General features: G+C 70.7%; 40 protein-coding genes (1 of these 40 running past the window's edge). 22 read left to right on the forward strand and 18 right to left on the reverse strand.

What is annotated here, in order from left to right; translation table 11 throughout:
• Positions 1-138 precede the first annotated feature (138 nt).
• Together ABZ642_RS05715 and ABZ642_RS05720 are read left to right on the forward strand one after the other, a co-directional pair.
• Complete coding sequence (locus ABZ642_RS05715; RefSeq protein WP_360477649.1) at positions 139-3,591, forward strand: phosphodiester glycosidase family protein; 3,453 nt, start codon at positions 139-141, stop codon at positions 3,589-3,591.
• A gap of 688 nt (positions 3,592-4,279) precedes the next feature.
• Positions 4,280-4,675 carry a peptidoglycan-binding domain-containing protein gene (locus tag ABZ642_RS05720; protein ID WP_360477652.1) on the forward strand — a complete coding sequence of 132 codons (396 nt, stop codon included), beginning with the start codon at positions 4,280-4,282 and terminating at the stop codon, positions 4,673-4,675.
• Positions 4,676-4,930: 255 nt separating this feature from the next.
• On the opposite strand, the gene ABZ642_RS05725 is transcribed toward ABZ642_RS05720, so the two are convergent.
• The 5 genes from ABZ642_RS05725 to ABZ642_RS05745 form a co-directional block, all read right to left on the reverse strand.
• Complete coding sequence (locus ABZ642_RS05725; RefSeq protein ID WP_360477655.1) at positions 4,931-6,286, reverse strand: beta-1,3-glucanase family protein; 1,356 nt, start codon at positions 6,284-6,286, stop codon at positions 4,931-4,933.
• Between the two features lie 698 nt (positions 6,287-6,984).
• Entirely contained in the window at positions 6,985-7,980 is a 996-nt protein-coding gene (galE, locus tag ABZ642_RS05730; protein WP_360477658.1) for a UDP-glucose 4-epimerase GalE, read from the reverse strand.
• Between the two features lie 130 nt (positions 7,981-8,110).
• A complete protein-coding gene (locus tag ABZ642_RS05735) occupies positions 8,111-9,349 on the reverse strand; it encodes a 4-hydroxybenzoate 3-monooxygenase (protein WP_360477661.1) in 1,239 nt (412 codons plus the stop codon).
• A gap of 428 nt (positions 9,350-9,777) precedes the next feature.
• Positions 9,778-10,023, reverse strand: coding sequence for a DUF5133 domain-containing protein (locus ABZ642_RS05740; RefSeq protein WP_360477664.1), 246 nt, complete (start codon positions 10,021-10,023; stop codon positions 9,778-9,780).
• A gap of 367 nt (positions 10,024-10,390) precedes the next feature.
• Positions 10,391-10,951, reverse strand: a complete 561-nt coding sequence (locus ABZ642_RS05745; RefSeq protein WP_360477667.1) for an EF-hand domain-containing protein — start codon at positions 10,949-10,951, stop codon at positions 10,391-10,393.
• Positions 10,952-11,252: 301 nt separating this feature from the next.
• On the opposite strand from ABZ642_RS05745, the gene ABZ642_RS05750 reads away from it, so the two are divergent.
• Both ABZ642_RS05750 and ABZ642_RS05755 read left to right on the forward strand, forming a co-directional pair.
• Positions 11,253-12,071 (forward strand): ricin-type beta-trefoil lectin domain protein, encoded by an 819-nt coding sequence (locus ABZ642_RS05750; RefSeq protein WP_360477670.1) that lies wholly within the window; start codon positions 11,253-11,255, stop codon positions 12,069-12,071.
• Positions 12,072-12,155: 84 nt separating this feature from the next.
• A complete protein-coding gene (locus tag ABZ642_RS05755) occupies positions 12,156-13,283 on the forward strand; it encodes a glycoside hydrolase family 19 protein (RefSeq protein WP_360478869.1) in 1,128 nt (375 codons plus the stop codon).
• A 227-nt stretch (positions 13,284-13,510) separates the two neighbouring features.
• Here ABZ642_RS05755 and ABZ642_RS05760 read toward each other — a convergent pair whose 3' ends face one another.
• A complete protein-coding gene (locus ABZ642_RS05760; RefSeq protein ID WP_360477673.1) occupies positions 13,511-14,380 on the reverse strand; it encodes an alpha/beta hydrolase in 870 nt (289 codons plus the stop codon).
• Positions 14,381-14,930: 550 nt separating this feature from the next.
• Here ABZ642_RS05760 and ABZ642_RS05765 point away from each other — a divergent pair.
• Together ABZ642_RS05765 and mgrA are read left to right on the forward strand one after the other, a co-directional pair.
• Positions 14,931-18,707, forward strand: a complete 3,777-nt coding sequence (locus ABZ642_RS05765; RefSeq protein WP_360477676.1) for a family 78 glycoside hydrolase catalytic domain — start codon at positions 14,931-14,933, stop codon at positions 18,705-18,707.
• Between the two features lie 245 nt (positions 18,708-18,952).
• The gene (gene mgrA, locus ABZ642_RS05770) at positions 18,953-19,996 is read left to right on the forward strand and encodes an L-glyceraldehyde 3-phosphate reductase (RefSeq protein ID WP_360477679.1); all 1,044 of its coding nucleotides are present in this window, start codon (positions 18,953-18,955) and stop codon (positions 19,994-19,996) included.
• Between the two features lie 143 nt (positions 19,997-20,139).
• Here the strand turns inward: mgrA and ABZ642_RS05775 are convergent, their stop codons facing one another.
• Entirely contained in the window at positions 20,140-21,192 is a 1,053-nt protein-coding gene (locus tag ABZ642_RS05775; RefSeq protein ID WP_360477682.1) for a serine hydrolase domain-containing protein, read from the reverse strand.
• 258 nt (positions 21,193-21,450) lie between these two features.
• On the opposite strand from ABZ642_RS05775, the gene ABZ642_RS05780 reads away from it, so the two are divergent.
• The 3 genes from ABZ642_RS05780 (at position 21,451) to ABZ642_RS05790 (ending at position 24,094) form a co-directional block, all read left to right on the forward strand.
• Positions 21,451-22,119, forward strand: a complete 669-nt coding sequence (locus ABZ642_RS05780; RefSeq protein WP_360477685.1) for a response regulator transcription factor — start codon at positions 21,451-21,453, stop codon at positions 22,117-22,119.
• Positions 22,116-23,228 carry a histidine kinase gene (locus ABZ642_RS05785; RefSeq protein WP_360477688.1) on the forward strand — a complete coding sequence of 371 codons (1,113 nt, stop codon included), beginning with the start codon at positions 22,116-22,118 and terminating at the stop codon, positions 23,226-23,228. The genes ABZ642_RS05780 and ABZ642_RS05785 overlap by 4 nt, the downstream gene beginning before the upstream one ends.
• A gap of 245 nt (positions 23,229-23,473) precedes the next feature.
• A complete protein-coding gene (locus ABZ642_RS05790) occupies positions 23,474-24,094 on the forward strand; it encodes a histidine phosphatase family protein (RefSeq protein ID WP_360477691.1) in 621 nt (206 codons plus the stop codon).
• 122 nt (positions 24,095-24,216) lie between these two features.
• On the opposite strand, the gene ABZ642_RS05795 is transcribed toward ABZ642_RS05790, so the two are convergent.
• Positions 24,217-27,009, reverse strand: coding sequence for a lectin (locus ABZ642_RS05795; RefSeq protein ID WP_360477695.1), 2,793 nt, complete (start codon positions 27,007-27,009; stop codon positions 24,217-24,219).
• A gap of 367 nt (positions 27,010-27,376) precedes the next feature.
• Between ABZ642_RS05795 and ABZ642_RS05800 the strand changes: the two genes are divergently transcribed.
• A complete protein-coding gene (locus ABZ642_RS05800; protein WP_360477698.1) occupies positions 27,377-28,846 on the forward strand; it encodes an FGGY family carbohydrate kinase in 1,470 nt (489 codons plus the stop codon).
• 240 nt (positions 28,847-29,086) lie between these two features.
• On the opposite strand, the gene ABZ642_RS05805 is transcribed toward ABZ642_RS05800, so the two are convergent.
• Positions 29,087-30,373, reverse strand: coding sequence for a DUF3103 family protein (locus ABZ642_RS05805; RefSeq protein ID WP_360477701.1), 1,287 nt, complete (start codon positions 30,371-30,373; stop codon positions 29,087-29,089).
• 154 nt (positions 30,374-30,527) lie between these two features.
• On the reverse strand, positions 30,528-31,256 hold the full coding sequence (locus tag ABZ642_RS05810; RefSeq protein WP_360477705.1) for a GntR family transcriptional regulator: 729 nt from the start codon (positions 31,254-31,256) through the stop codon (positions 30,528-30,530).
• Between the two features lie 417 nt (positions 31,257-31,673).
• Between ABZ642_RS05810 and ABZ642_RS05815 the strand changes: the two genes are divergently transcribed.
• From ABZ642_RS05815 to ABZ642_RS05825, 3 genes are read left to right on the forward strand one after another with little or no spacing between them, the layout of a single operon-like run.
• Complete coding sequence (locus ABZ642_RS05815) at positions 31,674-33,467, forward strand: FAD-dependent monooxygenase (RefSeq protein ID WP_360477708.1); 1,794 nt, start codon at positions 31,674-31,676, stop codon at positions 33,465-33,467.
• A 3-nt stretch (positions 33,468-33,470) separates the two neighbouring features.
• The gene (locus tag ABZ642_RS05820) at positions 33,471-34,517 is read left to right on the forward strand and encodes a maleylacetate reductase (RefSeq protein WP_360477711.1); all 1,047 of its coding nucleotides are present in this window, start codon (positions 33,471-33,473) and stop codon (positions 34,515-34,517) included.
• On the forward strand, positions 34,514-35,422 hold the full coding sequence (locus tag ABZ642_RS05825) for an intradiol ring-cleavage dioxygenase (RefSeq protein WP_360477714.1): 909 nt from the start codon (positions 34,514-34,516) through the stop codon (positions 35,420-35,422). The genes ABZ642_RS05820 and ABZ642_RS05825 overlap by 4 nt, the downstream gene beginning before the upstream one ends.
• Positions 35,423-35,499: 77 nt before the next feature.
• Here the strand turns inward: ABZ642_RS05825 and ABZ642_RS05830 are convergent, their stop codons facing one another.
• Positions 35,500-36,444 (reverse strand): AraC family transcriptional regulator, encoded by a 945-nt coding sequence (locus ABZ642_RS05830; protein ID WP_360477718.1) that lies wholly within the window; start codon positions 36,442-36,444, stop codon positions 35,500-35,502.
• On the reverse strand, positions 36,441-37,358 hold the full coding sequence (locus ABZ642_RS05835) for a LysR substrate-binding domain-containing protein (protein ID WP_360477721.1): 918 nt from the start codon (positions 37,356-37,358) through the stop codon (positions 36,441-36,443). Before ABZ642_RS05835 ends, ABZ642_RS05830 begins: the two co-directional genes overlap by 4 nt.
• An 83-nt stretch (positions 37,359-37,441) precedes the next feature.
• Here ABZ642_RS05835 and ABZ642_RS05840 point away from each other — a divergent pair, with 83 nt between their 5' ends.
• The 4 genes from ABZ642_RS05840 to ABZ642_RS05855 all read left to right on the forward strand — a co-directional run bounded on the left by ABZ642_RS05840 (position 37,442) and on the right by ABZ642_RS05855 (position 42,361).
• The gene (locus ABZ642_RS05840) at positions 37,442-38,644 is read left to right on the forward strand and encodes a thiolase family protein (protein ID WP_360477724.1); all 1,203 of its coding nucleotides are present in this window, start codon (positions 37,442-37,444) and stop codon (positions 38,642-38,644) included.
• Positions 38,641-39,312: a 3-oxoacid CoA-transferase subunit A gene (locus ABZ642_RS05845; protein WP_360477727.1), complete on the forward strand. Its 672-nt coding sequence runs from the start codon at positions 38,641-38,643 to the stop codon at positions 39,310-39,312. Before ABZ642_RS05840 ends, ABZ642_RS05845 begins: the two co-directional genes overlap by 4 nt.
• A complete protein-coding gene (locus ABZ642_RS05850; protein WP_360477730.1) occupies positions 39,309-39,992 on the forward strand; it encodes a 3-oxoacid CoA-transferase subunit B in 684 nt (227 codons plus the stop codon). Before ABZ642_RS05845 ends, ABZ642_RS05850 begins: the two co-directional genes overlap by 4 nt.
• Positions 39,993-40,192: 200 nt before the next feature.
• Positions 40,193-42,361 (forward strand): SpoIIE family protein phosphatase, encoded by a 2,169-nt coding sequence (locus ABZ642_RS05855; protein WP_360477733.1) that lies wholly within the window; start codon positions 40,193-40,195, stop codon positions 42,359-42,361.
• A gap of 64 nt (positions 42,362-42,425) precedes the next feature.
• Here the strand turns inward: ABZ642_RS05855 and ABZ642_RS05860 are convergent, their stop codons facing one another.
• On the reverse strand, positions 42,426-43,610 hold the full coding sequence (locus ABZ642_RS05860; RefSeq protein WP_360477736.1) for a type III polyketide synthase: 1,185 nt from the start codon (positions 43,608-43,610) through the stop codon (positions 42,426-42,428).
• A 332-nt stretch (positions 43,611-43,942) separates the two neighbouring features.
• On the opposite strand from ABZ642_RS05860, the gene nhaA reads away from it, so the two are divergent.
• From nhaA to ABZ642_RS05880, 4 genes are all read left to right on the forward strand, one after another.
• Positions 43,943-45,853: a Na+/H+ antiporter NhaA gene (gene nhaA / locus ABZ642_RS05865; protein WP_360477739.1), complete on the forward strand. Its 1,911-nt coding sequence runs from the start codon at positions 43,943-43,945 to the stop codon at positions 45,851-45,853.
• Positions 45,854-45,979: 126 nt separating this feature from the next.
• Positions 45,980-47,584 (forward strand): adenosine deaminase, encoded by a 1,605-nt coding sequence (locus ABZ642_RS05870; RefSeq protein WP_360477742.1) that lies wholly within the window; start codon positions 45,980-45,982, stop codon positions 47,582-47,584.
• 195 nt (positions 47,585-47,779) lie between these two features.
• Positions 47,780-49,093 (forward strand): preprotein translocase subunit SecY, encoded by a 1,314-nt coding sequence (gene secY / locus ABZ642_RS05875; protein ID WP_360477745.1) that lies wholly within the window; start codon positions 47,780-47,782, stop codon positions 49,091-49,093.
• A gap of 112 nt (positions 49,094-49,205) precedes the next feature.
• Positions 49,206-49,667, forward strand: coding sequence for a GreA/GreB family elongation factor (locus ABZ642_RS05880; RefSeq protein WP_360477748.1), 462 nt, complete (start codon positions 49,206-49,208; stop codon positions 49,665-49,667).
• An 89-nt stretch (positions 49,668-49,756) separates the two neighbouring features.
• Here the strand turns inward: ABZ642_RS05880 and ABZ642_RS05885 are convergent, their stop codons facing one another.
• Entirely contained in the window at positions 49,757-50,875 is a 1,119-nt protein-coding gene (locus ABZ642_RS05885) for an NAD(P)/FAD-dependent oxidoreductase (RefSeq protein ID WP_360477751.1), read from the reverse strand.
• A 53-nt stretch (positions 50,876-50,928) separates the two neighbouring features.
• Between ABZ642_RS05885 and ABZ642_RS05890 the strand changes: the two genes are divergently transcribed.
• Positions 50,929-51,621, forward strand: coding sequence for a TetR/AcrR family transcriptional regulator (locus tag ABZ642_RS05890; RefSeq protein ID WP_360477754.1), 693 nt, complete (start codon positions 50,929-50,931; stop codon positions 51,619-51,621).
• Between the two features lie 86 nt (positions 51,622-51,707).
• Here ABZ642_RS05890 and ABZ642_RS05895 read toward each other — a convergent pair whose 3' ends face one another.
• The 4 genes from ABZ642_RS05895 to ABZ642_RS05910 all read right to left on the reverse strand — a co-directional run.
• Positions 51,708-52,688: a DUF3566 domain-containing protein gene (locus tag ABZ642_RS05895; RefSeq protein WP_360477757.1), complete on the reverse strand. Its 981-nt coding sequence runs from the start codon at positions 52,686-52,688 to the stop codon at positions 51,708-51,710.
• Between the two features lie 304 nt (positions 52,689-52,992).
• Complete coding sequence (locus ABZ642_RS05900) at positions 52,993-55,053, reverse strand: discoidin domain-containing protein (protein WP_360477760.1); 2,061 nt, start codon at positions 55,051-55,053, stop codon at positions 52,993-52,995.
• Positions 55,054-55,187: 134 nt separating this feature from the next.
• Positions 55,188-56,414, reverse strand: coding sequence for an aminotransferase class V-fold PLP-dependent enzyme (locus tag ABZ642_RS05905; protein WP_360477763.1), 1,227 nt, complete (start codon positions 56,412-56,414; stop codon positions 55,188-55,190).
• 241 nt (positions 56,415-56,655) lie between these two features.
• Positions 56,656-57,671 carry the 3' portion of a glutamate--cysteine ligase gene (locus ABZ642_RS05910; protein ID WP_360477766.1) on the reverse strand. It continues 463 nt past the right edge of the window, so 1,016 of the gene's 1,479 nt are visible here — the last part of the coding sequence; its start codon lies off the right edge, out of view — the gene reads right to left on this strand; the stop codon is at positions 56,656-56,658.

Here is a 57,671-nt window from a genome sequence, read left to right on the forward strand (position 1 = left end):
GGCGCCTGCCGCCCCCTCTCCCCCCCGCTGCCACACACCACCCCCGCCCCCTGCGTCGCGCGGGCGGCCCGGGGGGGGGGGGGGGGGGGGGGGCCCCCGCCCCCCCCCCCCCCCCACGACCGCAAGGACAGAACCCACATGACACTTCGCGAGAAGAGACCCGCCACCGCGGGCGCGCGCCGCACGGCCGTGGCCGCGGTGACTCTGGCGCTCATCGGCGCCGTGACCGCGGCGGGCACCGCCTCCGGTTCCGACGCCGCCACGGCCACGGACGGCCACGGCCACTCCGCACCGCGCAACTGGCTCCCGGAGACCCCGGAGAACTGGCCGCTGGTGGTGGACCGGACCCGTACCGCGTCCGAGACCGTCACCCGCGGCCTGAAGCACTACAGCGAGACCTACGACACCGTCGGCGGCCGTCAGCACATCCAGGTGCTCCAGGCCGACCTGACCGACCCGAATCTGCGGGTGGGCATGGTCGAGGCCGGCGACACCCTCACCAACCCGGCGGACGAGACACCGTCTTCGATGGCCCACCGCACCCACGCGGTGGCGGGTGTCAACGGCGACTACTTCGAGATCCACGGCAACGGACGTCCCGTCGGCGGCGTGATGACCGACGGCCGGCTCCTGAAGAGCCCCAAGGCGGGCTTCGCCTCCCAGCTCGGCGTCAAGTCCGACGGCACCCTGGTCATGGGGCCCGAGACCTTCTCCGGCACCCTCACCGCCGGGACCGCGACCCGTGCGCTCACCTCGGTGAACACCGTCAACGACGTGGCCGGCGGAGGCATCACGGAGGTCACCTCCGACCTCGGCGAGACCCCGGGCCTGACCAAGGCGTCCACGCTGGTGACCGGGCACAGCACCGACGGCGGCTTCGTCGTCGACCGGGTGCTGACCGGCCTCACCACCGTGCCGCGCCTGGCCGCGGACGAGACCGGCCTGCTGGGCGCCGGCGACGGCGGAGAGTGGCTCACCGACACCCTGCACGCCGGCGACACCGTCCAGATCGCCACCCGGCTGTCCCCCGATAACGATGTCATCCAGCTGATCAGCGGCGTCGACACCCTCGTCAAGGACGGCAAGGTCTACCACGACCCGACCGGCACCCCGCCGAGCGGCGCCAACCCGGAGACCGCCGTCGGCATCACCAAGGACGGCAGCCACGCGATCGTCGTCGCCGTCGACGGCCACGGCGGCTCCGACACCGCCTTCGGCGTGACCCCGGAGCAGGCCGCGGGCTACCTGGTCGCGCACGGCGCGTACACCGGAATGCTCTTCGACGGCGGCGGCTCCACCGGCATGGTCAGCCGGGCCCCCGGCGCCGACCGGGCCGAGGTCGTCAACACGCCCTCCGACCTGCCCGGCAACACCGAACGCCCGGTCGCCAACGGCATCTTCTTCTACTCGACGGCCAAGAAGCCGGGTGCCGCCACCAAGGTGGTCGTGAACGACGGGGAGACGGTCACCACCGTCACCGGCGGCTCCATCCCGCTGCCGGTGCACTCCGTCGACCGGTTCGCCAACCCGGCGGACGGCGAGACCCATGTGCGCGTCGAGCCCGCGGGCCTGGCCACCTACGAGGACGGCAGGCTCACCCCGCACCGCTCCGGTACCGGCCGGATCGTCGCCTGGAACGGCAAGGCGTCCACCTCCGAGAAGCTGGAGGTCGTCAGCAGGCTGAAGTCCCTCACCGTCTCCCCGGACCAGGCCGACCTCGACAACGGCGCCACCCAGCAGCTGGCCCTGTCCGCCACCGACCAGGACGGCGACCAGGTGCGGATCCCCGCAGAGGCGGCCACCTGGAAGACGGACCCGGCGAACCTCGGCGGCGTGGACGCCCACGGCCTGTTCACCGCGAGCGCCGACGACGGCGGGCTCGCCGAGGTGACCGCGAGCGTCGCGGGTGCCACCGGCACCACGTCGATCGCGGTCGGCAGCGTCAGCAAGGTCATCGACCCGATGAACAGCCTCGACCACTGGCGCCTCAGCAACAACACGACCGGCAAGCCGGCCACGCTGACCGCCGACGCCGGGGTCGTACCGCCCGGCTCCACCGAGTCCGGATCGCTGAAGCTCGACTACTCGATGCCGGCCGGCTCCGGCGTGAAGCAACTCGTCCTCACCCCGAACGTCACCCTCAAGACCGATACCGCGGGCGGCCATGTACCGACCGCCATCGGCATGTGGATCAAGGGCGACGGCAACGGCATCGAGCTGGCCGAACGCTACCTCGGCGTCAACGGCTCGGCGACCACGCTGTATCCGACCTACGTCACCTGGAAGGACTGGCACCTCGCCATCGCGCAGCTGCCGGCCGGCATGCAGTTCCCGCTGACCATCAGCTTCGTCGACTTCCTGGCCATCAGCCCGAGCACCGCCTACAGCGGCTCACTCGACGTGGCCGGTCTGCAGGCGCTGTACTCCCCGCGGCCGGTGACCGTGCCCGAGTACCACGCCGTGCCGAACAACCCCAAGTGGCTCTCGTACGAGGAGGACTCGGCGGACTTCGCCCGGCACGGCAGCACCCTGCTCACCGGTGACGACGCCCACCTGCTCGCCTCCGACCCGAAGTCGGTCAGCGGCAACGTGATGGACTCCATCGCCGGGCGGCTGCCCACGCTCACCCCGCAGGCCCGGCCGGACGGCGCCCAGTTCCTCGGCGACATGTCCGACGACGGCAAACTCGCCGACCTCCAGTTCGCCAAGTCCAAGATGGACGCCCTCGGTGTTCCCGGGCGGGACATCGTCGGCAACCACGAGATCACCCAGGGCGCCGACGCCGAGAACGGCAACTACAGCGACACCTTCGGCGACACCCACTACGCCTACAGCGAGGGCGCGGCGCGGCTCATCGTCACCGACAACTCGCACGGCAGCCTCCAGTCCTCGGACCCCTTCCAGGACCCCGAGGGCGCCCAGTACCCGTGGCTGGTCCAGCAGTTGACCGACACCACCGCCAAGGACGTCCTGGTCGTCACGCACATGCCCGCCTACGACCCGCACCCGGCCGCGAACAGCCAGTTCACGGACCGCTGGGAGGCACGCATGTATCTGCGGCTGGTGCAGCGCTACCAGCAGACGCACCCGAAGCAGCACGTGATCATGATGTACGGTCACGCCCGCGGCTTCGCCGAGCAGATCCTCGACCCCGAGGGCCACAGCACCACCGCGGAGAAGGGCGGCATCCCGCAGTTCACCTTCGCCGACCTCGGGATGCCCGCGTACGCACCCGCGGACCAGGGCGGCTTCTACCACTTCGGGCTGATCCGGATCGGTGACGACGGCGACCTCCAGTACACCGTCGAGCCCGCGCTGGCCTCGATCACCGTCCAGGGCCCCGAGGACCCGATCGCCAAGGGAGACCACGTCACCCTGACCGCGACCGGCGACCAGGTGGCCGGGGACAACATCGCACCGCTCACGATTCCGATCGCGGACCCCGCCTCACACGTGTGGTCCTCGGCGGACCCGAAGATCGCCTCGGTGGACCCGTCCACCGGAGCCGTGACCGCCCACCGCCCCGGCACGGTCACCGTCTCGGTGACCTCCGGCGGCGTCACGGGCGACGCCCAGGTCGTCGTACGGTGACGCGCTGACCCGGTGAGGGGGTGCCCGGCACCGACCGGACACCCCCTCGCCATGCGGCAGCTGACCCCACGCGACCTCGACCTGCCGGTGGCACTCGTACGTCGCCCGGCCGGCGATCCCGATCGGAGCGAGGACTGGCCGCTGGAAGGCACGACTGCCGATATCGAGATCTGGTGGGCCGACAGCCGTCAGCAGATCCGGCTGAAGCCGTCCGACTCGCGGTACCTACGGGAGGACTTCACAGACTTCGTGAGCCTTCCGGCCACATTGGTCACGCGGGGTCGGTCAACCCGTTCGAGATCCGGGGTCTCGGCCCTTCACCGAGATGCTGGCCGCACTTCCGCATCAGCGCCTCCGGCCACATCCTGGCGTGCGAGTTCATCGAGATGCGGGCGAAAGAGTGAATCCTCGTACCGGCCGTGTGGAAGAGGGGCGCGGCCTCGCCGAAGAGGCCACGCCTGGAGTGACGGCGTACGCACCCTGTTTCGGGATCACGCCCGGGTGAGCTGGGTCCACACCCGCAGGGGGGTGGCCGCCTGTCGGCGTCGCTCTGCTCCGCGCGCCACCCCTTACGCCCTGTAGCGCTACGTGATCGATCAGTCACTCTTGGTGTGCACACGTTCGGGGCGGTTCCGTTGAGGGCCGCTCGGCCACTCGACCCGGTGCCGGTCACCACCGAAGGAGCATCATGCAGATCACACGAGGTCTCACAACCTCTGTCGCCGCCCTCGTGCTGGCCGCCGCGGCCGCTGTCGCCGCCGCGGCTCCCGCTCCCGCGCGGACGCCGCCCGCCGCCACTGCCCCGGTCCGTGCCGCAGGCGCCTCAGCAGTGGACGATCCCGCCTTCTGCGGCTTCGACAACCGGCTCACGCCGCCCACGATCCGGGAGGGCGCCGCCGGGGACACGGTGCGCGAGGCCCAGTGCCTGCTCCAGCTCTGGGGCTTCTACGTGGGCCCGAGGGGAGTCGACGGCGCCTTCGGTCCCCTCACCACCAGTGCCGCCAAGTCATTCCAGACCAGTCGCGGCCTGGCCGCCGACGGCATCATCGGCCCGAACACGTGGACGAGGCTGCGCAACGGGTGAGTTCACCCGCCCTGGCTCGCCGTGGAGGCCTGCCGGCGGGCGGCGGCCGGCGGGCGGGCGGCCACGCCCACGGCCGTCGCTACCGTGCATGGCTTCCCCCACTCACCCCTTCGTCGGCCAGGAGCCCCGCGGACGGTGCCGTTGTTCGGGGTCTCGAACTCCGCAGCCGGCGGGTCCGGCCGGGTCGGGTGTGACCCGGCAGGGCCCACCGGTCGGGGGATCAGTGGGGGTTCGGCGTCCGCGCCACCGGATCGGTTACCAGCCGACGGCGACCAGGAGCCACTGCGGGTTGGCGTGGGAGACGAAGGAGGACTGGCCCGCCACGTCGTCGTAGGGGAAGCCGTAGGCGAGGTGGTTGATGGCGTTGTCGTGCCAGAACTTGGCGTAGTAGTTCGCCGGTGCCGCCGTGTAGAACTGGGTGGGGTCGGACTGCTGGGAGGCCGGCAGGGTGGCGACGTGGCGGTTGAGGGCGGCGCACATGTTCGGGTTGGCTGCCAGGGAGGCGGCGCAGCCGAAGATGTCGGAGGTGGCCGCGTTCACGCCCACCGACTGGGCGTACGAGGTGAAGTAGTTCGCGTTGGCGCCGCCCGCGCGGAAGCTCGGGTCGCTGCCGGGCGCGATGATCCGGTAAGGGGCCTGGGTCTGGGCCAGCACCTTGAACTGGCTGGGCACCGCGTCGGTGAAGCGCTGGAAGGTGGTGGCGCGGTCCTCGGCGAAGGTCTGCCGGTTCTCGCCGACCTCGGCGTCGTAACCGTCCTTGGTGTGCAGGCGCATGGCCAGCTTCAGGCCGAAGGCGTCGACCCGGGTGGTGTTGCCGTTGAAGACGTTGTTGCCGACCGTGAACTCGATGAAGTCGTAGTACGAGCTGTTGGGCGAGCCCAGGTAGAAGTACATGCGGCCCGCGGAGTTGGCCGGCATGTCGAGGTAGGGCTGTTCGGCGATGGAGTGCACCTGGCCGTTGAAGCTCCAGTACACCTGGCTGTCGGGGTACTTGCCGTTGGTGCGATTCAGGATCTTCACCTCGACGGCGTTGTTCGCCGCGGGTATGTCGCTGGTGCTGCCCCAGAAGTCGTCCGGCGGGGTGGTGCTGCCGGGGCCGTAGACCTGGAACTCCCACAGGGAGTATCCGTAGGGGGTGCCCCGCGCGGTGCCGTAGACGCGGACGTAGCGGCCGCTGCCGGTGATGGCGAGGTTCTGGGTTCCGCCGGTGGCGGTGGTGGTGGAGTAGACGGTGGTCCAGGTGGTGGCGTCGGTGGAGGTCTGGATCTGGAAGGCGGTCGCGTAGGCGGCCTCCCAGTTCAGGGTGACGCGGCTGAGTTGCTGGACGGACCCGAGGTCGACCCGTAGCCATTGCGGGTCGGCGAAGGCCGAGGACCAGCGGGTGCCGGTGTTGCCGTCGACCGCCGCGCTCGCGGGGAAGGACCCGTTCTCGGTCGAGGAGGCGGTGGCCGGCTTGCCCTGGGACAGCAACTGGTCGGCGGCGTGCGCGGGCGACGGTGCGACGACCGCGAAGAAGGCGGCGACCAGGACGACGACCAGGCCGAGAGCCAGGCGTGGGCCTGCGGCGCCGGCCGGTGGTCTGCGGGTGGGTGCGCTGGCGGAACTCTGCATGCGGAGTCTCCTCAAGCCGGGGCGGCGTGCGTGGGGATGGAGCAACAGCAGATGGGAGAGCGCTCCCTCGGGTTGTAGACCCATCGGTGTCCGCCGTCAACAACTGAAGCTGAAAGCAATCGGGTTGCGGCCTTGCCTACGACACGGTGCTGGTCTCGGCGCCGGCCCCGCGCACCATGCGCCCACCGCATTCAGTTTCCGACCGCACAGACGGTCCCAAGTAGGCCCGTTTCTGCAACCCTTGACGCAACCGGTACGGACCTTTTGTGCCGCCGCCCCAGGGAGGTCGTGCGGTGTCCCCCAGGCGTGACCGGGACCGAGGCTGGTCGCGCTGTGCCGAGCGGGGAACGGTGGTGGCGTTCTTCCAGCCGGTCCTGCCGTCCTTGCCGGAAGGGCATGTAGCCGGAGCCTGCGACGAGTTCGGCGTTCGGGGCGGGGTTCTCCGAGGAGACGCGCAGGGTGTGGTCGCCCCGGCGGTTCAAGATGGCGCATGTCCTCCCCACGAGCATGAATGGACATCGCTTCGAAACGCCACTTGCAAGATCTTCGCCTGCCGGCGACGAGAGGCAGCCGTCGAAGACGGACCCCCGCTACGGCCGCGTCGGCTTGCTCGGCAGGGACGAACTCGGCGTCCCCTCCGGCCCGTTCACCGGAGAGGGGGCAGCCCATGCGTCAACGCTCGCCCCCTGCGTCAGCCTTCAGTCCTTCAGCAGTTCGTCGCGCACCGGCATCCAGTCCAGGGCGGACCGGATGCCGTCCTCCAGGGACAGCTTCGGTGTCCACCCCAGCAGCTCGGCCGCCCGGTCGCTCTTCGTGTAGCTCCCGGCGACGTCACCGGGCCGCCGGTCGGTGTCGATGGTTACCAGGGGCGTACTGACGACGTCGTTGAACGCGGCGCACAGTTCCCGAACCGTGGTTCCCGAGCCGGTGCCCAGGTTGATCGCGATCGAGCGCCTCGACCCCACGAGGATGGAGTCGAAACGCTCGATCGCCGCGATGTGTGCCGCGGCGAGGTCCCAGACGTGCACGTAGTCCCGGATGCCCGAGCCGTCGCGTGTCGGGTAGTCCGTCCCCGTGACCGGGAACGGACGGCCTTCCTCATGCGCCGTGATGAGCACGCCCAGGGCATGACTCGGCCGCTTGAGTTGGAGCCCGGTCCGCAGTTCCGGGTCGGCCCCGACCGGGTTGAAGTAGCGCAGAGACAACACGCGCGGCCCCGCCACGGCGATGTCGGCGAACATCTCCTCGCAGACGGCCTTGGTCCGTGCGTAGGGACTCTGCGGCGCCAGCGGCGAGTCCTCGTCGACGGGCGAGCCGTCCTCGGCCTGATAGATGGAAGCCGAGCTGCTGAAGACGATGCGGTCACAGCCGTTGCGGTGCAGGTGGCCGACGAAGGCCAGGCTCTTGGCCACGTTGGCCTCGTAGTAGCCGATCGGGTCCGCGACGGACTCGGGCACCACGATCAGTGCCGCGCAGTGCACCACCGCGGAGATGTCCGGGTGCTCCGAGAAGATCCGTTCGACCAGTGCCCCGTCCGCGATGTCGCCCTCGTAGAAGGTGCGGCCCTCGGTGAACTCGCGGCGGCCCCGAACCAGGCTGTCGAGGATCACGGGGGTGATGCCTGCGTCCAGGCAGGCCGAGGCGACCGTGCTGCCGATGTAACCGGCTCCCCCGGCGATCAGGACCTTCACCACGAAGTTTCTCTCCCGGCCTCGCTGCAGCCCCAGTCGGGCGACCGGCGGCAAGCCTAGCCGAGAGACCTGCTGGGCAGCCGAGGATCTCCCGCCTCGTCGGCGCTTCGCCGTCCGTGCGTTCCCGTCGTGGTCAGCGGCCCGTGGCCGCGGGGTGGTCCTGGGCCGGGTCGAGGCCGGTCATGAGTTCCGCGAAGGCCTGTGCGGCGGTCTGGGAGGTGAAGAGGCGGTCGAGGCGGGCGCGGGCCAGGTTGCGCAGGAAGGGGCCGCAGTGGGTGTCGTCGCCGGCGTCGTGGACCGTGCGGGTCAGCCAGTGGGAGAACTCCTGGTCGCTCCACACGCGCCGCAGGCAGCGCTCGGAGTAGGTGCGCAGGCCGGTGTCGTCGTGGTGCTGGACGTGGTCGCGGACGGCGCGGGCGAGGAGATCGGCGTCGTACAGGGCGAGGTTCATGCCTTTTCCGCCCATGGGGGACACGATGTGGGCGGCGTCCCCGACGAGGTACAGGCGGCCGTACTGCATGGGGTCGTGGACGAGGCTGCGCAGCCGGAAGGTCTCGCGGTCGGTGATCGGGCCCGCGGTCAGGGCGGGGTCGGCGAGCCGGGTGCGCAGCGCGTCCCAGACGCGGCTGTCGGGCCAGGCGCCCGGGTGGTCGTCGGGCGGGCACTGGAGGTAGTAGCGGCTGCTGTGCGGTCCGCGGGGGAAGTGTGCGGCGAAGCCGTGCGGGCTGACGGCGAGCAGCGGGTGGGCCGGGGGCGGGGCGTCGGCCAGGACGGTGAGCCAGCCGATGCCGTGGTCGAAGGTGTGGGCGGTGAGGTGGCCGTCGGGGACGGCGGCGCGGGTGACGCCGTGCTCGCCGTCGCAGCCGGCGACGAAGGCGCAGGTGATCGTGTGCACGGTGCCGTCGGCGGAGCGGTAGCTGACGGTGGGGCGGTCGCCGGTCAGATCGTGGAGGGTGATGTCGGCCGTCTCGTAGCGCACCTCGCCGCCGTCGGCGAGGTGGGTGGCGGTGAGCTTTTGGACCAGGACCTGCTGGGGGCACAGACGCGCCCCGGGGCCCTCGGATCCGTCGCTGTCGTCGACGAGGTGGCTCTTGCCGTCCACCCGGAACTCCAGGATGCCGTCGTGGGGTGGGCCGCCCAGCACCAGGTCGGCCAGCCCCCAGGACGCGAACATCCGCACCGCGCGGCTCTCCACGATGCCGGCCCGCTGCCGCTGTGCCACGTGCTGGCGGCTACGGCGCTCCAGGACGATGCTGTCGACGCCGCATCTGCGCAGCAGACTGGCGACGGTCAGCCCGGCCGGGCCCGCGCCGATCACCACAACGGTCGTGGATTCCGGGACCTCGTCCAACTTCCGCTCAGCCTGGGCCACTTGGCACCTCCTGGATCAGCCTAGCGCCGAGTGGGCCGGGCGAGGCGACGTGCTCCCGGTGGGCCGCGCCGATCGCCGGCTATGTGGTCGCGCTCCTGACGATCCGACGGAAACTCCGCTGGAAGGGACCGCCGTCCAGGAGGAACCCGCCCGATCCTGCGCGGCCCGGGACGTCGTGCGGAAGCACGGCAGCACGGCAGCACGGAACCGGAACGCGCGGTGGGCCGGAAGCGGATCCGGCGCACCTTGCGGACGGCCTCTGGGCGCTGGCCGGGCCGCAGCTGTACACGCAGCTCACAGCGGGGCGGGGCTGGTCGGCCGACACGTACGAGGAGTGGCTGGCCGGCACGCTCATGGCCACGCTCCTGCGGTCTGCTCACCCGAAGCGGTAGGCCTTCGGCGGGGCGGCGGAGTTGGAGGGGTCGTGCCTACGCGGCCAGGGTCTCGTCCTCGCGGGCGCTTCCCCCCTGGCCGGAGCGGTAGCCCTGCAACAGGGTGTCCGCCGCGTGCAGGGCCTGCTCCGCGTCGGTCGCTCCGGTCATCACGCACAGCGTGTACGTGGCGTCCTCCAGCAGGCGGCTGGTGCGGCCGCTGGGGCGAACGTCGTGCTCGATGCGCGCGTCGGCGAACCGGGCCAGTGCGGCACGCAGTTCCTTCTCCGCCGGAAGAATCATGACGATTCCCACTCCCCCAAGCTCGGCTCGCGGGCGCGTCGGCGCCACCGCGAGGCACAGGTTGCACAGGTGGCGTCGTGCGCCACTCTTCGACGCGGGACCGCGCCGAGCGAACCTCCGTCTGCCCCGCGACTGGAGTTCCACACCTGGATGGTTGAAGAGGTCCACCGCGACGGGGGGCGGTGTCACGGACCCGCCTCCCGTCCGAGGCGCGGGAGGGTGATGTCCCGGGCCCGTGCGATCTACTCTCCCTTCCGTGCCGGCGAGAGCTTCGTCGCCGGCCCCGAACAGGCCTTGGCCCCGAACAGGCCTCGGCGTCCGCCAGGAGTCGACTACCGGCCTGTTCGATCAGAGTCGCCAAGGACGTCTACCAAACCTGGGGCGGTTCACCGCACATCAGGTTGCCGGGTTCGCTGGGGTCGTCACTGGTCCAGAACTGGGTCCACAGGGCGGCGAACTCCGGGCGGCTGAGGTAGCCGTCGCCGTCCTGGTCGAGGCGGTCGAACACCTCCCCGGTCTCGATGGCCTGTCCGTGCCATGTGTCGATCAAGCGCTTGTGTTCGCCGCGGCTGATCCGCCCGTCGCCGTTCTCGTCCACCGCGTCGAAGACGGTGTCGGCCGTGGCGGTGACAGCCTCCGGGACGGAAGGCAACAGGTCGACCATGGCAAGGAGATCATCCATGTCGATCCGGCCGTCCCCGTCCGCGTCGACAGCGGCCGACAGCTGCTGCCACCACCCTCTCATCACGTTCTCCACCCGCACCGCCAGCTCCGACTCCGCCCTCACACGCGGCAGCCGGCCCCAACGGACCGCGAGCGCCGCGAAATCCTCCTCCTCCAGGTAACCGTTGCCGTCGGCGTCGAACGCGTCGAACATCGCCCGAAGCTTGTTCCGCTGGAACTCACTGGCCATCACATGCCTCCTCACGCAGCACTGAGGAGATGCTGTCCGCAGGTGCCACTCCCCCAACGGCGCACGCGATCACTGGCCCACAGGCCGACGACTCCGCCAGCCGGGCCGACGCTACGAGCGCCGGTTTGGACCTCGCCGAAGGCAGAACCGACGAGACCTCCGATGCCGCGGCAGTGCGGCATCGCGCATGTCATGTTCACATCTTGACGGACTTGGTATAGACCTTTAGCTTTCCCGATGTCAGGTCTTCCTGGCGTGCGTCCTGTCGGTGTCCGCCACACCAACGTGCCACCTCGGAAAGGCTTCCTCACCCCCCATGGCTGCTCACTCTTCCTTCCTCACCACCGCGTTACGCGGAACTCCTCTCATAGCCCTGCTGGCCTTGTCGATCAGTCCGTTGACCGCGGCACCGGCGGCCGCGGCGACCGGCACGGTCACGGGCCTCGCCGGCAAGTGCCTCGACGTCGCCGGCGCCAACTCTGCCGACGGCACCCCGGTGCAGCTCTACGACTGCAACGGCACCAGCGCCCAGCAGTGGACCCCAGGCGCCGACAACACCCTGCGCGCCCTGGGCAAATGCCTCGACGTCACCGCCAACTCCACCGCTGACGGCGCCAAGGTCCAGCTGTGGTCCTGCACCGGCGCCGCCAACCAGCAATGGACCGTCACCGCCGCCCACGACATCGTCAACCCCGCGGCGAACAAGTGCCTCGACGTCACCGACCGCTCCTCCGCGAACGGTGCGCGGATTCAGATCTGGACCTGCACCGGCGCCGACAACCAGAAGTGGAACGCTCCCGCGGAACAGGGCGGCGAACAATGCTGGGCCACGCACTACGGCCCCCAACCGCCCGGCGCCCTGACCGCCAGCGGCGAGGTCTTCGACAACAACGCCGACACGGTCGCCACCTCCCTCTCCCGCCAGCCCCAACTGCCCTTCGGTACGCGCGTCCAGGTCACCAACGTCGCCAACGGCCGGTCCCTGACCGTACGGGTCAACGACCGCGGCACGTTCGTCCAGACTCCGCAGGAGCCCAAGTGCCTTGATCTGACCGACGGCGCGTTCAGCCGGCTCGGCGGCGTCCTCGACCCCGACGCCGGACACATCGTCGTGACCCAGCAGGTCCTCGGCTGAGACGTCTGCCCCCGCAGGCCGGTCACGCGCTCTCACCCCCTCGTTTCACGTCAGGAGCAGCTCTCCATGCGCCTTCCTCTCCTCATGTCCCGCCTCCGCGGGCGCGGCGCCTTCGGCCGGCTGACGCTGGCCGTCGTCCTCGCCGCCGTCCTGTCCGCCCTGTTCACCGTCGCCCCGGCCCAGGCGGCGACCGGCCAGATCACCGGGCTGGCCGGCAAGTGCGTCGACGTGGCCGGCGCGAACAGCGCCAACGGCACCGCCGTCCAGCTCTACGACTGCAACGGCACCGGTGCCCAGAGCTGGTCCAACAACGGCGACGGCACTCTGCGCGCGCTCGGCAAGTGTCTGGACGTCACCAGTGGCGGCACCGCGGACGGCACGACGGTCCAGCTCTACGACTGCAACGGCTCCGCCGCCCAGCAGTGGGCCGTCAGCTCGGCCCACGACATCGTCAACCCACAGGCCAACAAGTGCCTGGACGTGACCGGCAACAACTCGGCCAACGGCACCCGGCTGCAGATCTGGACCTGCTCGGGCGGCGCGAACCAGAAGTGGAGCGCCCCCGCGAGCGGCGGTGGCGGCGGCAATCCCTCGGGCTTCGTGGTGAGTGAGGCCCAGTTCAACCAGATCTTCCCGAGCCGGAACTCGTTCTACAGCTACAGCGGCCTGACCGCCGCCCTGTCGGCCTACCCGGGCTTCGCGAACACCGGCTCCGACACCGTCAAGAAGCAGGAAGCCGCCGCCTTCCTCGCCAACGTCAGTCATGAGACCGGCGGGCTGGTGTACGTGGTCGAGCAGAACACCGCCAACTACCCGACGTACTGCGACTGGAGCCAGTCCTACGGCTGCCCGGCCGGACAGGCCGCCTACTACGGGCGCGGCCCCATCCAGCTCAGCTGGAACTTCAACTACAAGGCGGCCGGCGACGCGCTCGGCATCGACCTCCTCGACAACCCCTGGCTGGTCCAGAACGACGCGGCCGTCGCCTGGAAGACCGGCCTGTGGTACTGGAACACCCAGACCGGCCCGGGCACGATGACCCCGCACAACGCCATGGTCAACGGCGCCGGCTTCGGCCAGACCATCCGCTCCATCAACGGCTCCCTCGAGTGCGACGGCCGCAACCCGGCCCAGGTCCAGAGCCGCGTCGACGCCTACAACCGCATCACCTCCATCCTCGGGGTCAGCCCCGGCAGCAACCTGTACTGCTGATCACCGCGGAGCCTTCCCGCACGGCGGACCGGTGGAATCCCCCACCGGTCCGCCGGTGCTCCCGCGGCCGGTTCTTCCGGTGGGTGGCCGCGGCTGGTACCCGCCCCCGACGGCCGGTGCCCTGACAGCACGGGGCAGGCGGGCACGAAGACTCCGACGGTGCCAACGCGATGCCGGGGTCGGTGTCGACAGGCGGGGACGAGTCCGGCCGGTGAACCGTCGAAGCCCTACGCGTCCACGGCACCTTTGACGAATCGCCGAAGGTGCGCTCGCACAGCGTCGGGCTGCTCCAACCAGGGCTCATGCCCCGCACCCTCTACCCGGGTCAGCGGACGAGCGAGCCGGAGCGCGAGTGATTCGAGCGCCGACACAGGACGGGGATCGGCGGACCCGCCCAGGAGCTCCGCCCTCACGGGCAGGCACGCACGCAGATCGGCAACGTGCTCGTCGAGCGGATCCGCACGTCCTTCCCTGCCGAGTTCGCCGTTCATGGACCAGTTGACCGGGCGCCGCTGCCGAGCCCCCTGGGCAGCCCAGTGCCATCCGCGGTCGGGATCGGCGTGGTCGGTGAACCAGGCCAGCGTGAGCAGCTCGGCTTCCTGCTCCTCCGTGCGCTGCGGCAGTTCCTCCAATGCCCGGAGCCGCGCCCGCTGTGCGGCGGACATGCGGCGGCTGCGTTCCGCCCGGTACCCGGTCCGCCAATCACCGGTGAACGGCCCGCACATCAGCAGCATTGCGGCCACCCGGTCAGAGTGCCTCAGACAGAACCGGCTCGCCAGATCGGTGCCGTAGGAGTGGCCGATCAGCACGGCTTTGGGCACGTCCCATGCCTTGAGCAGCTCGGCAAGATCGTCGACATGCCGGGCCAAGGAATGGCGGCCCTGCCACGGGGATCGGCCGGTGCCACGCTGGTCGTACCGGTACACAGGCGCGAGGTCCCCGATCATGGAGGCGACATCGCCCAGATAGTCGGGCAGACCCGGACCGCCATGAAGCAGGATCACCGCGGGCCGCCGACTCGTGTCCCCCAGCGCCACCCATCGCAACTGTGCCCCGTCGGTCATCGACACAAGGCCCTGCGTCTCCGTCAAAGTCACCGCGAAGAACCTACCGGCATCTCCGAAACCCCGCCAAAGGTCGAAGAACAAGCGCGGGAAACGAACACGGTCCGTCCGGGCAGGCCGTATTCGGCCAGCCACGCGTGGGCTTCGGCTGCGGCGCGGGAGGGATGAGTCCGGTCGGTCTGCGGCCGACGAGGGCGGCGCCGGCGCAGCGAGTTGTTCAGCGAACGGCCCTATTGCATACGGGCGTTTGGATACGAGACATGGCCGCACCGGCGATGGCGGGACCTCCCCCTGACCGGCGCCTCGGGCGTGCTCGGTCGCCTCGCTCAGGGGTGCGCGAGTGTGTCGATGAAACGATGCGCCACCCTATTGACGCCGCTCATCAACTCTCATACATTTCCACCGCATTAACGGTTTGAAACGATTCAATCCTCCAGGCACCCTCGCGCTCAGTCGGTCACCTGCCACGAACACCGACGATCGTCCGACCCGCCGCAGACCGCGACCGGACGGGACCTCCCGTCCGCGTCCGCCGCTCACCGAGCCGCCCTGCTTCGCCCGACGCGTGTGAAGGAGTACTCCGTTGGCCAGTCAGACCACACCCCCCACCCCCGGCTCACCCGATTCGCCCGACTCCGGCTCGCGCACGCCTCACGAGGAATCCCCGGTCAGCAGACGCGGCTTCCTCGGCACGGCGTCGGCGCTGGCAGCGGGTGCTCTCGCCGCGGGTGCTGTCGGCACGTTCGCCGACCGCGCCCAGGCGGCCACCGGAACACCCCCGGTCGGACCCGTCGGACTCTCCCCGGCCCACTGGATCTGGCACCCGGAAGGCGGTCCGGGCTCCGACGCCCCCGCCGGACACCGCTACTTCCGCACGAGCTTCACCGTCGCCGAGGGCGAGGTGACCGACGCGCAGCTCGTCGTCACCGGCGACGCCTCCGTCGACGTATGGCTCAACGGGAGACCCCTCGCCGGCTCCCCCAGAGTCGCCCGGTCCTGGCGCGACGCCCTGTACGTGGACCTGCGGGCCGCCGTGACCGCGGGGACCAACACCATCGCGCTGGCGAGCCGGACCGAGGGCGGCGCGGCCGGCGTCATAGGACGGATCCGCGTGCGGACCACCGGCGGCACGACCGATGTCGTCACCGACGGCCGCTGGTCGGCGGGCAAGGACGTGCCCGCGGGATGGGAACAGCCCGGCTTCGCCGACGCCGGCTGGCCGGCCGCCCGGGATCTCGGCGCCTACGGAACGGCCCCCTGGTACTCCCGGGTGGCCGCTCCCGACCTCTCGTCCCCGTCCCCGCTGAGCGTGGCCGCCTGCACGGTGGAGCATCGCGCCCTCCCCCTGGGCGTGGACGCGGCACACCCGCGCTTCGGCTGGGTCCTCGACTCGGCGGAGCGGCAGCAGCGTCAGGGCGGCTATCGGATCCAGGTCTCGGCCACGGCCGACGGCTCCGGTGAGCTGTGGGACAGCGGGCATGTCGCGTCCGACCGGCAGGTCGACATCGCCTACGCCGGCGTGCCCCTGAAGAGCCTGACCCGCTACTTCTGGCGGGTGCGTGTCTGGGACACGCAGGGCCGGGCGGCCGCGTGGAGCAAGCCGAAGTGGTTCGAGACCGGGCTGCTGGCGCCCGCGCAGGAGTGGTCCGCCGCGTTCATCGGGCGGCCGCCGGGACCGGACCTTTCGGGGGCCACCTGGATCTGGTACCCCGAAGGCGATCCCGCGTCCGAAGCGCCCGTGGCGACCCGTTCTTTCCGGCGCACCTTCACTCTGGCGAACGCCCCCGCCGCCGCGAGCCTGATCGTCACCGGGGACGACACCGCCGACGTCTGGGTCAACGGAACCCGGGTGAGCACCTCACGACGCGTCACCGACTCGTGGAAGAACGCCGCGACGGTGGATGTCACCGCGTATCTCAAGAGCGGCGACAACACCCTCGCGGTCGCGAGCCAGAACACGACCCTCTCCCCGGCGGGACTCATCGCCAAGCTCACGGTGACGGGCGGCCCGACCGTGGTCACGGATGATGCGTGGAGGTCGCACCAGGACCCGCCCGCGGACTGGCAGAGCCCCGGATACGACGACAGCGCCTGGCCCGCCGCACGCGCGCTCGCCCCGTACGGCAGCGGTCCGTGGGGATCGAACGTCCAGGTCGCGGGGCCGGCGCCGATGCTGCGCAAGAACTTCAGCGTGCGCGGGCGGGTCGCCTCCGCACGGCTGCTGACCACCGCGCTCGGTCTTCACGAGACACGGCTCAACGGCGCGAAGGTCGGCGCCGACGTGCTGGCCCCCGGGTGGACCGACTACGCGAAGCGCCTTCAGTACAAGGTGTTCGACGTCACCGCGCACATCCGGCGGGGCGCCAACGTGCTCGGCGCCTGGCTCGGCAACGGCTGGTACTCGGGCAACCTGGGCTTCGCCGGCAGCCGGCACTACGGCACACAGCCGTTCTACGGCGCACAGCTGCTCATCACCTACACCGACGGATCCACCCAGCTGGTGACGACGGACCGGAGCTGGAAGACGGCCACCGGCGCGATCACGGCGGACGATCTGTACCAGGGCGAGACCTACGACGCGCGCCTGCACGTCGAGGGCTGGGACTCGCCGGGCTTCGACGACAGCGGCTGGACGGCCGTCGCCGTTCACGACGGGCCCGTCCCGCCACTGGTGGCGCAGGTCGACAATGGTGTCACCGTGCAGCAGGAATTCCGTCCGCTGTCGGTGACAGAGCCGCGGCCGGGGGTGTGGATCTTCGACTTGGGGCAGAACTTCGCCGGCTGGAACCGCGTCGCGGTCCGCGGCGACGCGGGCACCACGGTCACCGTCCGGCACGGCGAGGTCCTCAACCCCGACGGCACGCTCTACACGACCAACCTGCGCGCCGCCCAGGCCACCGACTCCTTCACCCTCGCCGGCACCGGGAGCGTGGAGACGTACGAACCCCGGTTCACCGTCCACGGCTACCGTTACGTCGAACTCAGCGGCCTGCCGTCCGGTTTCCGGCCCGACGCCACCACCGTCACCGGTCGAGCGGTGTGGACGGACGCCCGGCAGCCGGGCACGTTCAGCGCGTCCGACGCGCTCCTCAACAAGCTCCAGCACAACATCGTGTGGGGTGAGCGCAGCAACATGCTCTCGATCCCGACCGACTGCCCCCAGCGGGACGAGCGTCTGGGCTGGACGGGCGACATCGCCGCCTTCTGCGCGACCTCCACCTTCAACCTGGACACGCACGCCCTCCTCACCAAGTTCGTCGACGACCTCACGGACGCCCAGCAGGCGAACGGTGCCTTCACCGATGTCGCGCCCGCGGTGATCGGCGGCTCCGGCACGGCCGGCTGGGGGGACGCGGGGGTGGTCATTCCCTACACGGTGTGGCAGCGCTTCGGCGATCTCACCGTCGCGGACCGGCACTTCACGGCGATGGCCCAGTGGGTCGACTACCTGCGCGCCACGTCCGGCAGTGACCTGATACGCGATCAGCAGACCTTCGGCGACTGGCTCAACGTCGACGACAACACGGCCCAGGACCTCATCTGCACGGCCTACTTCGCCTGGTCGGCCCGCCTTGTGTCGCGCATGGCGGCTGCCACCGGCCGCAGCGCCGAGGCCACCGCCTACGGGCAGCTCGCCGACCAGGTCACAGCCGCCTTCCGCGCCCGCTTCGTCTCGGACGACGGCACGGTCCGCGGCAACACCCAGACCGGCTATGTGCTGGCCCTGGCCTTCGAGTTGCTGCCCGCGTCCCTGGTCCGGGCCGCCGCGGACAAGCTCGCCGCCAAGGTCGCTGCCACGGACGGACACCTCAGCGTCGGCTTCCTCGGCGTGGAGAACCTGCTGCCCGTGCTGGCGGACCACGGTCATGTCGAGACCGCGTACCGGATTCTACTGCAACGCGCCTTCCCGGGCTGGGGCTACATGATCGACCACGGGGCCACCACGATCTGGGAGCGCTGGGACGGCATCCGCACCGACGGCTCGTTCAACGACCCGGGCATGAACTCCTTCAACCACTACGGTCTCGGCTCGGTCGGCGACTTCCTCTACCGCCAGGTCGGCGGCCTCGGCCCCGCGAGCCCCGGTTACGCCTCCCTGCGCATCGCGCCGCTGCCCGGCGGCGGCCTGACCTCCGCCGTCAGCACCTACGACACCCCGTACGGCAGCGCGGCCAGCAACTGGGCCGTCTCCGGCGGCCGGCTCAGGCTCCACGTCACCGTGCCCGTCAACACCTCCGCAGCCGTCACCGTGCCCACCTCACGGCCGGAGTCGGTCGTCGCCCCGGCACAGGCCGTCCCGACGGGCCCGGCGACCTACCATCTGCCGGCCGGGCACTACACCTTCACGGCGGCCGTCTGACCACCAGGAGAGTACGCGGGGACGGGGCGCACGCGCCGTCCCCGCACAGCCGCCACGGCCTCCATGCCCACCGCAGAGGTCGGGCTGGGCGGCGGCCACGGCCTGCTCCGCGGGGCTCTCTTTGAGAAGTGACACCGATGAATGCGATGTGCGTGAGCTGTTGGACTCGGGAATCGCGCCAGGGCACAGTAGGCACGTTCGCCCCACGAACGGCATGAAACCCACTGTCACCTGCGGAGACCCCCATGAACCACGTCGCGGATCCCGAGCGGTACAACGGCACGATGCGCTACCGGCGCACCGGGCGTTCGGGCCTCGACCTGCCCGTCCTGTCGCTGGGCTACTGGCACAACTTCGGTGACGACCGGTCGTTCGACAGCCAGCGGGACATCGCGCTGCGCGCCTTCGACCTCGGAATCACCCACCACGACCTGGCCAACAACTACGGGCCGCCCTACGGCTCCGCGGAACTCAACTTCGGGCGGCTGCTGAAGCAGGACCTCGCTCCGTACCGGGACGAGCTGGTCGTCTCCACGAAGGCCGGCTGGGACATGTGGCCCGGCCCCTACGGCCAGGGCGGAGGCTCCCGCAAGTACCTGCTGGCCTCCCTCGACCAGTCCCTGCGGCGCACCGGCCTCGACTACGTCGACATCTTCTACTCCCACCGCCTCGACGCGAGCACGCCCCTGGAGGAGACGATGGGCGCGCTCGACACCGCCGTCCGCCAGGGAAAGGCCCTGTACGTCGGGATTTCCTCCTACGACGCCGAGCGCACCCGGCAGGCCGCCGCGATCCTGCGGGAACTGGGCACGCCCCTGCTCATCCACCAGCCGTCGTACAGCATGGTGAACCGCTGGATCGAGACGGACGGGCTGCTCGACGCGGCGCAGGAGGAGGGCTTCGGCGTCATCGGGTTCACGGCGCTGGCGCAGGGCCTGCTCACCGGGCGCTACCTCGACGGCATCCCGGAGGACTCGCGGGCCGCGGCCGGCACGTCGTTCGACACGGACTGGCTGTCGGACGACATGGTGGACAGGCTCCGCGCACTCAACGCGATCGCTCAGCGCCGTGGGCAGACCCTGGCGCAGATGGCACTCGCCTGGGCACTGCGTGACAAGCGGGTCACCTCGCTGGTCATCGGTGCGTCGCGTACCGAACAGCTCGAGCAGAACGTCGCCGCTCTGGAGAACCTGGAGTTCACCGCGGAGGAGCTGGCCGACATCGACACGTACGCCGTCGACGGCGGCGTCGACCTGTGGCACGACGCCCGGACCGGAAAGATGAACTGAGGCCGTGGGTGCGTCGGCCGGCTGCGGTCGTGCCGAGGCAACCGGTGGCCTGTGCGACGGCGAACGCGACCTCGGCGCCCCCTCGTACAGGCCGACACGGCTCGCGTCGGCGTCGGAAATGCGCCCGCGGTCACGGGGCGCGGTCAGGCGAAGGCGAGCGACCGGAACGTGTTGCGGACGTGGACGAGGGATCCGTAATCCCTGGTGTAGTAGCGCGCGTTGGTCAGCAGGACCGCCCAGCGGCCCTGCTGGGGAGACAGCCATGCGCCTGCTGCGCCGGAGCCGTAGTGCTCCCAGATGTCGTCGACTCCGGGAGCCGTTCCCTGGGCCGGGTGCCAGAACAGTCCGCCGGCGGGGACAAGTGCACCGGTCTGGGTGCGCAGTGACTCCGTGATCCAGGCGGTGCCGAAGCCCGGTCGGCCTGCGTCCCGTGCCGGCTGGAGCAGGTGGCGCAGGAAGGCCGCGAGGTCGGGGAGGACGGAGAACACCCCTGAGACGCCGCAGACGCCGCCGAGCAGGCGCGCCGACGAGGCGTGGGCGATACCCCTCAGGCGGGACCCCTTGATGTCGTCGACCTCGGTCGGCGCGCAGCGGGCGGCTGATGCGTCGGGCAAGGGGCCGTAGCGGGTGTGGGTCATACCGAGGGGCTGCCAGACTTCGGTGGCCGCGAGGTCGTCCAGGCTCCGGCCGGAGAGTTCTTCGGCGAGATAGCCGAGGACGAGGGCGGCGCGGTCGGTGTATTCCACGGCCTCCCCGGGCGGGCGACGCACGGCGTCGTGGAGGACGCCGTCGCGGATGTCCTGGGGGTCGGTGCCGTACAGGTTCGACAGGTCGGTCCGGAGCGGAATGCCTGCCGTATGGGTGAGCAGGTGGCGCGTGCTCACCCGGCCCAGCGGATGACCGCGCGCCTCGGACCAGAAGGCACCCAGTTGCTCGTCGAGGTGCAGCTTGCCGACTTCGACGAGGGATCCGATGGACGACCACACCGCGAGGACCTCCGTCAGGCCTTCGACGTCGAAGACGGTGTCGTGCCGCATCGGTTCGTCGGGCTGGTCGGGATCCAGGACCCCCGGGGTGCCGAGGGCCATGCTTCCGGAGCGGTCACCGACGGCCCAGACGGCGCCCGGGTAGACCTTGTCGCGGACACCTTCGCCGAGGAACTGGCGGATGCGGTCGATGTCGAGCTCGAGGGCCATGGTCTCCCGATCTGTCCTGGTCCGTGCGGTCTCCCGTCGCTCAGCGTAGTGAGAGGAGCGGGGCGGTCCTGGCTGCGCCACGGCAAGCCGGGCGCGCTGTTCGCCGAGGTTGCGCGCCTGCCGCCGGGGCGGTGGGCAGGCGCCGCCGCCGACCGGCTGAGGTCGCGCCGCCAACCGGCGGGTTCTGTGCGCCGGCCACGGGCGGGCAGGCTTCGCGGGGGTACGCATCGACCGGGGTATGCGAGGAGCGGAGCGCACATGATCCGGGTACTGGTGGTCGATGACGAGGCTTTGATCCGTACGGGTTTCACGCACATCCTCGAAACGGCGGACGACATCGAAGTCGTCGCGGCGGTACCCGGTGGCCAGGCCGTACAGGCGGTGCGGGAGCTGTGCCCCGACGTCGTGCTGCTCGACATCCGGATGCCGGACGTGGACGGGCTCACGATCCTGGCCGACCTCCGCCTTATGCCGGAACCGCCGGTGGTCGCCATGCTCACCACGTTCGACACCGACGAGTACGTGGCGACCGCCCTGCGTTCGGGCGCCGCCGGATTCCTGCTCAAGGACACCGATCCCGAGCAGCTTCCCTACCTGGTACGTACGCTGGCCGAGGAAGGGACCGTGCTGTCGTCCAAGGTCACCCGCCTGGTGGTGGGCGGCTACCTCGACAACAACGGTCGTGAGCCCACCGCCGTCCGTCTCACCGCTCGGCTCACCGAGCGTGAGCGTGCCGTGCTCGTCCTCATGGCGGAAGGACTCGCCAACAACGAGATCGGCGAGCGGCTGCACCTGAGTACCGGCACCATCAAGGGCCACGTGACCAACGTGCTCGGCAAACTGCGGGTGAGCAGCCGCGTGCAGGCGGCTCTGATCGCCGAGCGCGCGGGGCTGCTCCCGCACGCGCAGGACGAGGGCGCCCGGTGAGCCGCCGGAAGCCGCGTGCCGCGCTCATCGACATCGCTCTCGTCGGGGTCGCGCTGGCGGACGCCTGGGCTCACGTCGACATCGAGGACCGGCCGACCACTGCCTGCGCGGTGCTCGGCGCCCTCGCGCTGGTGCTGCGCCACCGGCTGCCCCTGACGACCTTCGTCCTCACGCTCCCCACCGGCCTGGTCACCGACGCGGTGGTCGCCCCCACGGCCGCGCTGTACACCCTGTCCTCCGTCAACCGCCACCGGTTCATGCTGGGCGGCTGCGCGCTGCTCTACGCGATCATCGACTTCCTGCCCTGGCCGTGGTCGTCCCTCGACGCCACCGAGCTGTCCCAGACGAACAGCCTGTTCCATCTCAGCTACACGCTGGCCACCGCCGCCGCTCCGGTCTTCCTGGGCCAGCTCGTCCAGGCCCGACGCGAGCTGTCGCTGCGGCTCGCCGACATCTCCGAGGCCCGCAGGCAGGAACGGCTGCTGACCGCGCAGAGCGTGCTGGCGAAGGAGCGCGCCCAGCTTGCCCGGGAGATGCACGACGTGGTCTCCCACCAGGTCAGTCTCATCGCCGTACAGGCCGGAGCGCTCCAGGTGGGCGGCCGGGACGCCCAGACGAGACAGGCCGCGGCCACGATCCGCCGCCTGAGCGTGCAGACCCTGGAGGAGCTGCGGCACATGGTCGGTGTGCTGCGGGCCTCCGGCAGCAGGCCCACGGAGCTCACCCCGCAGCCTTCGCTCGCGGACCTGGAGCACCTGCTGGAGGCCGGCGGCATCGAAGCGAAGCTGGAGATCGATGTGCCCGAGGAGCTTCCGCCCACGGTCCAGCGGGCCGTCTACCGGACCGTGCAGGAAGCTTTGACCAACGTCCGCAAACATGCCCCAGGCGCCGCCGTGACCGTCCGTATCGGGCTCAGGGAGGGTGTCCTCTGCGCCACGGTCACCAACACCGCCCCCACCCGAAGCGCGCTAGCCCTGCCCAGCGCCCACCACGGCCTGGCGGGTCTGGCCCAGCGGGCGGAGCTTCTCGGCGGTACCGTCACGTCCGGCCCCACGGATCAGGGTGGCTACGAGCTCCGGCTCGAACTGCCCCACGAGCCCGATCGGTGACCGCCGCCACGGAGGCGACCGCCCGCGCGTTCGCGGGCCGCGCGCCGGGGTCCGCCCCTGCCTCGTCCCTGCGTGCTTGCCCGCTCTGCGCGGGGGTGGGTCGGCCGGTCGGCGGGGGGGTTTCGGACACCTGGCGGATGGTGCCGGTGGGGGGCCTGCACCGACTGTGGAGCAGGTGAGGCACGAGGTGCCGGCAGCCGCCACACCGTCTGAAGCCACGCCCGGCCAGGAAAGAGGTAGGTCCCATGTCGATCCACCTGACGCTTCTGTGTGCGCCCGGCGGTGACCCCACTGTGGATCCGCTCCTCGGCGACGCCCATCTCAGCGACGAAGACATGCACATGACAGGCGCCGCGAGAGCAGTGCTCTCTCCCTGCGACTCGGCCGTCCGGGCGCCGTCGATCCGCTGCTCGGAGACTGCTGACGCCATCGGTCTCGCGGCATCGTCCGAGCCCATGCTGCGCGACCTCGACGTGGGCAGGTGGAGCGGCCGGAGTGTCAGGGACATCGCCGCAACCGACCCCACCGGGTTCACCGCCTGGCTCACCGATCCGGATGCCAGGCCGCACGACGGAGAGTCCGTACGACAGCTCTGCCGCCGGTCGGCGGACTGGCTGAGCAGCATGGCGCCGCACACCGGCCACACGGTGGCCGTCACCGAGGCAGCCGTCGTCCGGGCCGTGCTCATCGATGCTCTGGCCGTACCGGCGAGAGCGTTCTGGCATCTCGCGGTGCCGCCCCTGGGCGCGGTCTTCCTCACCTGGCAGAACGGCCACTGGGACGTCCAGTTCGGTGGCGTCTCGCCCCAGGAACCCCGGCGTCGGCTTCTCTCCCAACGAGCGCCGCTCGCGACGGGCAGGGCCTGACCGGCGCAGTCCCCGGTTCTTGCCGAACGCGTTCCCGTGGGTCCCGGCCGATCGCCCTGGACCCACGGGAACGCGTCACACCGAGGCATACGAGCGGGGCTGTCAGCTCCCCCGCCGACGGCTCAGCTCGGCAGTTTCCAGTTCTGGGCAGCGGTGCCGTTGCAGGTGTACAGCTGGAGCTGGGTGCCGTTCGTCGTCGAGGAATTGGGGTCGTCCAGGCACAGCTTCGACTCGGGGTTGACCAGCGACCCGCTGGTGCCGGCGGTCCACTGCTGGGCGCCGCTGCCGTTGCAGGTCCACAGCTGGATCAGCGTGCCGTTGGTGGTCCCGCTGTGATCGGCGTCCAGACACTTGCCGAGGGCCCGGATCGTGCCGTCGCCGGCGACGATCCAGTCCTGGGCGTACGTGCTGTTGCAGCCCCAGATCTGCACGTGGGTGCCGTCGGAGGTGCCCGAGGACGCGTCGTCCACGCACAGGCCGGAGGCCACCGCCGAGGTGAGCGGACCGATCCGCGGCGAAGCCGGCGCCGCGGTGTCCCCCGCGTACGAGGGCGGAGCCGCGGTGGCCGCCGTCGCCCAGGACGTGTTGGCGCCGGTCCCGAGCGTGAAGTCCAGCGTGCCACCGGCCGTGATCGCCGTGGTGGGGGCGTAGGCGTTGTTCCACGCCGTCCCGTTCCACGCCGCGGACTGGACGTAGGGGGCGTTGTCGGCGGCGCCGTTGCCGTTGACCGTCAGCGTCCTGCCCGAGGGAAGGGTGACCACGGCCTGGGTGAACAGCGGTGAGCCGAGGGCGAGGTCGGAGGTTCCGGGCGTCTCGGGGAACATGCCGAGCGCCGACCACACGTACCAGGCACTCATCGCGCCGAGATCGTCGTTGCCGTCGGCCAGGCCGCCCGGGGTGTTCGACCAGATCTGGTCCTGGATCGCCCGAACCGTGCCCTGCGTCTTGTAGGGCTGCCCCGTGTAGTCGTACTCCCACGGCAGCTCGATGCTCGGCTCGTTGCCGACCCAGGCGTAGCCGTCGGCTCCGGTGTAGCTGCGCAGCACGGTGTCCAGGTAGTGGTTCATCGCCGTGTTGCCGCCCTTGGCGCGCGCCAGCCCGTCGACGTTGAAGGGAACCATCCCGGTGTAGATCCAGGAGTCGGCCTCGACCATGTCGGTGCCGCTGGTGGGGTCGAAGCCTCCGGTCCACGAGCCGCCCGCGTTTCGGGGTTCCACGAAGCCGGAGGCGGGGTTGAGCACGTTACGCCAGTCCTGCGCGCGGTTGGCGTAGGTCTTCTGGTTGGCCGTGTCGCCGAGCGCCCCGGCCATCGCGGAGATCGCGAAGTCCGCGGTGTTGTACTCCAGGGTGGTGGCCACCGGGCCGTAGAAGTTGCAGCAGCCGTAGCTGCCGTCGTGCGGCATGTATCCCGGCGAGTTCAGGTAGGCGAGACCGGGCCGGTCGTTGTTGGTCGTGCTGGCCTGCTTGACCATGTCGGCCAGGGCGGTCGTGGTGTCGAAGTTCCGGGCGCCGAAGGCGTAGTAGTCGGCGAGGATGGCGTCCGCCGGGTCACCGACCATGACGTACGACTCGCCGTTGTTCTCCGACCATTTGGGGAAGATCCCGGTCTGCGTGTAGTCGTCGACCATCGACTGCGCGGTGTCCGAGGCGACCTGGGGAGCGACCAGGGCTTCGAGCTGGGCCTGCGAGCGGTAGATGTCCCAGCCGGAGTAGTTCGCGTACACCGCGCTGTGGCCGGCGTCCACGGTGTGCGTCTTCCCGTCGAAGCCGTAGTACTGGCCGTTGGCGTCACTGATCACGTTCGGGTGCAGCAGCGAGTGGTAGAGCGCGGTGTAGAAGCTCTGCTGCTGCGCGGCGGTTCCGCCGGCGATCTGCATCTTGCCGAGCGTGCTGTTCCACGCGTTCTGTGCCGCGGTGCGGGTCGCGTCGAAATCCCAACCGGTGTTCTCCGCGGTCCGGTTGGCGACCGCGTTGGCGACCGACACGTAGGAGATGCCGACCTTGGCCTGCACTACCGGGTTGGACGTGGTGTTGAAGGTGACGTAGCCGTTCGAGGCGGCGGCCGCGGGGGCGGCGTCCTTGGCGGACCGCGGGGAGTCCGTGGACCTCGGCTCCGAAGCGCCCGGGTTCTTTCCGTGCAGCACAGGCCTGTCGGGCTTCTCGGCGGCGTTCTTCGACGCCTTGGCCGGCGCGGTGGAAGTGGCGGTCGTGGCCTTGGCGAGCGAGCTGCCCTGCGCGGCGAACGGCTGGTCGAAGACCATGTCGAAGTACACGTTGTAGGTGTTTCCCGCGCCGCAGAAGTGGCCGCTGGTCACCTGTCCGCTCACCTCGGTGCTCGACACCTTGGTGAACTGCGTCGAGGTGGCACCGTTCTGACTGCCCGTCAACTTGAAGATCAGGTTGGCCTGGCCGGTCGAGGGGAAGGTGAAGCGCGCCATGCCGCTGCGCGTCGTGGTGGTCAGCTCCGTGGTCACCTGGTTGTTGAGCGCGACCTTGTACGATCCGGCGGACGCCGACTCGTTGGCGTGCGAGAACGCGTCCGTCGCACCGGTGTTCACGGCCCCCACCGTGGGCAGCACCGGTATGTCACCGGCCGCGCCACAGCCGGGGCCGGCGATGTGGGTCAGGCTGAAACCGGTGATCGACGAGTCGTTGTACTCGTAGCCCCCGCCGTCGGGGCGCGACGGCGTGTCGGGGCTCCACTGGACCATGCCGAACGGGACGTCGGCCCCCGGGAAGTCGTCGGCCTGGTTCGACGTTCCGATGAACGGATTGACGAGAGTCGCCGGCGAGGTGACGAGCGCGGCCTTCCCGGCCGCCCACGCAGGCGTGCACAGCCCGGCCGCGGCGAGCGCGGCGGCGGCGAGGAGACCGATCGCCGCGGTTCCGGGGGGTCTCGACAGTCGTGTGATCACGGGGTTTGCTCCTCTACTCGGGAGTGGAGGTCCGACAACGTTGTCTCGCGCCGAGAACGCGACCCCGGGTGATGGATGGCGCACTGAGATGTCTTGATCGCCGGAGGCTGACAACGTTGTCCAACCGTGGAGATGAGGTGCCTGAGATGCGAACGCTTCGATGGGACCCTGGGCTGTGGGCGCCCAGGAAGCACAGCGGGAACTCTTCGCGAAGCTAGCCACAAGGCAGGGTCATGTCAACGACTGCCGCAAGGTCACCGGGTACGGATGTGACGACGGCTCCGGCGGCGGTCCGGCTGAACCACGGCCGCCCGCAGGACCGCGTGACAATCTACGGTGGCGCACCCGGCGCCGAGGGAGGCAGTACATGATCGACGTCGTCTTCGGAGTTGACGTTGGCACCTCCAGCACCAAGGGCGTGGTCGTCGACACCGCCGGCCGCATCCTGGGCGAGGCCGTGCGCACGCACGTGGTCGACCGTCCCCGGCCGGGGCACGTCGAGATGGACGCACAGGTGTGGTGGGACGAGTTCGTCTCGCTCGCGGCCGAGTTGCTCGATCGCGACGACGTCGTCGTCCGAGCCGTCGGAGTCAGCGGCATGGGTCCGTGCACCCTCCTGGTCGACGCCGCGGCGGAGCCGGTGCGTCCGGCGGTTCTGTACGGGGTGGACACCCGCGCCGAGGAACAGATCACCCGGCTGAACCGGGAGTTGGGGTCGGACACCCTCTTTCGCAGGTGCGGTTCGGCGCTGTCGTCCCAGGCCGTCGGGCCGAAACTCGCCTGGATCCGCGAGCGGGAGCCCGAGGTGTGGACACGCGCCCGCCGCCTCCTCATGCCCGCCTCGTGGCTCGCCCACCGACTGACCGGCGCCTACGTACTGGACCTGCATTCCGCCAGCCAGTGCACCCCGCTGTTCGACATCCACGAGCAGCGCTGGATCCCCGAATGGGCCGAGCACATCGCACCCGGCATCGAACTCCCCCCACTGCGCTGGCCGGGCGAGGAGGCCGGCCGGGTGAGCACGCCCGTCGCGGGCGTCCCGGCCGGGACGCCGGTCATCGTGGGGACGATCGACGCGTGGAGCGAGGCGGTCAGCGTCGGCGGCCACGGCGTCGGCGACCTGATGCTGATGTACGGCACCACGATGTTCCTGGTGAACACCGTCGACCGGCTCGTGACCAGCCCGTCGATGTGGTCCACGGTCGGCGCCCTGCCCGGCACCCGTTGCCTGGCCGGCGGTATGGCCACCTCCGGAGCCGTCACCGACTGGCTCGGGCACCTCTTCGGCGACGTCGACCTCGGCGTGCTGTTCGCCGAGGCGGCCGCCTCGCCCCCGGGGGCGAACGGCCTGGTGATGCTGCCGTACTTCGCCGGGGAACGCACACCCGTCATGGACCCCGACGCCCGGGGCGTGATCGCGGGCCTGACGCTGGGTCACACCCGGGGCGACCTGATGCGGGCGGCGCTGGAGGCCACCGCCTACGGTGTCCGGCACAACGTCGAGACGATGCTCGCGGCCGGCGCCGACATCCGGCGGATCGTCGCGGTCGGCGGCGGCACCCGGGGCGGACTGTGGCCTCGGATCGTCAGCGATGTCACCGGTCTCGAACAGATCGTCCCCCGCACGACCATCGGTGCCGCCTACGGTGCCGCCTTCCTCGCCGCCGGGCTGATCGGCCGACCGGACATCACGGCCTGGAATCCGGCGGAATCGGTGGTCCGGCCCGATCCCGCCACCGCGAGTGTCCACGACCGCCGGTTCAACCAGTACCGGGTCCTGTACGAGAGCACCACCGCGGTCGCCCACGCCCTGGCCCACGACCAGAACACCGCGTGAAGGAAGCACTCCGTGACGTCGCCCCACGCCCCGCCCGCCCCGTTCCGCGTCCGGTCCTGAAGCCGGACGGCGTCCAGGCGCCCCTCTTGGTCGGTGCCGGACACGGCCTCGCCGTGGTGTCGGGGGCGTGCGGCCTCCGGCACGACGGCCGCTCCGTGGTGCGGAGCGGCGCGTTCATCGACGGCGCGGACCGGCTCGTTCATCGGCGGGTGGCGGCCGGTCCGCGCTTGCGTGCGAGGTCTAGAACTCCTCGACGAAGTAGGGCTCGACGGTCATCCAGCCGTTGCCCGAGGCGCCGTTCAGCCGGCCCGAGGAATTCTGGGCCAGGGTGTACCAGGACTCCACGTAGTCGGGGTCGTCGGTGAACCAGTCGTCGGGGATCGCGCTCAGGACCGCGTTCACCAACGGGATGTAGGTGCCCTGGTCGGTCACGGTGAGCAGCGCCGTGGTGATCGCCTGCGCCAGCGCACGGTAGTTGGTGCCGTCGTCGTCCTCCATCATGACGACGTCGGCCAGGTTGTACTTGTAGTTCGACCAGTTGACCAGGATCTGGTTCGGGTAGTACACGGTGCCGTCGTAGTCCAGGTAGGGCATGTCCACCGAGTCGACGCGCGCCGTGCCGTCCTGACCGAAGCCGGTCACCAGGGAGAACATCTCGGCGGAGCCTTTGAACCAGGGCTCCTGGTCGTCGTTCACCTCGACGGCCGTGACCTTGGTCGCCCACCAGCCCGCCGCGGCGGCGTGGGCGCTGTTCGCGGCCTTGGACGGGAGGGAGGTCAGCCCCTTGTCGACGAAGGCCTTCTGCAGCATCTTCAGGCCGGCCCGGTGAGCCTTGCTGACGTCGATGTCCAGGACGTACAGCGGGCGGTCGGGGACGCGCGCGGTGTCGACGGCGTGGGCGTGGCCCTGACTGTCGTACGCCGTGATGCTCTTGGCGTCGTCGTCGGCCGCGGCGACGGCGATCCAGGGAGTGGCATCGGCGTTCAGGTGCGAGCGCATGGACGGCGCGCCCAGCCGAACGCGCAGCAGCGACCCGGTCGACGCGGGCAGCCCCTTCAGGCTCGCGATGCGACGGTCCGCCGCGGAGACGGAAGCGAACAGGTTCTTGCCCTCCGTGGCGGCGGTCCTGCCCGCCAGCGCCTGGAGATCCACGTCCTCGGTGCCGAGCGCGGCCGCGCGGACCTGCTCGCGCCACTGCGGGTCGCGCAGCGAGGCGGACAGCGCCCGCGCGATCTCCTGTTCGGTCGACCGCACCGGAGACTGCCGGAACGGTGTGGCCCGGTCCCCCGTGTCCCGCGCCGGCGCGGCGAGCGCGGGCTGAACGGTGCCGCCGATGACCGCGGACAGCATCACGCCGACGAGGACGCTGCGTCTCTTGCTTGATCTGCTCACCATGCTCCTTGTGTTGTTGGTCGCCGCCGCGCCCACGGTGAGCGGGCGGCCGTCCTGGGGGTGATGGGCCCGGATCGCCTCGGGCTCCTGAGGGGTCGCAGCCGCGCGCCAGGTCCCGCCCCGTCGGGCGTTCACCAGGGCACGTCGATATGACCCGTACATGACAGTCAAGAAAACGTAGGGCGAATGGACATCCGCACATGATCAGGGCCACGCCCGGGCCGCCTCGCCGCGCACACCTCGCCGCCACGGGAGCCGACGGGCCCGCAGTCGTGGCCGGGAGGCGCGGCTACCGGGGGCTGTCGGCGGTCGGCCGCCCGCGGGGACTGCCCAGCGAACCGAGCATGATCTTCTCGGTGTCCGCCAGATACGTCTCCGCGGCGCGCCGCGCCCCTTCGCCGTCCCGGTCGACCACGGCTCTCACCACCGGCGCGAGCCGGTCCGTCGCCCGCGCCGCGTCCTCGAACGGCGCCCGCAGCGAGGCCCGTACCGGAAGGTAGGCGTTGAACAGCGTGTTCGTAAGGAGCAGATAGACCCGGTTCCCCGTGGCCCGCGCCAGTTCGCGATGCACTTCCGCGTCGGCGAGCTGGACGGCGTCGGCGTCCGGGCCGTCCGCGACCTGCCGCAGCAGGTGTTCCAGCCGCCGGGCCTGTCGTTCCGTGCGCCGGTCGGCCGCGCGGCCGGCGATCAGGGTGCCGATCTGCCGCCGTACCTCGAAGATCTCCCGCAGCCATGTGGGGTCCTGTGCGGCCAGCATCGGAAGCAGGTCCGCGCCGCCGACCCGCAGGTAGTCCAGGATGCGCGTGCCGATGCCGTGCCGGGTGCTCAGCAGTCCCGCCTGCTCCAACCGGGTCAGTGCGTGTTTCAACGTCGTACGGGTGACCCCGTACCCGGCGGCCAGCTCCCTCTCGGGGGGCAGCAGGGAGCCGGGTTCGTGCGTGCCGCTCAGGATGTCGTCACGCAGCCGTGCTTCCAGCAGGTCGACCACGGTTCGGCGCGGAATGCTTTCGACGGCCACGGAGGATCTCCCAGGCTTCGGTCAGTGGTTCAGCGGCTCACTGGTCTAGTGGCCCACCGGTTCAGCGACTTCTTGGTCCAGTGGCTCAGCCACTGCCTCAGTGAAGCAGCCCCCCGACCGCCACGTCAATTACCTGATGGCACAGAGGAGTTGTGCAGGGGTACGCGCGTAGAGGACCGGGGCGCGGACGAGCGGTGCGCGGCATTGTCCGCAAGGACACCGGAGGGATTCCCGCCCTACCGCCCGATGCTCAGCGACGGCCGCGCGTCCAGACCTCGCGGTGTGACCGGATCTTTCGTGGATCCGCCATGTCTTGGTGGATCCGCCGACCTCGCCGCCGTGCTGTTCCACGCCGTCCGCGTCCGTCTCACACTGGCGCTGCCGGCAACGCCGCCGGATCGATGAAAGGTCAGCACGATGCCCATGTTCAACGACGGGATGTCCGAGACCGAGCTGCCGGCCGACTCGGCCGTCACGACCGACGTCGTGGTCGTCGGTTCCGGTCCCGCGGGCGCCTCCGCGGCGCTGCTGCTGGCGACGCTGGGCGTCGGCACCATCATGATCACGAAGTACCGGTGGACGGCGAACACCCCCCGCGCGCACATCACCAACCAGCGCTCGATGGAGGTCTTCCGCGATCTGGGCATCGAAGGGCAGGTGCTGGCCGACGCCACGGACCACTCCCTCGTCGGCGACACGGTGTTCTGCACCAGCATCACCGGTGAGGAGATCGGCCGTATCCACACCTGGGGAACCCGGCCGGACCGGGAGGCGGACTACCGGCTGGCGTCCCCCTGCCTCACCGTGGACATCCCGCAGACGTACCTCGAGCCGATCCTGGTCCGCAACGCGGCGCAGCGCGGCGCGCAGACGCGGTTCTCCAGCGAGTACCTGTCCCACACCCAGGACGCCGACGGAGTCACCGTGCGGGTGCTGGACCGGCTCACCGGGCACGAGTACAGCATCCGTGCGAAGTACCTGATCGGCGCGGACGGTGCCCGCTCCAAGGTCGCCGCGGACATCGGTCTGCCCTTCGAGGGCGCGATGGACATCGCGGGCTCGATGAACATCACGTTCAAGGCCGACATCAGCCGCTACGTGGCCCACCGGCCGTCGGTCCTGTACTGGGTCGTCCAGCCCGGCTCGAACGTCGGCGGCATCGGCGCCGGGCTCGTGCGCATGGTGCGTCCGTGGAACGAGTGGCTGATCGTGTGGGGCTACGACATCGCCGGGGAGCCCCCGGTCGTCGACGAGGCCGCTGCCGTGCAGATCGTCCGCAACCTCCTCGGAGCACCCGACCTGGAAGTGGAGATCACCGGCACCAGCCTGTGGGGCAACAACGAGATGTACGCGACCCGGCTCCAGCAGGGCCGCGTGTTCTGTGCCGGCGACGCCGTGCACCGGCACCCGCCGAGCAACGGGCTGGGCTCCAACACCTCCGTCCAGGACGCCTACAACCTCGCCTGGAAGATCGCGGCCGTGGTCAAGGGACATGCGGGAGCGGGCCTGCTGGAGACGTACACGGCGGAGCGGGCTCCCGTCGCCGAGCGCATCGTCAAGCGCGCCAACAAGTCCAGCCGCGAGTTCGTCGACATCTTCGAGGCACTGGGCGTTCTGGGCGCGCCGGACGAGGCAGCGATGTCGGCCGCCATCGAGGAACGCAAGGCCAACACCCCTGCCGGGGCCGCCAAGCGGGCCGCGCTGGTGCGCGCGATGGAGCTGAAGAACTACGAGTTCAACGCGCACGGTGTGGAGCTGGGCCAGCACTACGCCTCGACGGCCGTCGTCCCCGACGGCAGCGAACTGCCCGCGCCCGCACGCGACGCCGATCTGTACTACGAGATGTCGACCGTCCCCGGCGCGCACCTTCCGCACGCCTGGGTCGGGGACAGCGCACACCGTCACGCGCTGATGGACCTGGCGCCGTACGACCGTTGGACGCTGCTGACCGGCATCGCGGGCGAGGCGTGGGAGCAGGCGGCCGAGAAGGTCGGCGAGGAGTTGGGCGTCCCGCTCAAGACCGTCGTCATCGGCCCGGGCCGCGAAGTGACCGACCTCTACTACGACTGGGCCAAGCTGCGCGAGATCGACGAGAGCGGTGTGCTGCTGGTACGGCCCGACAAGCACATCGCGTGGCGGGCCATGGAGCTGCCCGAGAACCCCGAGGACCAGCTGCGTGCTGCTCTGCTCTCCGTCCTGGGAAGGGACTAGACCGTGCGGTTCGTCCACGACACACTGCCCCAGCGGGTGCGGTTCGCCTCCGGCGCTGCCGAGGAGGGCCTGGCCGCGGAGGTCGCCGCGCTCGGCGCCCGGCGGGTGATGGTCGTCGCGGGAGCGGCCGAGCGGGAGTTCGCCGATCGCGTCACCGCCGGCCTGCCCGTGGTCCACCGGCACCACGACGTCGTCATGCACGTCCCCGTAGAGGTCGCCGAACGGGCTCGCGCGGCGGCCGCCGAACAGGACGTCGACGCCCTGGTCAGTGTCGGCGGCGGCTCCACCACGGGGCTGGCCAAGGCGGTCGCGCTGACCACCGGGCTGCCGATCGTCGCCGTCCCGACCACGTACGCCGGCTCGGAGGCCACCGCCGTATGGGGGCTGACCGAGGACTCCGTGAAGACCACCGGTACGGACGCGAAGGTCCTGCCGCGTGCCATCGTCTACGACGCCTCGCTCACGCTCTCCCTTCCGGTCGGGCTGAGTGTCGCTTCCGGACTCAACGCGCTGGCCCACTGTGTGGACTCCATGTGGGCACCGCGGACCGATCCGATCGACCAGGCGCTCGCCGCCGAAGGCGTGCGGGCGCTGCGGACGGGGCTGCCGCTGGTCGTGAAGGACCCGCAGGCGCTGGACGGGCGCGAACAGACCTTGTACGGCGCCTACTTGGCCGCCGTGGCGTTCGCCTCCGCCGGGTCCGGACTGCACCACAAGATCTGCCATGTGCTGGGCGGCATGTTCAACCTTCCGCACGCCCAGACCCACGCGGTGGTCCTCCCCCACGTCCTCGCCTTCAACGTGCCCTTCGCCCCGGACGCGGAGCGACGCCTGGCCGCGGCCTTCGGTTCCCCGACCGCTGTCGAGGGGCTCGTCGGCCTCCGTGACCGGCTCGGCGCGCCGCGCTCGCTGCGCGACCTCGGTATGCCCCGGGACGGTGTGGCGGCCGTGGCCGAGGCCGTCGTGGCCGCCGCGCCCGCGGGCAATCCGCGGCCCGTCACCCTCGACGCGATCACCGATCTCGTCCGGAACGCCTGGGAGGCCCGATGAACGACACCCGTACCCCCCGCAAGCCCGTCCCGGCCGAGCAGCAGGAGCGTGAGGAGCAGATCACCCGCCAGGTGCTGGCGTCCTTCGACGACTGCGCCGACCCTCGGCTGCGCGAGATCATGCGGTCGCTGGTCCACCATCTGCACGCGTTCGTGCGAGAGGTCCGGCTCACCGAGGGCGAGTGGACCAAGGGGATCGAGTTCCTCACCCGCACCGGTCACATCACCGACGAGCGCCGCCAGGAGTTCATCCTGCTGTCGGACGTGCTCGGAGCCTCCATGCAGACGGTCGCCGTGAACAACGAGGCGTACGGCGACGCCACCGAGGCCACCGTCTTCGGCCCGTTCTTCGTCGACAACAGCCCCGAGATCGCCCAGGGCGGCGATCTCGCCTTCGGGGCCGCCGGGGAACCCTGCTGGGTGGAGGGCACCGTCACCGACTCCACCGGAAAACCCGTGGCCGGGGCGCGGATCGAGGTGTGGGAGGCCGACGAGGACGGCTTCTACGACACGCAGTACGGGGACGACCGGATGGCGGCGCGGGCGCATTTGTTCAGCGACTCCGACGGGCGCTACCGGTTCTGGGGGCTCACGCCGACGCCGTATCCGATTCCGCACGACGGACCGGTGGGAGGGTTGCTGGCGGCGACCGGCCGTTCGCCGATGCGCGCCTCCCACCTGCATTTCATGGTGAGCGCTCCCGAGCTGCGCACGCTGGTCACGCACATCTTCGTCCGCGGTGACGAACTGCTGGAGCGGGACTCCGTGTTCGGGGTGAAGGAGTCGCTGGTCAAGGACTTCGTGGCACAGCCGGCGGGTACGCCCACGCCGGACGGGCGGGATCTCGGCGAGCGGTCCTGGTCCCGGGTCACCTTCGACGTCGTGCTGGCACCCGACGGCACCTGAACCGCCCTCCGCTACGACCGGGCGCGCGCCTCGCTACGCCCCGGGCACGCCCCGCTACGCCCCGGTCTCACGCCCCGCTACGACCGGGTGCGCGCCTCGCGCAGGACGTCGGTGGCGCGCAGGCCGTAGCGTTCCTTGAACCGGTGGGAGAAGTGGGCGGCCGACACGAACCCGCAGCGCGCGGCCGCCTCGGCCACGGTGGCCGCTCCCCCGGTGCTCAGCAGCGTGCGGGCTCGTTCGAGGCGGCGGTGCAGCAGATACCGCGGCACGCTCGTGTGGCCCGCGGCGAACACCCGGGACAGATGGCGCTCGCTGATCCCGATGCCGCGGGCGACGCGGGCCGCGGAGAGCCCCGCGTCGGCCAGGTGGTCGTCGATGTAGGTCTTCGCGACGGTCAGGTGGACGGTGGACAGGGAGGGGGCGCGGCCGCTCGCGGCGGATACGAGCAGGTCCAGCACGGCGTCCTCGTCCACGTTCGCGGCGACGGAGGACTCCGGTGGCAGGGCCCGGGCGACGAGGGTGGCGAGCGTCCGGGTGTGGACGGCGCCGGCGTCGATGACCAGCGGCTGGGACAGGGAGGGCGGCCCGCCGAGGTCACGCCACACCTGGTGGGGGATCTTGACCGCGAGCTCCTCCAGGCCGTGCGAGAAGCCCCGGATGAAGGGCTGGTCGGCGTCGCAGACCAGCAGCTGTCCCGGACGCAGCAGCCGTACGCCGTCGTCGTAGTAGAAGAAGGCGTCGCCAGCCAGGGTCAGATAGCAGGCCACCGCGTCGGAGGGCACGCGGCGGATCTCGGCGTCGGGTCGTTCCACGACATGGGGGCTGCCGAGGACCCGGGCGAGGTGTGCCCTGGGCAGCTGGAGGTTGATCTCCGTCGCGTCGAGGGCGGTGTCGTGCAGGGAACGGCAGCGCAGCCCGATCAGGGCCTCGGCGTTGTGCTCTTCCCACAGGGCGATGCGTTCCGCCTCGGGAAGACCGGTCGTACTGAAGCGCACCGGCGCACCTGTTGTGCCGCTCGTCATCCCTCCAGCGTAGAGGGCGGGGCCTGCCGGTGTTCGGGACCGTCCACACATTCTTTGATCACCGAGGCGACCTGTTCGGTGGCGGGGGTGGTGCGCCGGGCATGGCTCGCGAGGACCAGATCGACGGATTCCGTCTGGGTGAGGGGCACGTAGGCGACGCTGGCGAGGCGGAGGCTCTGTACCGGTGAGGGCACCAGGGCGACGCCGTGTCCGGCGGCCACGAAGACGACCAGTGTGGCCGTCTCCCCGACTTCCATCAGTGAGGTGGGCTGGAACCCGGCGCGCCGGCATGCGGCCAGGACCCGGCCGTACATGGAGGAGCGCGAGGAGTGGACGACGAAGGGCTCGTCGGCCAGGGCCTTGAGCGAGATGCGTGGCCGGGCCGCGAGGGGATGGTGCGAGGGGAGGACGGCCACCAGGGACTCGGAGCGCAGGGGTGTGGTGCGGATGTCCTCGTGGTCGGCGGGGCCGCGCAGGACGGCCAGGTCGTAGGTGCCGGCGAGCAGTCCGTCGACCAGGTCGGGGGTGAGGAGTTCGCCGCGCAGGTCCATGGTGATCCTGGGCAGCCGGGCCCGTACGGTGCGGGCGACCTGCGGCAGCAGGTCGTAGGTGGCGGTGCCGATGAAGCCGGTCGAGACCCGTCCGGCGTGGCCGCCGGCCAGCTCTGTCATGTGCCGGCGGGCGCGCTCCTCCTCCGCGACCAGGGTGCGGGCGTGCTCCAGGAGGTGATGTCCGGCCTCGGTCAGGGCGACGTGCCGGGTGGAGCGGGTGAACAGGGTGGTCCTGAGCTCCTTCTCCAGCTGTTTGATCTGCTGGGAGAGGGCCGGTTGAGCCACGTGCAGGCGCGTGGCCGCCCGCCCGAAGTGGCACTCCTCGGCCAGCGCCAGGAAATACCGGATCTGCCGCAGTTCCATACCCCGAGTCTATAAGAGCAGCTTATTAATCCATGCAGATTGGGTCTTGGACGTGGTGAAGTCCACGCTCCTACCGTGACGGTATGACCGACAGCTATCTCTACTCGGCGGCGCGAACCCCCTTCGGCCGCTTCAGGGGCGCCCTCTCCGAGGTCCGGCCCGACGACCTCGCGGCACAGGTCATCGGCGGGGTCCTCGCCAAGACCCCCGCACTGGATCCCGGACGCATCGACGACGTCGTCTGGGGCAACGCCAACGGCGCCGGCGAGGACAACCGCAACGTCGGCAGGATGGCCGTCCTGCTGGCGGGGCTGCCCACCTCGGTGCCCGCGACCACCGTGAACCGCCTGTGCGGATCGTCCCTCGACGCCGCCCTGATCGCCTCGCGCGACATCGAGAGCGGCGACGCGGACATCGTCCTCACCGGCGGAGTCGAGTCGATGACCCGTGCCCCGTGGGTCCTGCCCAAGCCCGGGCGCGGCTTCCCCGCCGGGGACGTCACCGCCGTGTCCACCACGCTCGGCTGGCGCCTGGTGAACGAGCGCATGCCCAAGGAGTGGACGGTCTCCCTGGGCGAGGCGAACGAACAGCTCGGCGACCGCTTCGCCGTCTCGCGCGAGCGCCAGGACGCGTTCGCCCTCCGCTCCCACCGGCTCGCCGACGACGCCTGGAACGCGGGCTTCTACGACGACCTGGTCGTCCCCGTCTCGGACGGCGAGCGCACCGTTCTGGAACGCGACGAGGGCATCCGTCCCGGGTCCACCATGGAGAAGCTCGCCACGCTCAAGCCCGCCTACCGCGCCGAAGGCCTCATCACGGCCGGGAACGCCTCGCCGCTGAACGACGGCGCCTCCGCGGTGCTGCTCGGTTCGGCCGCGGCCGCCACCCGTATCGGTGTGGATCCCCTCGCCCGCGTCGCGGGCCGCGGCGTGGCCGCGGTGGATCCGCAGATGTTCGGATACGCGCCCGTCGAGGCCGTGAACAGGGCGCTCAAGCGTGCGGGCATCTCGTGGGCCGACGTCGACGCCGTCGAGCTGAACGAGGCGTTCGCCGTCCAGGCACTGGCGTGCGTGGACGCGTGGGACGTCGATCCGGAGATCGTCAACACCAAGGGCGGGGCCATCGCGCTCGGCCATCCCCTCGGTGCGTCCGGCGGCCGCCTGCTGGGCACCCTGTGCCGCCGGCTGCAGGTGTCCGGCAAGCGGTGGGGGGTCGCGGCGATCTGCATAGGTGTCGGCCAGGCCCTCGCCGTGGTCCTGGAGAACGTCGCCGGGGGCAGCAGGTGACCACACGGCTGTGTGCTGATGCGGACGAGGCGGTCGCCGGCGTCCAGGACGGCTCCACGGTGCTCGTCGGAGGCTTCGGCATGGCGGGCATGCCGGTGGCGCTGATCGACGCGCTGATCCGGCAGGGGGCCACCGACCTCACGGTCGTCTCCAACAACGCCGGCAACGGCGACACCGGTCTTGCCGCGCTGCTGGCCGAGGGACGGGTCCGCAAGGTGATCTGTTCCTTCCCCCGCCAGGCGGACTCCTGGGTGTTCGACGGCCTCTACCGGGCGGGCCGGATCGAACTCGAAGTGGTCCCCCAGGGCACTCTGGCGGAACGGCTGAGGGCGGCGGGCGCCGGTATCGGTGCCTTCTTCTGCCCCACCGGTGTCGGCACGCTGCTCGCGGAAGGCAAGGAGGTGCGGGAGATCGACGGCCGCCTCCATGTGCTGGAGTACCCCATCGGCGGGGACCTCGCGTTGATCGGCGCTCATCGAGCGGACCGTATGGGCAATCTCGTCTACCGCAAGACCGCGCGGAACTTCGGTCCCGTCATGGCCACCGCGGCCACCACCGTGGTCGCCCAGGTCCGCGAGGTCGTCGAGACCGGCGAGATCGATCCCGAGACCGTCGTGACGCCCGGTATTTTCGTCGACCGCGTGGTGCAGGTGGCTGATCACTCATGACACAGACTTCCCCGACGACCGGCGGTCAGGGCCCGCTGGGCAAGCACGGCATCGCCGCCCTGATCGCCCGTGACATCCCGCACGGATCCTTCGTCAACCTGGGGATCGGCCAGCCCACCCTCGTGGCCGACCACCTCTCTCCCGGTTCCGGGGTCGTTCTGCACACCGAGAACGGCATGCTCAACATGGGCCCCGCCGCTGCGGAGGACCAGATCGATCCGGACCTGACCAACGCGGGCAAGGTTCCCGTCACCGAACTGCCGGGCGCCGCCTACTTCCACCACGCGGACTCCTTCGCGATGATGCGCGGCGGTCATCTGGACATCTGCGTCCTCGGCGCCTTCCAGGTCTCCGCGCGCGGCGACCTGGCCAACTGGCACACCGGCGCACCCGACGCCATTCCCGCGGTCGGCGGAGCCATGGACCTGGCCATCGGGGCGAAGAAGGTCTTCGTGATGATGAACCTCTTCACCCGCGACGGGGCACCCAAGCTGGTCCCCGAGTGCGGCTACCCGCTCACCGGCCTGGCCTGTGTGGACCGCGTCTACACGGATCTGGCCGTCTTCGACCTCACCCCGAGCGGGGTGAGGGTGCGGCAGACCTTCGGCATCGGCGTACCCGAACTCGCCGATCGCCTGGGCCTGCCGCTGGAGACCGGCGCCCCGGAACAGCAGGCTTGAACAGGGTCGGACGTCGGCTCCGGTGAGTGCCCGGCGGGGCCGGTGTCCGTTCACCGTCCGCGTTCGCCGCGTGATCCGCCGGTGTGGGCGAAGCGAGCCCCGGTGATATTCAATGAGGTGTGCGGTCAGGGATCTCGGGGCCCCGTCGCCGGGTCCGAGCACGACTCCGGCGCTGCGTCGGCGATTGCTGAGAGAGCCACATGGACTCCACACCCTCCTCCTCGTCGTCGTCGCCGTTCGACATGGTCAGCAGCGCGCTGGGGCGTTACGTCCCCCGTGGAGGAGCGGAACCGGCCGCCGGTCGCGCCGACGCCGACGGGCGTGGCGAGCCCGGCACGGGTCTGCGCGTACCCGACGGCTCAGTAGCCGGCCGGCAGGATCAGATACTCGGCGTGATCAACCTGGACCGGGACCTGAGGGTGATCCGCTCCAATCTGGACGCCCCGGTGTTCGCCGGTCTGGACGCCGTGGCCGGGAGTCCCTTCGTCGATCTCCTGCCCCCCGGGGACGTACCGACGGTCACGCGTCGGTTGCGGCAGGTTCTGGAGACCGGTGAGGCGCATGTCGCGCGGATCCAGCGTCTGCGGCGCCGCGACGGGTCGGAACTGGTGGTGTCGCTGAGCATCCTGCCCGCCGCGGTGCCTCAGGAAGGCCTGACCGTCTCCGTGATCGCCATGGCCAAGCGGCTGCACCTGTACGCCGCCGAGACCGCGATCGGCACCTCGCTGGACATCGGCGAGACCGCGCAGTCACTGGCGGAGTCCCTGCTGGCCTGGGGAGACGTGGCCGCCGTCGACCTCGACTTCACCGTGTGGACGGGTGAGGGAGTCACCGGGCAGGCGCAAGGGCGCATCCGGCTGCGGCGAGCGGCCCTGGTGCCGAACCGCGCGTGGCCCGAGGGCTATGTCACTCCGGGCGACGATCTTCCCGGCGACGCGAGTCGCCTGCTGGCGCAGGCGGTGCGGCGGGACGACGCCCCGCAGGCCATCGTCATCCCCGACCGGAAGGCGGTCGAGCGGGTCCTCGGCAGTCCGCAGCTGATACGTGCCCTGGTGCCCGGCGACCCGTCGGCGGGGGTGGCGTGCATACCGCTGGTCCTGGACGGCGCGCCGCCCGTCGTGCTGGGCCTGGCCGAGATCTGGCGGCGGGCCGACAGCCCGTTCCGCGACAGCGAACTGTTCGACCTGCAGGAACTGGTCGCCAGGACCGTCCACCACGTCGACCTGGCCCGTCAGCACCAGCGCGAGCACAAGCAGGTGCTGGCGTTGCAGCGCCGGCTGCTGCCCCGCATGGGCGGCAACACCATCGAGATCGCCAGCGTCTACCAGCCCGCCACGCCCGACAGTGCGGGGGTCGGCGGTGACTGGGTGAACAGCTTTCCGCTGCCGGACGGTCGTACCGCGCTGGTGGTGGGTGACGTCGTCGGACATGGCCTGGGAGCCGCGGCGACCATGGGTCAGCTGAGCATGGAGGCCCGCGCACTGCTGTCCGCGGGGCTCGCGCCCGACGAGGTGCTGGAGCACCTGGACGAGACCGTGACGCTGCTGGACGACACGGAGTCCGGGCTGGCGGCCGGCTACAGCGCCCTCGGTTCGACCTGCTGCATCGCCCTCTACGACCCGGTCAGTCACAGCATGGCGCTGTCCAGCGCCGGCCATCTCCCGCCGGTCCTCGTGTCCCCGGACGGGCGCGCGGGCCCGCTCGCGATCCGCCCGCATCCCGGTCTGGGCGCCGAGTTCGCACTGCGAGAGCCGTTCGACGTACACACGTTCGATGTCCCCTCCGGCTCCCTGCTCGCCCTCTACACGGACGGCCTGGTGGAGGATCCGAGCGTGGCGATCGACGACGGCATCGGCAGGCTGGCGGACGTCGTGTCCACGGTGCACCCCTGGGACGCTCTCCCGCAGGCCGCACGGCACGTGGTCTCCGCGTTGGCACCCCCGCACCAGCGCGACGACGTGACCCTGTTGCTGGCGCGGATGATCGGCTACCGCAAGGGGGACACCGCGACCTGGCGGCTGCCCGCCCGCACTGACGCGCCCGCCCGGGCCCGCGCGCTGCTCGCCGCGCTGTTGCGGCAGTGGCACGCCCGGGACGGCACCCGGGACAACGTGCTGCTCCTGGTCAGCGAACTGGTCACCAACGCGGTGCGCTTCGCCACCGGCCCCATCACGGTACGGCTGATCAGGGCCGGCCACAGTCTGCTGTGCGAGGTGGGCGACACCGGCAACGGCAGGCCGCGTCTGAGGCGCGGCGGCCTCTACGACGACGGGGGTCGCGGCCTGTACGTGGTGCACCGGCTCACCACCCGGTGGGGCGTGCGGTGGACGGACACCGGCAAGGTTGTCTGGGCGGAAGTCGCGAGGTGACGCCCGGGACGGCCGTGCGCCGCAGGGATGGCGCGGGCTCGCACCACCGCCGCCCCTCTTCCGGCTAGAGCCACTCCCCTTCCAGGGCGGTCGCGCTGAGGCCCGGTGCCGCCGCGTACAGGACGGCGCGGCTGCCCGACTTCTGCCCGGCGTCGTACGCCCGCCGCATGATGTCGAACACGGCGGCGCCTCCGCGGTTGCCGCTGGTGTAGCTGTCCCGGCTGTACTCCAGCAGTCCCGACGGCCACGTGTCGGGCATCGTCTGCTCCATGTACTCCAGCACCCGGGTCCCGCCGGGGTGCGCGAGCAGCACGTCGGGGTGCCAGGCGTCGGGGTCGTCCTGGTAGCGGACGCGCAGCCACTCCCACATCGCGGTGACCGTCTCCTGCACGGCGCGCGGGCCGCGCCGGTCCATCACGAAGTGGGTGCCGTCCGCGCGCGTGTCGAGGCGGTGCAGGTCCTGGGTGCCCGGCAGGGTGTGGTGCCAGGCGGCGTCCAGCCGCAGCGCCGACTCGCTCCGTCGACGGCCCGTGACCACCGTGGCGACCGCGGTGTCCGCGAAGAGCAGCCGGACGATCAGGGACTCGAGAGTGTCGTCCGCGGGCTGGTAGGTCGTGCTCAGCGCCTCCGCGATCACGACCAGGACCACCCGGTCGGGGTCCGCGGCCACTAGATCCGCCGCCAGCGCCAGGGAACGGGTTCCCGCTACGCAGGCCCACTGTGTGGCCGGCAGCAGCATCACGTCGTTGCGCAGGGAAAGCTTGTTGGCCAGGGCGACGTCCAGCCCGGGCAGCGCCGGGGTGGTGGAGTGACTCGTGATCAGGCAGTCGACGTCCGCGACGTCCAGACCGGCGATCTGCAGGGCCCCGCGCGCCGCATGCTCCCCGTAGGACTGCACCGCCTCCCAGGCCGGCGCGGTGCGCTCCTGCACGGTCTGCGGCGCGGGTATCGCCTCGAGCGCGGCGATCGCGCGGTCCACGTCCTGCTGGGTGAACCCTTCACGCGCCAGTGCCTCTTGGGCCGCCGCGCTGCCGACGGCCCGCAGGCCACCGCCCTTGCCGGGCGCCACGGCGGCCTCCAGCGGCAGCATCCACCCGCGGGTCTCTATGCCCGTGCTGGCCGCGATTCCCTCGATCCGAGGCGTCCACGCCGCATGCGGATGCCGGTCGCGCACCTCCGCCACGATCTGGCTGGTTTCCACGGCGTACTCTCCGTGGATCACGGCAGGAGGGCAAAGGAAAGCGGACATAACGTGTCCTTCCGGGAGGATTAGGGAGAGATGCCGCGGGCGCTGTGCCATGGGTCACTTCAGAACCGCACGCCCAAGACATCGACGGCAGGCTCCAGTTCGGGAGCCGATCGCCGCTTCGAGCATGGACGCCAAATGGACATTTCCGCTGTGATGCAAACAACTCAGACCACAATCGATGGGCGTGACAACGCCCACACCTCTCGAACCAGGGCCCTCAGGCCGGTTCCGGACGCCGTACATGACGCGCCGTCAACAAGGAGTCGCCGGGTCACTGTCACCGGTGTCGAGTCCCGGCCGCCCATCACCTGGCCGGCGGTGATAATCGGCACGTGAGCGGCTACGAGTCCACCGAGGCGTCCCAGGGACTGGCAACGCAGAGCAAGACGCGCTGGCGTTCCTTCGTGCAGACCGAGACCGGCAGTGCCGTCCTGCTCCTCGGCGCGGTGTGCGTCGCGCTGCTGTGGGCCAACATCGACATGCGCTCGTACCAGGCCGTGTGGCAGGCGCACTTCACGATCGGCTTCGACACGAAGCACCTGTCGCTGACCCTGCACGAGTGGATCAACGCCGGGCTGATGAGCCTGTTCTTCTTCGTCGTCGGCCTGGAGGCCCGGCACGAGTTCGACATGGGGGAACTGCGTGACCGGCGCTGGGTGCTGCTGAGCGCGGTGGCCGGACTGGGCAGCATGGTCGTTCCGGCGCTGATCTACTGCGCGTTCAACGCGGGCCGGGACTCCCTGCACGGCTGGGGTGCGGCGATGTCGACGGACACCGCTTTCGCACTGGGCATCCTGGCCGTTCTCGGGTCGCGGCTGCCGGCTTCCCTGCGGGCGTTCATCCTGTCCGTGTCGGTCGTCGACGACCTGGTCGCGCTCCTGGTGATCGCGGTCTTCTACAGCGACGACATCCACCTGCCCGCGCTGCTGGTGGCCGTGGGCACGCTGCTGGTCATCATGCTGTTGCGGCTGGCACGCGTCCGCAAAGGACGGTACTGCGCCGTCCTGTCGGTGGTCGTCTGGGTGGCGCTGCACGAGGCCGGGGTGGACCCGGTCGTGACCGGACTGGCGGTCGGCGCCCTGATCGTCGCCTACCCGGCGCCGCGCGAGGACCTTGAGCAGGCCAGTCGGCTCTTCAGGCTGTTCCGGGAGCAGCCGACACCCGAGTTGCAGCGCTCGGCCGTACAGGGTCTGACCGCGGCGATCTCCCCCAACGAGCGGCTGGAACAGAGGTTCCTGCCATGGGTGAGCTTCGGCATCGTGCCGCTGTTCGCGCTGGCCAACGCCGGCATCGAACTCAGCGGCGGGAAACTGGCCGAGGCGTTCACCTCTCCGATCACGCTGGGCATCGTGTGCGGCTGTGTGGTGGGCAAGGTGATCGGGCTCGTCGGGTCCATGGCGGCCGCCCGGCTGCTGTCGGGCGGAAGGCTGCGGCCCGGCGTCGGCTGGGGCTCGGTCACCGTCGGCGGCGCGATCGCCGGAGCGGCCTTCACGGTGTCGCTGCTGATCGCCTCACTGGCCTTCGAGGGCGAGGAACTGGACCAGGCGCGTATCGGCATCCTCGCCACGCTGGTCGGCGCCTTCGCGGTGAGCTGGGCGGTCACCGGGGTGATGAACCTGCTGCCGGCCGCCCGCCGGGCCCGGGCGCTGCTGGGAAACGCCGATCCGCTGACCGATCTCGCGGTCGCCGTCGACGCGCGCCACGACCGTGTCCGCGGACCCGATCGGGCAGCGGTCACCCTGGTGGAGTACGGCGACTTCGAGTGCCCGTACTGCGGCCAGGCCGAGGCGGTGGTTCGGGAGTTGCTGGGCTGTGACACGGACGTCCGCTACGTGTGGAGGCACCTGCCGCTGACCGATGTCCACCCCAACGCGCAACTGGCGGCGGAGGCTTCGGAGGCCGCCGCCCGCCAGGGGAGCTTCTGGGAGATGCACGACCTGCTGCTGGACCGGCAGGACGCTCTCGGCGCGCGCGACCTGCTGCGTCACGCACGGGAACTCGGGCTGGACGTGGAGCGGTTCCGGCGGGACCTGGAACAGCACCGCGGCGCCCCCCGGGTGGCGGAGGACGTGGACTCCGCGGACCTCAGCAGTGTCTCCGGCACGCCCACCTTCTTCATCAACGGCCGACGTCACCACGGTGCCTACGACATCCAGACACTGGCGGCGGCCGTCGACTACGCCCGGCAGCGGGCACTGGCGGAGCACGCGGGCGCCGGCCGGCCGAAGCCGGCGACGGACTGAGCGTGCGGCTCGTGCGGACTCCACGGCACGGTCCGGCCGGTCGCCGCTGCGCCCGCGCGGGTGACTCCGTCGTGCCCACCGCGCGGCAGCCGGGTCCGGCCGGACCGACCTGATGATCATCTGAGTGTGACGACCTATCACGGCCCCCGCGCCGCGCACTCCTCACGCCGCACGGCGCTCTCCGCCGGACTCGGCGCCCTCTCGCTGCTCTGCCTCGCGTCCCTGTCGGCCGCGCCGCCCGCGGCCGCGCACGAGGAGGCCGTACCGGGCGCCCCCCGGCCGAGGACGGCCGCGGAGGCCCGTACGGCCGCGTACCTGGAGTCGATCCGCAACGACCCCAGGCTGCTGCGCGGTTTCTTCCGGCACCTGCCCAAGGGCGGCGACCTGCACAACCACCTCTCCGGGGCGGTCAGGACCGAGTACCTGATCGAGCTCGCCGCCGAGGACGGGCTGTGTATCGACACGGCCACCCTGACCGCCGTCGTACCGCCGTGCGGCCCCGGTACCCGCCCGGCCTCCGATGCCCGTACCGACCACGACTTCTACGAGGCGATCGTGCGCGCCTGGTCGATGCAGGACTTCCCGCCGGACCAGAACGGTCACGACCATTTCTTCGACACGTTCAACAAGTTCGGGGAGGTGCCCTGGCGGCATCGCGGAAAGCTGCTCGCCCAGGTCGCCGACACGGACGCGGCGCAGAACCAGTTCTACCTGGAGACCATGATCACCCCGGCCTCGGACGGCGCCCGGCAATTGGCCGCCGAGGTCGGCTGGGACCCCGACCTGGCCGCGCTGCACGCCAAGCTGGTGGCCGGCGGCAGGCTCGACAAGGTCGTGGCCGACGCGCGCAAGGAGGCCGACGACGGTGACGCCGAGTTCCGTACGGCCGCCCGCTGCGGCACCAGCCGTCCCCGCCCCGGCTGTGCGCTGACCGTGCGCTGGATCTCGCAGGTCAACCGCGGCAGTGCGCCGGAGCGCGTCTTCACGCAACTGGCCCTCGGCATGCGGCTCGCCGAACGCGACCCCCGGTTCGTCGCCGTCAACCTCGTGCAGCCCGAGGACTGGGACAGTTCGCTGGCCGGCTACAGCCTGCAGATGCGCATGCTCAACTACCTGCGCACCGTCTACCCCAAGGCCCATGTCACCCTGCACGCGGGCGAGTTGTGGCCCGGCCTGGTCAAGCCCCAGGACCTGAAGTTCCACATCGCGGAAGCCGTGAACGTCGCCGGCACCGAGCGCGTGGGACACGGCGTCGACCTGGTCCACGAGGACGGCTGGCAGCAGACGGCCCGTACGATGGCCGCCCGCCAGATCGCCGTCGAGGTGCCGTTCACCAGCAACGCCCAGATCCTCGGTGTACGCGGCGCCGAACACCCCTTCAACACCTACCGTTCCTACGGCGTACCGGTCGTCCTGGCCACCGACGACCCCGGCGTCTCCCGGATCGACATCACCCACGAGTACCAGTACGCCGCCCAGACCTACGGCCTGACCTACCCCGAACTCAAGGACCTGGCCCGCGCCTCCCTCGAGTACGCGTTCCTCCCCGGCCGGAGCCTGTGGCGGGGCAACCCCACCCGTGACGGCTACCGCCCCGCGACCGCCTGCGCCGGCCAGTTGCCCGGCAGCGGCCGTACCCCGACGGCGGAGTGCCGCCGGCTCATCACCGACAGCGCGAAGGCCGCCGTTCAGTGGCGGCAGGAGACTGCCTTCGCCTCCTTCGAGAGGTGAGTACCTGAGCACGGGGGGTGAGTGTGTCGTGAGCCCAAAAGTTGCAAATTCCGTTGAACAGGTGTCGGGCGACGCGTGTGGAGTCATTCATGTGTGGCCCGAACCGTTCCGGACGGCATGCCTCGCTCCCGTGTCGATGTGCTGCCGTCATCGCCGACCCCGACGGCCCACGCGCGAAGGGGTGCAGGAGGCACCGTGCTCACCGCGTTCATCAATGCCTTCAAGACGCCTGACCTGCGCAAGAAGCTGCTCTTCACGCTGGGCATGATCGTGGTCTACCGGGTCGGCACCCATGTCCCGATCCCCGGCGTCAACTACAGAGCCGTCCAGACGTGTGTGAGCGAGGCGTCCGGCAACCAGGGGCTGTTCGGACTGGTCAACCTCTTCAGCGGGGGCGCGCTGCTGCAGATCACCATCTTCGCGCTCGGCATCCTGCCGTACATCACCGCCAGCATCATCCTTCAGCTGCTGACCGTGGTCATCCCGCGTCTGGAAGCCATGAAGAAGGAGGGCCAGGCGGGCACGACGAAGATCACCCAGTACACCCGCTACCTGACGGTGGCACTCGCCGTCCTGCAGGGCACCGGCCTGGTCGCCACCGCCCGCAGCGGCGCCATCTTCTCCGGCTGCTCGGTCGCCTCCAGCATCATCCCGAACCGGTCGATCTTCACCACCATCACGATGGTGATCTGCATGACCTCCGGCACCGCCCTCGTCATGTGGCTCGGCGAGCTGATCACCGACCGCGGCATCGGCAACGGCATGTCGATCCTGATGTTCATCTCGATCGCCGCCTCCTTCCCGTCCGCGCTGTGGGCCATCAAGAAGCAGGGCACCCTGGCCGGCGGCTGGATCGAGTTCGGTGCCGTCATCCTCGTCGGCCTCGCCATGGTCGGCCTGGTCGTCTTCGTCGAGCAGGCCCAGCGCCGGATCCCGGTCCAGTACGCCAAGCGCATGATCGGCCGCCGGTCCTACGGCGGCACCTCGACCTACATCCCGGTGAAGGTGAACCAGGCGGGCGTCATCCCGGTCATCTTCGCCTCCTCGCTGCTGTCCATCCCGGCCCTGGTCGCACAGTTCTCGGGCGGGGACTCCGTCTGGAAACGGTGGATCACCCAGAACCTGACCAAGGGCGACCACCCGATCTACATCGCCCTGTACTTCCTGCTCATCGTGTTCTTCGCGTTCTTCTACGTCTCCATCTCCTTCAACCCGGAGGACGTCGCGGACAACATGAAGCAGTACGGCGGCTTCATCCCCGGCATCCGGGCCGGACGGCCGACCGCGACGTATCTGTCGTACGTGCTCAACCGGATCACCTGGCCGGGTTCGCTGTATCTGGGGGTGATCGCCCTCGTCCCGACCATCGCGCTGGTCGGGTTCGGGGCGAGCCAGAACTTCCCGTTCGGCGGCACCAGCATCCTGATCATCGTGGGTGTCGGTCTGGAGACCGTGAAGCAGATCGAGAGCCAGCTCCAGCAGCGCAACTACGAGGGCTTCCTCCGCTGACCCCGGCGGCCGGAGACCTGGCGGCAGCGCAGCTACGGACATAGTCGGTAAAATCGGTACCGCGTGTGGTCCGAACTCCGACTTCAGTCGTGCCGTCACCGAAGGAGCGGACATGGGTGGCCCTGAACCGATCAGCGCCGAGGGTCGTCGCGCGCTGGAACAGCAGCTGGCCGATCTCCACACCGAGCGGCAGGACGTCGCCGCGACGCTTCTCGGCGACGATTCCCCGGGCGACCAGGCGGACGAGGCCGACGAGTTGCAGCGGGCCGACGATCTGCGGCGCCTGGACGCCCGTATCGAGGCCATCACGCTGCGGCTGCACCAGGCGGCGGTCGCCCAACCGGCCCCCGCGGGCGTGGTCGGTGTCGGCAGCACGGTCAGCGTGCGGTTCGCCGACGGCGCGGTGCAGAACATCGCGATCGGCGAGATCGCCTCCGCGGCGGACGAGAACCTGGTGACGGAGGACAGCCCCCTCGGGCGTGCACTGCTGGGACACCGTGTCGGCGACACCGTCAGCTTCAGGACCCCGCAGGGCACCACGGACGCCACCGTGGTGTCGCTGGGCGGCTCCTAGAGCCGGTCCGCCTCTGGAGCGGGCGGTCCTGAGCAGGGTCCGAGGTGGCAGTGGCGAGCTGTCGGTGCTGCCGCTCTCGCACTTGGCAGTCAGGACGGCTGGACCTGGTCGAAGAGGGCGAGGGCTTCGGCGGGGTCCTCGCTCACAAGGCGTTCCAGACCGGCCGTGGTGATCTTCGCCCATCTGCCGGCCCGTGCCCACATCTTCTCCTCGAAGGCGCGGACGGTCTCGTCCAGATCTCCGGCGCCGGTGCCGATGGACTCGGCGAGTTCGGCGCCTTCCAGCATCGCGAGGTTCGCGCCCGCGCCCAATGGGGGCATCAGATGGGCGGCGTCGCCCAGTAGCGTCACTCCGGAGACGTGGGTCCAGGTGTGGGACACGGGCAGGACGTAGAGGGGGCGGTGGGCGAAAGCGGAGCCGTGGCGGAGGAGTTCGAGGACGGGAGCGGCCCAGCCGTCGAAGAGAGCCAGCAGGCTCGATCGCACGGCCTCGACGTCGGCCAGGTCCAGGTTCGCGTGCCAGTCCAGCGGCGCGCGGAACTGGGCGTACACCTTGACGTGGCCGCCGCTGTTGCGCTGGGCGACGAGCTTTCGGTTCACGCCGTACACAGCCACGGAACCGTCGCCGATCAGACGCGCGAGGTCAGGGTGGCGGGTGTCGACCTCGTCGAGGGAGGTCTCGACCGTGGTGACGCCGGTGTAGTGCGGCGTCACCGACGAGACCGTCGGGCGGACCCGGGACCAGGCGCCGTCCGCGCCGATCACGAGGTCGAACGTCTCCTGTCGCCCGTCCGCGAAGTGGACCAGCACGCCGTCCTGGCCCCCCGGGACCACCTTCGTCACGCCCCGGCCCCACTGAACGTCCAGGGGCCCGAGCAACAGGTCGCGGAGTTGCCTGCGGTCGATCTCGGGATTGGCCCGGTCATCCGGACGGGGCCGCCAGTCGCGCAGGACGGTCCCGTCCGCGTCCAGGATGCGCATGGCCTGCCCCTCGGGGCGGGACAGCGCCTGGAACTCGGCCAGCAGCCCCGCCTTCTCCAGCGCGCGCTGGCCCATCCCTTCGTGCAGGTCCAGCGTGCCGCCCGGGGGGCGGGCGTCAGGGGCGGGATCGCGTTCGAGGAGATCGACAGGGTGGCCATGGCGGTGCAGGACGCGGGCGAAGGTAAGGCCGGCAGGACCGCTCCCGACCACTGCGATGCGATGTCTCATGTCGATACACTGTATTTCTTCAGGCCGACGCATCGCAACGGTACGGTGTACCCATGACTGTGTGGGACCGGCCCGAGCCGCCGACTCGCCCCGTGCCGCTCGACCGGGAGCGGATCGTCGCCGCCGCCATCGCGCTGGCCGACGAGGGCGGGCTGGAGGCGGTGTCGTTGCGTAAGGTCGCCGCCCGCCTGGACTCCGGCCCGATGCGGCTGTACAGGTACATCTCGACCAAGGAAGAGCTCTTCGACCTCATGGTGGACGAGGTCCAGGCCGAGATCCGCGCCGCGGAGCAACCCGGTGACTGGCGGGAGGCGTTGCGTGCCCTCGCCCAGGGCACCAGGCAGGCGGCGCTCCGTCACGAATGGCTGGCCGACCTTCTCGGCGGCCGCCCGACCCTGGGTCCGAACGGCCTCGCCGTGACCGAGGCCAAGCTGGCCGCCCTCGACGGCCTCGCCGACATCGACACCGTCATGCGCGCCGTGGAAACCGTCAGCGCCTACTTCATCGGCGCGATCAGGCGCGAGATCGCGAACCTGCGGGCCGAGCGCGCCACGGGCCTGTCCAAGCACGACTGGCAGCGCGCCTCCGGACCGCATGTGACAAGAATGCTGGCCACGGGCCGCTTCCCGGCGCTGAGCAAGGCCGTGTACGACGGCACGGACGTGGACGCCGAGACATCCTTCGCGACCGGCCTGGACTGGGTCCTCGACGCCGTGGCCGCCAAACTCACCCGGCCGCCGACGTGACGCTCGACTCCCGCCGAATGTGAGCGAGGTCGGGGTCGGGTCCAGGACGCTCGGGACCCGCCGCGCCGCTGATCACACCGTGTGCGTCAATCCCCCTGGCCGGCATCCTGGCTGACCGGGACGGCGTGGTCGCTCGGCGCGGCCGGCTTCCCGCGCCGCCGGGAGGCGTACCTGTCCCGCAGGGAGCCCGCTCTGTCCCAGAGGGAGACATACCAGGCCGGCAGGCGCCGCACCGCCCCGATGAGCCAGGCCGGGGTGTGCGCCCGGAGGTAGCGGCGGGCGCGGAGACTGGCCCGGTCCACGGCCAACTGGGCGTTGGCGCCCGCCTCGGTGGGGCCGAGGTCGTCGGTGAGGGAGATCTCGAGGCCGCCGTTGTACGGAGCGGTCAGGTTGTACAGGAAGGTGGTCAGGGCCGCCAGGCACGAGCCCAGGACGACCTCGAGGATGATGACGCTGAAGGTGATGGTCAGGAACGTGCTCAGCCGGGGCAGCGCGTCCGGCGCGAGGATCGCGGCCAGGCCCCACGCGGCGACCGAGGCGACGACGGTGAGGATGCCGAGACCGCCGAGGAGCAGGAAGCTCATCACTGTCACGGACCAGGGTTCCGCCTCCGCTATGCGCATGCGCATCGTCCGTGGCCGAGGCGCAGGACCCCGTGCGGGGCGTCGCGGGAGCGTGTCGCGCAGGGTCGGCGAGGTCAGGCGGTCTGCCGCGTCGGGCAGGGACATGTCGGGCAGAGGCCCGTCGGGCAGGGGGCCGAGTGCGGGGGCGGGCTGTGGCGCGGGCTCGTCCGCGGCGGGGCGGTCGGGCGCCGGCTCGTCCTGAGCGACGGTTGTCGTCGCGGATTCGCCGTGATCGGGGGCGCTTTCGTGCTCCGCCGGCGGTACTCGGCCCTCGTGGAGTTCCGCGAGTATGGGGGCGGCTCCTTCATCGGTGTCCCTGCCGTGTGCCGCGGTTTCCGACCCCTCGGCGGACTCGGTCCGCGTCGTGGTGTGGACGGTGTCGTTGAGCCTGGGCGTGGCCCGCTTGCGCGAGGTGTTACGGGTCCTGCGCTTGGCGCGACTCATGCGTGTCTCCCTGAGTGGCCTGGCAGTCTCGCCGGGGCTCTGCCCGCGTCGAACGGGCCTCCGTCGACCGCCCGGCGGCCGGTGGGGGCCTGCTGGTCGTTGCCTTCGACGGTATGGGCTCCTGCATGATCTTGCATTCCTGGCGACGCACCCGGGGGGGCCGACGGCCGGGTCGGCGCCGGCCGTCATGACGGTGTCCGCCTGGCAGCCGTGGCTTCGGACTCGGCGCGGAGGGTGGCGATCGACGCGGGTCCCCGGCCGCGCGGGGAGGGCGAGGTCGAGGACCGGGTCGGCGGCCCTCGCCTCAGGCGCTGTGGACCCCGACCTCGTACAGCGAGTATCCCCAGTCGGTGCCGCGGGCTAGGCCGTGGACACGGACGTAGCGGGCCGGAGTCCCGGTGAACCGGGCCGTGTCCAGGCCGCCGTCGCCCGAGGTCGTGGACCAGGCGGTCCGCCAGTTCGTGCCGTCGGTGGAGAGCTCGATGCGGTACGACCTGCCGTAGGCGCGCTCCCAGTCCAGCGTCACCCGGGACACCAGGTGGGTGGAGCCCAGGTCGACCTGCCACCACTGGTCGTCGCTCCAGTCGCTGGCCCAGCGCGTGGCGTCGTCGCCGTCGGCGGCACGGCCCGGCTGGTAGCTGGTGAACGGGTTCCACTCGGACGAACCGGCGCTCGCCGGCCGCCCCTCGGCGAGGTTCACCGAGGCCTGGTGCTGTTCCGTGGCTCTCCAGGTGCCGAGGTAGGACTCGGCGCCCCGGAACAGGTCGTCGACCACGTCCTGGCCGCCGACCTGCCGGATGTCCTCGATCCAGTCGGGGATCATGCCGACGTGGGCCGCGCCGTCGGTGTTGATGTCGAAGGTGCGCTCACCGGAGGTCTGCCGGTCGATGACGGAGCCCCCGTCGACGCTTCTGAAGGGGTACGTCACCTTGTTCGCGGCGTCCGCGCCGCGTGGGGCGGGGTGGTCGCCGATGCCGTTGAAGTCCGTACCGAAGCCGTAGCCCACGCCGTACTTGTCGCGCAGCGCCTTGGTCCGCGCCGCTTCCGCGACGAACCCCTCGGAGCCGTGCATGTACTGGGCGACGAAGCCGCCGAGGGAGTAGACGCGCTCGGTCCAGTTCAGGTCCATCCAGCTGTGCGAGGAGATCACGCCGGGGTAGGACTCGGACTCCAGGATGTCCAGCGCCTGGCCGACGGCCTTGACGCCCATGTGGTCGATCTCCAGCATCATCTTGCGTTTCATCATGCCGCGCACGGCGTACTCGCCGAGTTCGGTGAGGCCGCGTCTGTTGCACTGGGCGTCCGCGTCGTACGCCGGGACGGTCTCGCCCGCCGGCAGGTCCGACTCCGCCTGCGACGAGGCGTTGCCGATGGGGTTGTCGTGCTGTGGGCCGGTGCACTTCTCGGTCTGCCAGAAGGTGCCGGTCGACAGGAACTGCCCGACGTTGATGGCCGTTCCGAGGCCGCCCGAGTCGAAGCGGACGCCGCACAGCGCGTTGTCGAACTTGTGGCACAGGAACATGGAGCGCACACCGAGCGCGTACAGCTCGTCCAGCCCCTTGTCGATGTCCGCCTTGCCGCACTGCGGGATGTCGAGGATCTGCTTGCAGCCGAAGGGCTCGGAGGTCTCCACGCCCAGGACGACGGCCAGTTTGCCCTGTTCGACGACCGCACGCGCCTGCGCGCTGTCGGTGACGATGCGGAACCAGCCCTTACCGGTGCCGCCGTACATCTTGTCGATGTACGCCTGGAGGTCGTACGTCATCTTCGCCTGCAGCCGGATCGACGTCATCTCGTCGCAACCGCGGTCCTTGAAGGGGTAGATCGAGCAGATCATGCCGTTGGTGACCAGGTCGTTGACGAGCACCCGCTGTCCGCCGCGCCAGGCCCGCTCCACCCAGGCGTAGTAGTCGGCCTGATGGGTCATCGAGTCGTACGCCGGCCAGTCCTTGAACGTCGGCCAGCCGACCGGGTCGTGCTTGCCGTCGCCGCCGTGGGTGATGTAGTCGAAGAGCGCGAGCGAGCCGTCGGGGTAGTGCTCGGGGCAGTCCTTCAGGGCGTCGGCGACTCCGGCCTCGGAGAAGACCTTGCCGCAGATCAGCCTGCCACCGAAGGCCTCGTTGCCGAACAGGTGGTTGTGCGCGTCGACGAACCCGCGCACCTCGCCGGTGGAGGTGGTGCCGGTGAAGGGTTCGCCGGTGACGTCGATCCCGACGTCCGGGGCGGGTCGTGCGGTCGGGGTCCACCAGTCGTTGCCGGCCGCCGAACTCGGGGTGGGCCCGAGGACCACGGCCAGCACCAGGAGCAGCAACGACAGCACAGTGACGTTCCTGCGTCTGCGGTACGAGCGTCGAGTCTGCGTCACTGCCCACGTCCCTCGGTCGGCGGGAAGGCGCGGTTGATGAACCCTTGAGCTTGTCATGACCCGCGCAATACCTCGGACGAGGATGGGGCCGCGGGTCTACCGAGTCAAGGGCCGGGGACGCTTGACCCGCTGGCTCAACAGTGCGGCTCCCGGGCCCAGTTGCCGAGTACGGGCACACACTTGTCGGCGAAGTACTCGTAGTCGGCCGGGGTGTTGTAGACGTGGGCGGAGACACGCAGGTAGCCGATGCCGCCGAAACTGGTGAAGGCCGCCTCGACGTCGAGTTCGCGGGCCACTCGGTCGCGCAGCGCGTCGGCATCGATCCGGCTGCGCCCGAGGCCGTCGGGCAGCCGCACCAGACGCATGCCCGGCACGGGCATCCCGACGTCGGCCCGGCTGTCGTCACCGGTGAGCCGGGCGAACGCGGCGCCGACGACGTGGGCGGCGTAGTCCGCAAGCCCGTCCATGTACCGCCGAGCGGCGGACCAGCCCCAGGCGCGCTCGACGAAGTCGAGGGAGGTGGGCGCGGCGAGGTAGGAGGTGGCGTCGAGCGTGCCCTGCTGGTCGAAGCGGTCGGGGTACGGATCCTCGGCGCCCCACGAGTCGATCAGCGGGTGAAGCAGGTCCCGCAGGGGCCCGCGGGCGACCAGGGCCGCGGTGCCACGCGGGGCACAGCCCCATTTGTGGAGGTTGCCGGTCCAGAAGTCGTACGTCGCGCCGTCGAGCGGTGCGACGAGCAGACCGGGCGCGTGGGCGCCGTCCACGAGCATCGGTACGCCCTGCCGGCGTGCCTCCGCGCCGATCCGCTCCACCGGCAGCCGCCGGGCGGTCGCCGAGGTGATCTGGTCGACCACGACCAGGTCGGTGGCCGCCCCGATCTCGGCGGCCACGGCCTCGTACGCCTCGTCCTCGTCCGCGCCGAGCGGTACCCGCGCCGTGCGCACCCGGCCGCCCCAGCGGCGGGCCAGCCGTTCCGCTCCCATGGTGACGGCCCCGTAGCCGTGGTCGGTGACGACGATCTCCCCGCCACGGCGGCGGGCGAGGGCGTTGTAGACCACGCTGGCGCCGGCGCTGGCGTTCGGCACCAGGGCGAGGTCACCGGCGTCGACGCGCAGGAATTCGGCGAGCTCGACGCGGGTGGCGGCGAGCCGTCCCGGCAGCTCCGGGAACCACACCACGGGCGCGCGCTCCATCTCGGCGCGCAGCTGCGCCTGCCGCTCCTGCGCCACCAGCGGAACGGCGCCGAAGGAGCCGTGGTTCAGGTGTGTCAGCGCCGGGTCCAGCGACCACGCGTCGGCGGCGGGCCGGCCGTCGGCCAGCAGCAGCGGGTGCGGCGCGACGGCCACCTCGGTCTCACTCACGTCAGGAAGCCTCCGGGAACACAGCGGTCACCCGGCATCCTGACACGACGCCGATCGTTCCCCCGAGGCCGGGTCGACGGCAGGGGCCGGCCGCCGGAACATGCGACCGTGCCCACCCTCGCCGCCGACCGGGCCGAGCCTTTGCCGGGAGAGGAATCCGCGGCACCTGCCCCGAACCCGGCCGCGATCGAAACCCGGAGTGCGGGGAACTGCGGGCCGCCTTCTCAGCCCGTTGCGGCGCTCACTCCACGGGCCACGTGTGTGCCGCCGCGTTCAGGTGCATGTAGTCCATGTACGTGGTGGTCATCCGCCGCAGCGCCTCCCGGCGGTCACAGGTGCCGGTCCGCTCCAGGTGGTGGACCGTCTCCGCCTGCCACAGGGCGCCGTTGCGGGCGTTCACGCAGCGCTGCTCGATGATGCCCAGCATGGGCTCGCGCCAGGAGGCGTCCAGGCCGGCCAGCTCCAGACCCCGGTGCGCCAGCGGCAGCAGGCGTCTCAGCACCAGTTCGGTCACCGGTACCTCGCCCACCCCCGGCCAGTACAGCCGGGCGTCGATGCCCTCACGGGCCGCCGCGTGCAGGTTCTCCTCGGCGACCGCGAAGGACATCCGGGACCACACCGGACGGTCCTCGTCCACGAGGGCGCGTGTCATGCCGTAGTAGAAGGCGCCGTTGGCGATGGTGTCGGCCACGGTGGGGCCGGCGGGCAGGACGCGGTTCTCGATGCGCAGGTGCGGCCCGCTCTCGGTGACGGCGTAGACGGGGCGGTTCCAGCGGTAGATCGTGCCGTTGTGCAACGTGAGTTCCCCGAGCTGCGGCACACCGTCGGCGTCGAGGACCTGCCGCGGGTCCTCGTCGTCGCACAGGGGCAGGAGCGCCGGGAAGTAGCGCACGTTCTCCTCGAACAGGTCGAAGACGCTGGTGATCCAGCGCTCTCCGAACCACACCCGCGGCCGTACCCCCTGAGCCTTGATCTCCTCGGGACGGGTGTCGGTGGCCTGCTCGAACAGGGGGATTCGGGTCTCGCGCCACAGTTCCCTGCCGAAGAGGAAGGGCGAGTTGGCGGCGAGGGCGATCTGCACGCCCGCGATCGCCTGGGCCGCGTTCCAGTAGTCGGCGAAGTCCTTGGGGGCCACCTGCAGATGGAACTGGGTACTGGTGCAGGCGGCCTCGGGGGTGATGGCGTCGGCGTACATCGAAAGGCGGTCCACGCCCTCCAGCCGGATCCGCAGGTCCTCGCCGCGCGCCGCGAAGATCT

It is taken from the genome of Streptomyces sp. NPDC007157, from assembly GCF_040634235.1.
Taxonomy (GTDB): domain Bacteria; phylum Actinomycetota; class Actinomycetes; order Streptomycetales; family Streptomycetaceae; genus Streptomyces.

What these genes read in the sequence shown, in the direction of transcription:
- ABZ642_RS05855 (WP_360477733.1), top strand. Translation starts at nt 40,193, where the DNA reads ATGGACTCCACACCCTCCTCCTCGTCGTCGTCGCCGTTCGACATGGTC.
- ABZ642_RS05780 (WP_360477685.1), top strand. Translation starts at nt 21,451, where the DNA reads ATGATCCGGGTACTGGTGGTCGATGACGAGGCTTTGATCCGTACGGGT.
- ABZ642_RS05790 (WP_360477691.1), top strand. Translation starts at nt 23,474, where the DNA reads ATGTCGATCCACCTGACGCTTCTGTGTGCGCCCGGCGGTGACCCCACT.
- ABZ642_RS05750 (WP_360477670.1), top strand. Translation starts at nt 11,253, where the DNA reads ATGGCTGCTCACTCTTCCTTCCTCACCACCGCGTTACGCGGAACTCCT.
- ABZ642_RS05850 (WP_360477730.1), top strand. Translation starts at nt 39,309, where the DNA reads ATGACACAGACTTCCCCGACGACCGGCGGTCAGGGCCCGCTGGGCAAG.
- ABZ642_RS05725 (WP_360477655.1), bottom strand. Translation starts at nt 6,286, where the DNA reads ATGCAGAGTTCCGCCAGCGCACCCACCCGCAGACCACCGGCCGGCGCC.
- ABZ642_RS05830 (WP_360477718.1), bottom strand. Translation starts at nt 36,444, where the DNA reads ATGACGAGCGGCACAACAGGTGCGCCGGTGCGCTTCAGTACGACCGGT.
- ABZ642_RS05825 (WP_360477714.1), top strand. Translation starts at nt 34,514, where the DNA reads ATGAACGACACCCGTACCCCCCGCAAGCCCGTCCCGGCCGAGCAGCAG.
- ABZ642_RS05835 (WP_360477721.1), bottom strand. Translation starts at nt 37,358, where the DNA reads ATGGAACTGCGGCAGATCCGGTATTTCCTGGCGCTGGCCGAGGAGTGC.
- ABZ642_RS05720 (WP_360477652.1), top strand. Translation starts at nt 4,280, where the DNA reads ATGCAGATCACACGAGGTCTCACAACCTCTGTCGCCGCCCTCGTGCTG.
- ABZ642_RS05880 (WP_360477748.1), top strand. Translation starts at nt 49,206, where the DNA reads ATGGGTGGCCCTGAACCGATCAGCGCCGAGGGTCGTCGCGCGCTGGAA.
- ABZ642_RS05740 (WP_360477664.1), bottom strand. Translation starts at nt 10,023, where the DNA reads ATGATTCTTCCGGCGGAGAAGGAACTGCGTGCCGCACTGGCCCGGTTC.
- ABZ642_RS05840 (WP_360477724.1), top strand. Translation starts at nt 37,442, where the DNA reads ATGACCGACAGCTATCTCTACTCGGCGGCGCGAACCCCCTTCGGCCGC.
- ABZ642_RS05860 (WP_360477736.1), bottom strand. Translation starts at nt 43,610, where the DNA reads ATGTCCGCTTTCCTTTGCCCTCCTGCCGTGATCCACGGAGAGTACGCC.
- ABZ642_RS05715 (WP_360477649.1), top strand. Translation starts at nt 139, where the DNA reads ATGACACTTCGCGAGAAGAGACCCGCCACCGCGGGCGCGCGCCGCACG.
- ABZ642_RS05890 (WP_360477754.1), top strand. Translation starts at nt 50,929, where the DNA reads ATGACTGTGTGGGACCGGCCCGAGCCGCCGACTCGCCCCGTGCCGCTC.
- ABZ642_RS05895 (WP_360477757.1), bottom strand. Translation starts at nt 52,688, where the DNA reads ATGAGTCGCGCCAAGCGCAGGACCCGTAACACCTCGCGCAAGCGGGCC.
- mgrA (WP_360477679.1), top strand. Translation starts at nt 18,953, where the DNA reads ATGAACCACGTCGCGGATCCCGAGCGGTACAACGGCACGATGCGCTAC.
- ABZ642_RS05775 (WP_360477682.1), bottom strand. Translation starts at nt 21,192, where the DNA reads ATGGCCCTCGAGCTCGACATCGACCGCATCCGCCAGTTCCTCGGCGAA.
- ABZ642_RS05885 (WP_360477751.1), bottom strand. Translation starts at nt 50,875, where the DNA reads ATGAGACATCGCATCGCAGTGGTCGGGAGCGGTCCTGCCGGCCTTACC.
- ABZ642_RS05755 (WP_360478869.1), top strand. Translation starts at nt 12,156, where the DNA reads ATGTCCCGCCTCCGCGGGCGCGGCGCCTTCGGCCGGCTGACGCTGGCC.
- ABZ642_RS05815 (WP_360477708.1), top strand. Translation starts at nt 31,674, where the DNA reads ATGCCCATGTTCAACGACGGGATGTCCGAGACCGAGCTGCCGGCCGAC.
- ABZ642_RS05800 (WP_360477698.1), top strand. Translation starts at nt 27,377, where the DNA reads ATGATCGACGTCGTCTTCGGAGTTGACGTTGGCACCTCCAGCACCAAG.